Origin of the sequence: Halorhabdus sp. BNX81 (assembly GCF_029229925.1) — an archaeon.
Classification (GTDB): Archaea; Halobacteriota; Halobacteria; order Halobacteriales; family Haloarculaceae; genus Halorhabdus.
Genome location: NZ_CP107254.1, coordinates 1,060,853 through 1,116,865 on the forward strand (window position 1 = coordinate 1,060,853; position 56,013 = coordinate 1,116,865).

Below are 56,013 nucleotides of genomic sequence, written 5' to 3' on the forward strand. Positions count from 1 at the left end.
TGCCCGACGACGCGGTCGAAGTCGAGGATTACGAGATCGCTTACGCCGAGAACGTCACCAACCAACAGATCGCCGTCGTGGATCTTCCGTTCTTGACCCAAGCTACCCAGATCCGGTCGAGCGGCGTGATCGTCACGAGCGAGAAGCGCCACCTCTGGCGGGTTGCAATTTCCAAACGCGCGATAGAGGCCCGCGGTAGCGGCCGCGTCCTCGTCGGGGGCGTCGGCTGGCGGTCATCGGTCTGGGTGACGCGGTCCGGGTGGTCAGTCGTCGGCGGAAACAGCACCTACCGTCTCTTCCTCGATCCCGAAGACAGCGAGAAGCGTCTCGTCCACACGTCATCACCGGCGGTCGCGGATCTTCGACTTGCCAATCGGACGATCGCGATCCGACCGGCAGCCGATGCGTTCGAGGTGGCGATCCGACGCAACGACGAGACGGTCGATGCCGTCCCGATTCCCGAGGCGGGTGAGAACGCGACTGTCGGCGGGATCACGATCAACCGGTCGGGCCGTGATCTCTATGCGAGCGCTGACGGGACCGTCATTCGGGTTGCCAACCGGCAGGTCCCACCGACACGACGGTGATCTGGGCTCCCTGTAGCTACTGAGGCCCACGTCGCCACTCGATCCGGAACAGTTCGACGTCGATCTCCCGGGACTCGGCCTCGTGAAACGAAAACTGACGGGGCAGCGAAAGGGTCGTGCCATACGCTGCCGTCACCTCGCCGCCGTTGTCAGCGGCGAACGCCTCGACGAAGTCCACACTCCCCGCGTTGTGAATCGAGTACGAGACCGACGCGATGTCGGCTGCGGTCGCCAGGAACGCTCGGTCGGCGTGTTCGTTGTCCGACTGAGCGCCGAACGGCGGATTCATGATGGCGGTAACTGGCTCGGACGGACACACCGGCAGTTCGGTCGCGTCGGCCCGGAGCCAGGAGATCCGTGTCCGCGTTCCGACCCGGTTTTGGTTTGCCCGTGCAGTCGAGAGTGGGGCCGGATCGATGTCTACGCCGAGTACCGTTGCGGGGCCACGGAGCGCTGCACCGAGCGCGAGCATGCCCGTCCCGCACCCGAGATCGACGACAGTCCCGCCCGCGATGTCCCCGTTGAGATCCGCCAGATGGACGAGATGCGCCGCGACCGAGGGGGGCGTGCGGTACTGTTCGAGTGACGCTTCCGGATCGTCGAACCCGACGACAACCCCGAGTTGCTGGGCCAGCTCCCGTTTCGTGCTCATCGATGTAGTTCCTATCTCTGTCCCTAGTGGGCTCGCGGCGGGAAAAGCGTTCGATGCCCCAGAAGCGTTCAGCTACCGGTCCACTGCCGTGGTACTTTCACCAACACTACGGCCGGGCGACATTCAGGAACTCCAGAGATGTCGATCCTCCATCGACTCCGGGGCCCGATACCCCAGTACAGCGTGTCCCTGTGATTCGTGCCACGACGCCATGCGCTCGTCGATGTACTCCGAGCAGTCCTTGCAGTACCATGTTGCCATGTGTGTCCTCCTAGTGGTGGCGCTTGTCCGCACTGTCGCCGGCCCACACCCAACAATTAACCATGATATAGGATAATCTTTCCGGTATTTTAACCCCGGGTTGGCTATCGTGCGGGCTGGCCAGGGGCCAACTATAGAATGGCCGGTCTCGGTGGGCCACCCGAACGCTCAATGGGCCGGTGGCCGTCTGGGGGGCCATGGAACGACGTCATCTCTACGGAGCTACGTTCGGCATCGTCGGCCTGCTCCTGGCCGGAATACAACTCGTCCACGCGGCCGAGCAGACCGACGTAGCGATCGCAATTGCTGTCGACGGGGTGCCCTTCGCGCTGCTGGGGCTGACGCTTTCGTTTACGGGGTACTGGCTCGGGTCGTCTGCGGAATACGATCCGGACCTCCCGCGAATCGCGGCGTGGGCCGTCGGCGGCACAGCCCTGTTCACGGCAGTCGCAGCGCTCATGCTGTTCAGTCAGCGCGTGGCCACCGGCACCGTACCGCGGGTGATGTACACGGCGATCGACGGTGTCACAGTCGGGGCGGTCGCCGGCACACTCATCGGCCTGTATGACGCCCGCAGTCACCACCATCGGCGCCAACTCCAGCGTGAGCGCGATCGGACGGAAGCGTTTGCCCGCAAAGCCGCTGACCTCAACAATTACGGTCGGGCGCTCGCCCAGTCGTCCTCGGTCGAGGAAGTCGGTGCCTTCTGCATTCAGGCCGTCTCGTCGCTCCTCGGATACGACCAGACTACCTACGTCGAGGTCGAACCCGACGGCGAACGGATCGTTAGCAGTACTGTCGCGGGCGTCCCCGACGGGGAAATCCGACGCCTTGCCAGACATGCCGCCGCTCAGGACGATGTCGTCCGTATCCAACGGCCGGGAGACGACACCACGGTAGCGACGCCGTCTGGCTCCCCGGACCTGTCGATGGCATCACTGTCGATCGTTCTCGACGGCGCTGCCCAGACGACTGGTGTGCTCGTCACTGTCGGTGACATCGAGGCCGAACTGTCATCGGAGGACGAACAACTACTGGAACTGCTGGCCTCCCACGCGGGCATGGTACTCGAGCAACTCTATCGACACAGAGGTCCACAAACGAGTGCATCCGAACCCACCGAGTAAGCAGCACCGACAGCTCCTCCGCTCACGGCGACTCGTCGTCCCGACCCAGACGCACCCCTGGTTCGACGAACCGGTCGCTGGATCGGGTCCGGTTGCGGTCGGCGATCTCACCCCAGGCAGCCAGCCCGGTCTCGATCCACTCCGGCGAACAATCGAGGACCTCGCCGAGTGCGCGCAGTTCCCGCGGCGCGCGCACCTGGAGATGGGTGGTTGCGTCCGCGCTCACGACGTAGGGCGCGTCGTACTGCTCGATCAACTCCCGGAGTTTCCGAAGCCCGCGGATCGTCTCGACGCGACGGCCGCCGTCCGACCGGAGGACATCCCGCAGTGACCACTCGATGTGGACACTGTTTTCGGCTGCTGTCCTGGCGATGACGTGATTGACGTCGCCCTCATCGGCCATCGGATGAGCCAGCACGTCGACCGCCGGTTGCTCGACGGCAAACCGGTTCATTTCGACGGACCCGCCGTGCACAGCGACGACCGTGCGGTGGTCCCGATGGTTGCCGATGAACCCACTCGCCCTGGATGGGTCCTCGGCCCGGACTTCGACGCCATCGACCACGTCGACGCCGTACGATTCGGTGATCGCCTCCCGGTCGTACTCCGGGAGTGCGTCACCGTGATTCCGGACGACCAGGCCGTCGTATCCGTATTCGGCGGCCGTCAGCGCGAGTCGGCCGACGGTGGTTTGCCCGTCCGGCCGGGCGTGGGCCGCCTCGTACATCACAGTGTTTCGAGTGCGTCCCGGACGTGTTCGATCGCGCGATCCCGCGTCGCCGGATAGGCCTCGACTTTGCCCCGGAGCGTGATCCCGTCGCCGCGCTCGATGTCCCCGTTGAACGCGGCTTGTTTCGACAGTGTCAGGAAAAACGACGTGTTGTCGTCGATCCGGTCGTCGAGTTCAGCGAGGAGCGTCTCGCGTTGCCGCTCCTGTAGCGTCGCCAGCTTCGAAAGTACGTGTCTGATCTCGTCCGCCCGTTCCAGCCGCGCCGACAGTACGAGGATCCGGTCACCGTGATGGCCCTCGCTTTCGACGCCTTCGAGCTCGGCCTCCTCGGGCATCAGCGTCCGCAGGGCCGTCTCGACGCGCGTGCTGTCCTCGGTAGCATAACAGAACGCCCGCAGATCGACGTAGTGGAAGGGGACGGACGACATTCGAGTCAGTCGTCAGCGTCGTCGGTCTCGGCTGGATCGTCCGCTTCGTCCGCTTCAGCATCCGGTCCATCCGCGTCCGGGGCCGCTTCCAGGGCGTCTTCGGGGACGCCCTGCTCTTGGCCGTCCTCGAATTTGACTGTGTAAGTCGCGTCGCCGAACATCGTCTCCATCACTTGCTTGATCGTTCCGGTCTCGCCGTCGTAGTCGCTGTGCTCGTCGTGTAGCACGACCGTCTCGTCCTCTTCGAATGCCATGTGGGTGTGATAATCAGGTAGGGAGTAAAAAGGGACTGATTCGACTGTTGCTGTCCGGCGCCACTGCCTGGCGGTACCGGGGACCGACCGCTCGCGCGAGCGTCTCACGGGTTTGGACTGTCGAACACACTTAAGCCACCGACGGCCGAACACATCCCCATGAACCCCCTCACACATCTCTTCCCCCAACTGGATCATCTGCCAAATCCATCCGACGGCATCCGCAGGCAATGACGGTCGTCGACGATCTCTGGTACCGCGCTGACGTCGCCGAGCAGGAAGCCGAGCAGACGTATCATCGGCTCCTCGAAGACCGAGACGACGTCATGGAGTTCACTCGGACGCGGTACGTTTCTCGCCCCCGTTTCGAGACGATCACCGAGCGGATTCAGGACAACGGCCTGCCGTACGGAGCCCATACCGTAGTCTATCGCGACGACGGCGAGTTGTTGCTCGTCCGTCACGACGCTGTCGGCAAGTGGGTGCTTCCCGGCGGCGAGGTCGGCACTGACGAGACGTTTCGGGAAGCTGCACGGCGCGAACTGACGGAGGAAGCCGGGATCGAGGCTGCGTTCACCGACCTCGCGCTGCTCGGCCGGGTCCAGTTTTACTGTAACGAGTACGAAACCTGGGGCGTGCTTCCGATCTACGAGGGACGAGCCACGGAGACGACACTGACCGTCGAGGATCCCGATGGCGAGATCACCGACGCGGAGTGGTTCACGTCACTGCCCGAGGACACGCGGGATCGCGATGTGCTGGTGCGCTTTCGCGATCACGAGCTAGACGGCTAGGGTACCGAGCCAGCGGGGGTGAACGCTACCCCCAACGTGCTACAGAAGCCAATACGACGACCACAGGCCTGTTCGTTAGCGCTTTTCCTTCAGGACGTACGCGATGACCACGAGGGTGATCAGGGCGATCAGGAGTTTCTTTTTCGACATCATGTGATATGTCGCCCCGTGCCGATAAAACAGTTCTGGGTCCGGGCTTGCAAGCCGGTTCTTTGCCTGCCCCGCTCGTTCGATCTCCGGAGCGATTCCCCTCAGTCGATCAACTCGGCGACGTCCTCACGGACGATGGTGTCGCAGTAACAGCACCGCACACCGTCCTCGAGTACCTCGAAGCGGGTCTCGACAGGCTCGTCTTCCGTTGTAATACACTGTGGATTCGGACACGACAGGACGCCGACGACCTCCTCGGGGCGGGCGACCCGGCGCTTCTCGATGACCTCGAAATCCCGAATGATGTTGATCGTCGCGGCCGGCGCGATCAGCGAAAGGACGTCGACTTCGGCCTGGCTTAACTCCCGGTCTTCGACCTTGACGATGTCTTTCTTTCCGAGCCGATCGCTCGGGACGTTCATCACGATGCTGACGGTATCCCCATCGCCGCCCTTGATCCCGAGAATCGAGAGGACGTGCATCGAGGCGCCGCCGTTGACGTGGTCGATGACGGTCCCGCTCCGGATCTTGCTGACGCGAAGCTCCTGGTCGTCGCTCATGCCGAGTCACCCCCGAGGACGAGATCGAGCAGCGCCATCCGCACCGGGACGCCGTTGTGTGCCTGCTGGAAGTACTCCGCATGGCTGGTCGCGTCGACGTCGTGATCGATTTCGTCGACCCGTGGCAGCGGGTGTAACACAGTGAGGTCGTCGCGCGCGTCTTCGAGCGTCGCCGCGTCGATCCGGTACTCGCCGGCGACCTTCCGGTACTCGCTTTCCTCCGGGAAGCGCTCCTCCTGAATCCGGGTTACGTACAGCACGTCCAGGCTGTCGAGGACGGTCGACAGTTCCGTGTGCTCCCGGATCGTGGCCCCCTCCTCGTGGAGGTCGTATCGGACGTTCCGTGGGAGTCTGAGACTCTCCGGGCTGATGAAGTGCTGGTTCGCGTCGAAGTTCGTCAGGGCGTGGGCCATCGAATGGACGGTTCGCCCGTATTTCAAATCGCCCATGATTCCGATCGAGAGGTCATCGAGGCCGGCGTTCTCCCGGATCGTATAGAGGTCCAGCAGCGTCTGGGTCGGGTGTTGGCCCGCCCCGTCGCCGCCGTTGATCAGCGGCACGTCGACGAATTCGCTGGCCATCTTCGCCGATCCTTCCATCGGGTGGCGCAATACCAGCGCGTCGGCGTATCCCTCGACGACCCGGATCGTATCGGCGAGGCTTTCGCCCTTCTTGACGCTCGAGTACTCGACTGGCCCCATGTCGACGATGTCACCGCCGAGGCGCTTGATCGACGCGCTGAAACTCATTTTCGTCCGCGTACTCGGCTCGAAGAACAACAGCCCGAGCAACGCGCCGGGATGGCGCTGGCGGAACGCGGCCGGATCGTCCGCGATCTCGGCCGCCCGGTCCAGCACCTCCTCGATGTCGGCCCGGGAGAGCTGTTTGGCATTGATAATGTGGTCGTGACGCATTGGTTTCACTCCTGATCCCCGGGCTATTGAATCCCCCGACACACCGGATTGGCTTCGAGCAACGACGACTTGTACAGTCGATTGACCGACCGATGGCTGTCGAGTCTCCGGGTTCTAACTCTCTCAAACGGCGGTCTAAACCCCCTGCGACCGCCATGGTTCATATATCCGGAATCTTTAATCAGGTGGGGATAATAGGTCCTGTTGATCTATGTCCGACCGGCTCCGGACCGGGATCGACGTACTCGATCGGAAACTCGACGGGGGCATCCCGGCCGGTAGCATCGTCGTGTTGAACGCCACGCCTGCGAGTCAGGCCGAGCTGTTCCTCTATGAGCTGACAGCTACGCGGGGGACGCTGTACCTTTCGCTTGATCGTTCCGAGCAGGCGATCAGCGACAGCTTAGAACAGTCGCCGACCGCAACTGGCCAGCCGACGATCAGACACGTCTCGGGTGAAGCCCCGCTCGACAACGCGGGCAAGCTCGTGAGCGCGCTCCCCGAGACGTCGAACCTCATCATCGACCCACTGGATGTCCTCGAAGCACAGGAACCACCGTCTCGATTCCGTTCGTTCATGAACGACCTGCAGAATCACATCTTCAACACTGGCAGCCTCGCCGTCTTGCACTGCTTGAGCGGTCGATCGGTACCGCCGCTGCGTGACACGACGGAACACTTCGCCGATGTCGTCTTCGACCTCAACACGACCATCTCGAACGACGAGGTCGAAAACCGACTCGCGATTCCGAAGTTCCGCGGCGGCCGCGCGCCGACGAACGTCATCAAGCTCGACCTGGTCGAGGAAGTCAGCATCGACACCAGCCGCGACATCGCCTAGAACCGACCTTTTTTCCGCTCGGGTATCCTCGCGCCGCCGGTGGCGGCGCTGTGGGTACCACTCGCGCAAAAAAGCTCGGCCAAAAAAGCGAACGCTCCCTCCGGTCGCGTTCGGAGTGTACTGCACCTTACTTCAATTTCCGGACGTTTAATATAGATCGGTTGGGTAATAAATCGAAGTTCTTTCTACAGTTACGTGCTTTGAGAAAGATATGGCCAATTTAACCCTTGCCGCACTCGTTTTTGGTGGTGCGTTTCTGATTGGGAATCAACTCCATGAACGATTTCATTTTTGGATAGGGAGGCTTTTCGGAGCCGATCCTGAATATACTGGTAGATTTGCACCAATTTTTCCAACTCGAACTGAGTATCGCAGTGATGATGTTCTAACCAAGCGAGAAGTTCAGTATGTAAGCATACCTGGACATCTCTTTTTCGCAGTCCTAGCAATTCTCGCGTCTATTCCCAATTTTCCAACATCTTACACAGAATTTGCACTTGTAGGTTGTGCTGTAGGCGGTGGTTTAATTTCGTGGACAGATGATATGGCTGCAAGAGATCCAGAGATCTGGATAAAGTTCAAAGAATGGATGGAGTCGGAGAGTGATTCCCCCTAATCAATACGCCAAGACAGTGATCAGGCAATTCAAGACAAACACGTCGAATGTATCACCTCGAAGAGACCAATAGCAGTCTACAGCAGACCCCGAAATCAGACCCTTGTCACGGCCCGTTCACGCACTCTTCGTAGGCGGATACCATCAAATCCGGGTTGAAGACGTTCTCGGGCAGGCCCTCGAACCAGCGAATATCGGTGATCTCCTCGTCGTCGACGGACGGATCGCGGTCGATCGTCGGGTCGTCGGCGATGGCCTCGAAGCAAACCAGCGTCCAGCCGACCGTCTCACCAGTCCCTTCGTGCTCAAAGGTGAACTCGTCGACTGCGCGGGGTGCGACGGGCGTTGCCTCGACGCCGGTCTCCTCGTCGATCTCCCGTTTGACCGCCGCTTCGAGGGACTCCCCTGGTTTGCGTGCACCGCCGGGGGCGAGCCAGCCGTCGGCCCACGGTTCCTCGATCAACAACACGCGACCGGCCGCGTCGAACGTCAAGGCCACCACGACCCACCCCGCCTGTACTGGCTCCGATTCGCGCGCGTCCGCGAACGCGTCCGCATCGATCTGCTCACGGGTCTCGGTCGTACGGATGTCGTCTCGGTCGCGGGGATCGACGATCGTCATGCAAGAGATACTGAATCGTCAGCGTGAGATCGTGTCGATCTCCAGCCGTTCGGGCGAACCAACCGTGGTCCGTCGGCTTACTCTTCGACGTCGAGCTCTTCGGCCAGTTCGTCGGCGTCGACGTCAGCGTCCTCCAGGGCGTCCTCGAGGTCGCCGCCACCGCCGCCCATGCCGGGCATCATGCCGCCCATGCCGCCCATCATGCCGCCGCCCTCGCCGAGGGTCTCCTGAACGATAACGCGATCGACGCCGAGCAGTTCGACGAACTGCTGGGCGATCTGCTGTTTCTGGAACATCCACTGCTGGTTCATCGAGAGCTGCGGCGTGGCCTCGATGTACAGCGTGTCCTTCTCGACTTCAACGGTCTCGGTGACCGGGCCGTCATCCTCGTCGTCCCCTTCCTCCGCAGCTTCTTCGAGGTCGTCGGCCTCCTCGACGATCTCCTCTTCCTCCTCGACGTCGGTCTCGAACCAGACGTCGAGGTCCATGCCGAGCATGGTGTCGAGCAGGCTCGATGCCTGTTCTTCGCGGTCGTCGACCGTGTCGAGGATCTCGTAGTCGTACTCGATGTCCTCGCCGGCCAGCGGGTGGTTGAAGTCGACGCGGGCCCGCCCGCCGATGATCGTCTCGACGTAGCCCTGTTCGCCATCGATGGTGACGGCCGCACCGGGATAGCGGTCGTCTTCCTCGATCTTGTTGGCGCTGATGGTCCGAACCTCCTCGTCGTCGTACTCGCCGAACGCGTCGGCAGCCGGGACGACGACGGATCCCTCGTCGCCTACTTCGCTGCCGACGATGTCGTCTTCGACGTCCGGGAAGATGTGGCCCTCGCCGAGGACGACCGTCCGTGGTTCGAACTCCTGGTCCTCGCCAACGCCCTCTTCGTCGGCGACTTCCTGGCTGGTCGTGTCGACCAGGTCGCCCCCGTCGACGGTCCGGGCCGTGTAGGCGACTGTGACGAAGTCCCCGTCCTGGAGGCCGGTCGATTCGGCGTCGTGCTCAGCTTCGGTGTCGGCCTCGTCGGCCGCTGTATCGTCGCTCATACCCCAACCGACAGTCGTTTCGCTCTTAAGGACAACGTTTCCGACTCGTACCCGCGAGACAGTACATGCCGAGTCGAGTCGTTTTTGCCGGATGGAATCTTTCCCGGTGTCATGTACGAGGTCGAACTCAAGGTCCCTGCCGACCACGGGAAAGTCAAGGAGCGACTTCTCGACGCCGAAGCCGATCCCCTCGGCACGATCCGACAGGTCGACACCTACTACAACGCCCCCCACCGGGACTTTGCGGCCACCGACGAGGCGCTCCGTATCCGCCGCGAGCACGCCCACGGCGAGGTGACGGCGAAGATCACTTACAAGGGGCCGAAGGTCGACGGGGCGTCCAAGACTCGCGAAGAACACGAGACGAGTGTCGGCGACGGTGAGACGGCCGACGCCATCTTCCGCGGTCTCGGGTTCGAACCGGCCGCCACCGTCGAGAAACAACGACACCGGTACGCCCTCCGAAATTCTACCGTTACACTCGACGACGTGACCGATCTCGGCGAGTTTGTCGAAGTCGAAAGGGCTGTCGAGACGGACGCCGAAATCGAGGCGGCACGCGAGTCGGTAACGTCGTTGCTGTCGGATCTCGGTCTCGATCCTGCGGATAGCATCCGAACGTCGTACCTCGGTCTTCTGCTTGAGAATAACTAATAGTAATCGTTTGGGGTCCAAAGGTTTCCGTAAGTTATAGACGATGGGGATGCCTACCCTCCACTAATGAGTGAACGGAATATTCGGGTCACGCAGGCACGCGGGCAAGCGGTCGAAGATCAGCGGATCGAAGTCGTCGAACGAAAGGGGATCGGGCATCCCGACTCGATCTGTGACGGTCTCGCCGAGGCCGTTTCCCAGGCACTCGCGGGGGCGTATCTCGACCGCGTCGGGAAAGTACTGCACTACAACACCGACGAGACGCAACTCGTGGCCGGGACATCTGCCCCAGCGTTCGGCGGCGGCGAAGTCATCGAGCCCATCTATCTGCTGCTCGTCGGCCGTGCGACCAAGGAGTACCAGGGAACGCGTATTCCGACGGATACGATCGCGCTCGAAGCCGCCCGCGAGTACCTCGACGAGACGTTCCCACACCTCGATGTCGGCTCGGACGTGATCGTCGATGTCCGGCTGGGCGAGGGCAGCGGCGACTTACAGGAGGTCTTCGGCGAGGACGGCGCAGTCCCGATGGCCAACGACACCTCGTACGGCGTGGGTCACGCCCCACTCACTGAAACAGAGCGGATCGTCCTCAACACCGAACGTCGCATCAACGGCGAGTACACCGACGAGCACCCCGAAATCGGGCAGGACATCAAGGTCATGGGCAAGCGCGAGGGCGACGAGATCGACGTGACTGTCGCCGCCGCGACCGTCGACGCCCACGTCGACAACATCCACGAGTACCGCGACGCCGTCGAGGGTGTCCGGGAGTTCGTCGCCGACCTCGCGACGGAGTACACGGACCGGGACGTCAGGGTCCAGGTCAACACCGCCGACGACTACGAGGAGGGCGCGATCTACCTGACGACGACCGGGACCAGCGCCGAACAGGGCGACGACGGCTCGGTCGGCCGTGGCAACCGTGCGAACGGCCTCATCACGCCAAACCGGCCGATGAGCATGGAGGCGACCAGCGGGAAAAACCCCGTCAACCACATCGGGAAGATCTACAACCTTCTCAGCACGGAGATCGCCGAGTCGGTCGTCGCGGAGGTCGAGGGCATCAGACAGTTGCAGGTCCGGCTGCTCAGCCAGATCGGCTCGCCGATCGACGACCCCCACGTCGCCGACGCCACGATCGTCACCGAGGACGGCGTAGCTGTTAGCGAGGTCGAAGACGATGTGGCGGCGATCATCGACGACGAACTCGAAGACATCACGAGCGTCACCGAGCGCGTCATCGACGGCGAACTCTCGACGTTCTGAGCGCAGGTTTGTCCCGTCAGACGGCTGGCGTCGGCTCACCCTCGACCGTGTCGAAGCCTGTTTATCCCCCCATCGAGTAGCCGGAAGCCAGATGCATCCGCCAGGAGCCGATGTCGTCGTTGTGCGCCACGGCGAAGTCGGCGTCAAGAGCGATCAGGTTCGGATGAAAATGGAGTTTCAACTCCAGGAAAACCTGAACGCCCTGCTCGCGGATCGCGACCTGCCGGGCGACACCGGCTGTGAGCGCAACCGGCTGTACATTCGGACCGAGGAATCCGCCGTCGAGGCCGCGACAGCAGCCGCTGTCGAGGCTCCCGGTGTCGTCTCCGCGAGCCCAGCCGTCTCGGTCGAGCCGACGATGGATGGGATCACTGACGCGCTTGCGGCGGCTGCGCGGGCCTGCCACGACGGCGGTCCCTTTGCCGTCCGCGCCCGCCGGGCCGGCAACGCGGACACGCACGACTTTTCCAGTCGCGACCTCGAATCCGAGGGGGGCCAGGCGATCTGGGACGCGATCGCCGAGACGGGCGGGACACCCGAAGTCGATCTGGACGATCCAGCGTTCACTGCCTTTGTCGACTGTCGGCCCGACGAGGCGTTCGTCTTCGTGGAAAAACGGGCTGGTCCGGGTGGCCTGCCGCTGGGGACCCAGAAACCGCTGGTGGCGCTGGTCAGCGGCGGGATCGACTCGCCGGTCGCCGCCTGGCAGGCCATGACTCGCGGCGCACCGATCGTCCCCGTCTACGTCGATCTCGGTGCCTACGGCGGTGTCGACCACCGTGCCCGGGCAGAGACGACTGTCGGGGCGTTGGCCCGGCGCGCGCCGAACTTCGATCTCCGGCTCAGAGTGGTAGACGGCGGCGCGGCCGTCGAACAACTGGTCGAAGCGACCGACGACACCAGGATGCTATCCCTCCGGCGGTTCATGTACCGCGCTGCCGAGACGGTCGCCCGCGAGCACGACGCTGTCGGGATCGTCTCCGGCGAGGCGATCGGCCAGAAATCGAGTCAAACGACCGCCAACCTCGCGGCGACCGACGCTGTCACCGACTTGCCGATCCATCGACCCTTGCTCACGATGGACAAGACCGACATCATCGAGGCCGCTCGCGACCTCGGGACCTATGATGACGCGACCGTCCCGGCCGGCTGTAACCGTGTCGCTCCCTCGCGCCCGGAGACGGCAGGAACGCCCGAGTCCGTGGCGTCGGCCGAACCCGAAGGGTTCCTGGCGATGGTTGAGTCCGCCGCTCGTGATCCGGCTGTCGTCGACGTTGTCAGCCAGTCCGCCAACTCGTCATCGACCACGCAGTCCGGCGAGCCGTCGGCGGCCGACCGGTGACGAAACCGCTTTGAGTCGCCCCATCGTTGTCCCGAGCGAATGACTCGCGTCTGCCTCCTCGGGAGCGAGGACGTTTCACTCCGGCAGACGTTACTCGGCCACGAGACGGCCCGGGAGGCGCTCGCGACCTACGACCTCGCGGAGCCGTACCACAACGCCATCGAACTCGAGACGGTGAGTCTTGGCGCGGCCGTCGCGCTGTTGAACGATCTCAACTGGTATCTGGTCCGGTACGTCGATGCTGCGCTGGTCCGGGAGCCGAGCGTCAGCGAGAGGGAATGGCTCTCGCGGGAGCTCGCCACGGCGATTCGGGATGGGGATGTCGATCCCGACGCATCCGGACGATATCTCAAAGTGTATGGCGTCGAGGAACCGTCGTCGACCACTGCCAGGACAGCGGCTGAACCCGATGGAAGCGACAGCGGCGACGAACAACAGCCAGACGACCCCTCACCACGACTCGTCGAACCGATGTACGTCACACGGACTGATGGGTCGATTCCGAGGTACGATCTTCGGGATGTCGAGGAAACTGTCGTCGTCCGTGTCTCCGAGCGGGAGTTCTCACGGTGAGACGCGGTGCCCCTTCCGGGAGGGGCCCTCAGTTCGACGTGTATATTTCCGGCTGCCCCGTTCGGCCCTGGGTCGCGGTCGCAATTCGCTCCGCCAGCCGACTGTATTGTCCGCTTTCGGCCCCTTTCAGGAAATAGTCGGTCACGTCTTGGGCCATCGCTGCGCTGGCGACTTCATCGTCCCCCTTCCCAGTGAACAGGATGAACGGAAGTTCGGGATAGTCGTTCCGAACCGACTCCAGCAGCTCCAGGCCGTTCATCTCGGGCATGTCGTAATCGCTGACGACGCAGTCGATCGATCCCGTTTTCAGACGCTCGATGGCCGCACGTGGATTCGTTTCCGCAACTGTCTCGAATCGCTCGTTTGTCTCTTCCAGTAGCGATGCCGTAAGCGTCACAAGATCCGGATCGTCGTCGACACATAGAACGGTGATCTGGCCCATCCCTATCTCGACGAATGTCACATTCCCTCATAAACTCTGGCGCGGATTTACACGGCGAGAAAACGCAGACGGCGACGCGATTATTTGATAGTTAGTCGAACAGACCGGTTGAAAGATATCGTTCGCCACTGTCCCAGAAGACGGTCACGACCAGGGGCGGTTCAGCGGCGTCAGGTTCGGCCCGTTCCGCGGCGACTTCCCGGGCGATGACGCCCATCGCGCCGCTGGACTGGCCGACGAGCAATCCTTCCGCACGGGCAAGGCGTCGACATTCCGCTTCTGCATCCGCGAGTTCGATCGTCCGGACCTCGTCGATCACGTCCCGATCCAGGTTCTCGCTGATGAACCCCGGCCCCATGCCCTGGAAGTCGTCCGAGCCCGATTCGCCTGTCGAGAGGACCGCGTTCTCGGCGGGTTCGACGCCGATCACGTCCACATCCGGGAATTCCTCACGAAGCCGCCGGGCTGTCCCGCTGATCGTCCCGCCAGTGCCCACGCCGGCGACGAACGCGTCGATTTCCCGATCACCAACCTGTTCGAGAATTTCGGGCCCTGTTGTCTCGTAGTGTGCCTGGGGGTTCGCGGGGTTCTCGAACTGCCGGAGCTGGACCATCCCCTCATCGGCTTCGAGTGCATCAGCCCGATCCCGGGCGTCGGTCATGTCGCCCTCGATCAGTTCCAGATCTGCCCCGTAGGCTTCCATCAGCCGGCGGCGCTCGACGGACATGTCCGCTGGCATGACGATGGTCACGTCGTACCCCTTCGCGGCCGCGACCAGCGAGATGCCGATGCCGGTGTTCCCGCTGGTCGGCTCGACGATCCGGTCACCTGGAGAGAGGTCACCGTCGCGTTCGGCGGCCTCGATCATCCCGAGTGCGGGGCGGTCCTTCGCCGACCCGCCGGGGTTGAACGATTCGACCTTGGCGGCGACGGTCGCGCCCGGTGGCGAGTCGATCTCGACCAGCGGCGAGCCGATCGTCTCGAGAATGCTATCGTCCATTGTGCCCGGATTCGACGCCCGGGAGTAAACACCCGGCGGTCACCGGCAGGTCGTGCCGGTGTCGACACTGCCTCCCCAAGCGGTGCTGTTATTCAGCGTCGACCCCTGGATCGAACAATGATACTCGAAACGATGGAACCCAATCCGGTCTGGAACGCCGACGCCCACGCCGACACGGTCGAGACGCTCGGCGATTTCGCGGACGCGACGTTCAAAATCTGGGGCGCGGACTGGTGTGGCGACTGCCGCTCGCAGCTCCCCGACTTTGCCGCTGCGCTGGACGCGGCGGAGATTCCTGATGATCACGTCGAGCACTATCCCGTCGACCGCGACAAACAGGGTGACGGCGTCGATGCATACGGGATCGAGTACATCCCGACTGTTGTCGTCGAGCGCGACGGCGAGGAACTCGCCCGCTTCGTCGAGGCGGAGCGTGAACCGATCGCCGTCTATCTGGCAACTCAGCTCGAATCGGCCGAATCGACCGCCTGAATCGCACTCAGGGGCCGCTGTCGAACCACGCCAGGGCGTCCTCGACGTCCTGTTGGGGCTGCGAACACGTGAACTCCCGGCAGGCGTAGATCGTCGGTCCGCCGTCGGCCGCCCGCCCGGCGAAGATCGGCGGCGCGTCCTCGAGCCCGAACTGGTCTAGCCACTCCGCTAGCCCGGCTTCGGTCGCCGGTCGACGAGCGAGTACGCGAGCGGGGAGGTACACCTCTCCGACGCGTTCGCGCCACTCTGCCGGGATCTCATCGGCGGCGATCGTCAGTTCGGTCGAGCCGTGCTGGTCGCGATCACTTCCCAGCACCAGCGACGCGTGCTGGAGCGCGTCGGCGGCGATAGCACTGTGGTGTGTTTCCAGGACCGCACCCGCGACCGCTCCGAACCGATCGTGCGGGACAAATTCGTCGAGCGTGACGAGCACGTCGACAGCCACGCCGGCGCTGGAGGGTGTCGAGCGGTCCGTCAGCTCCTGGGGGCGAGCAAGCAGGTCCGTCCCGGCGTCGCTTCCAGCTTCCTCGGTGAAATACAGCGTTCCCGCATCCTCGTCGAAGAATCGCGTCGCTATCTCTTCGGCGAGATCCAGCGCGAACGCGAGCTGATCGGGATCGCCACTCGCCTGATAGCAGTCGAGTGCGCCCCGAGCGAGGAAGGCGTAATCTTCGAGGTACCCCTCAACGCGGACGTCACCGTCGATATATCGACGCTTGAGGAGGCCGCTATCCTCGTCCCAGAGCGTCTCCCGGACGAATTCCAGGGCATCGACGGCGCGATCCAGGTGATCCGCTTCGAGCGCGAGCGATCCTTCGGCGAGCGCGGAGATGGCCAGCCCGTTCCACCCCGCGAGGATCTTCTCGTCGCGCGGCGGTCGGGTGCGCTCCGACCGCGCGTCGAACAGCTGCTCGCGTGCCCGCTCAAGTCGGTCCCGGACGTCATCGACTTCGAGCCCCGACTGGGCGGCCAGTTCGTCCACGCTCGCGGCGATCGTCAGGACAGTCTGACCGTCCTCGAAATTGCCGTCCTCGGTGATCCCGTAGCGGTCGAGGACGAGCGAGACGTCAGTTTCGTCCGCGACAGCCGCCCGGACCTCCTCGGGTGTCCAGACGTAGAACTTCCCCTCCTCGCCCTCGCTGCGGGCGTCGAGCGTGCTGTAGAATCCGCCCTCGGGATGGCCGAGTTCGCGCTCGAGGAAGTCGAACGTCTCGCCGGCGACGCGGGCGTAGCGCTCGTCGCCGGTCACCCGATAGCCCTCGATGAGCGCCCGCGGGATCTCGGCGTTGTCATAGAGCATCTTCTCGAAGTGCGGCACAGTCCAGGATCGATCGGTCGCGTACCGATGGAACCCGCCGCCGACGTGATCGTAGAGGCCGCCGTCGACCATCGCGTCCAGGCTCTCGGTGAGGACGGCCCGGTATTCGCCGGGGTCAGCGCCGTCGCCGTCAGCACTGCGTTCACTGCCGAACCTGGCGTCGGCGCGCAACAACAGCTGCAGGCGGCCGGGCTGGGGGAACTTCGGCCCACCGGAGCCAAAGCCGCCCTGTTCCCGATCGGCGGTGCGGACGGCCGCGTCAGCGCCCGCACGGAGTAGTTCGTCGCTCCGAACGTCGCTGGGATCGGCTGGAGTGGGCGTCCCTTCGAGTTCGCCGCTGATGGCATCAGCCCACTGATCGGCCCGCTGTTCGATTCCGTCGCGATCGTTCTCCCAGGTTTCCTTGAGGTCTTCGAGCAGGTCGGCGAATCTGGGCCGGCCACCACGGGAATCCGGTGGAAAGTAGGTGCCGACGTAAAACGGACGGCCATCCGGCGTCAGCCACACCGAGAGGGGCCAGCCGCCCTGCTGGCCGAGTAGCTGGGCCAGCGTCTGGTAGATCCGGTCGACGTCCGGGCGCTCCTCGCGGTCGACCTTGATTGGGACGAAGTTCTCGTTGAGGACGGCTGCCGTCGCTTCGTCCTCGAAACTCTCCTCGGCCATGACGTGACACCAGTGACAGGCGGCATAGCCGATCGACAGGAAGATGGGCTTGTCCTCGTCCTCGGCGGTCGAGAGTGCTGTCTCGTCCCAGGGTTGCCAGTGAACCGGATTGTCGGCGTGTGCCTGCAGATACGGGCTCCCCTCCGCAGCAAGTCGGTTACGATCGGTCGGATCGGTCATACCGGGGTTGGGAGTCCCGGCGGTAAAACCGTCGTGCAGGCGGCGATATGGACGCCATCTCCGTCCGGAGGGCTGTCCGGCAAAGAGCAACCTTTACACTCCCCTGGCGTGGCGATTCTCCCATGACAGAGACGGTACTACTGGTCGGGGGTGGCGGTCGAGAGCATGCGGTCGCCCGTGCGCTCGCCGACTCGGACTGTTCGCTGTACGCTGCCGCCGGCAACCGCAATCCAGGCATTGCCAGTCTCGCCGACGGGTTCGAGACGCTGGATACCACCAACCCGACGGCAGTCAGGACCTATGCCGAGGAAACCGACGCGACACTTGCGGTCGTCGGCCCGGAGAGTCCGCTCGAAGCGGGCGTCGCCGACGCGCTCGACGACGCCGGCGTCTACGCGTTCGGCCCACAACAGAACGAAGCGCGCATCGAGACGGACAAGGGCTTCCAGCGTCGGTTCATGGAGCGAAACGACATCCCCGGCCTCCCGGATTTCGAGGAGTTCACCGACAGCGAGGCCGCCTGTGCGTTCATCGACGAGTACGACGGCGACCTCGTCGTCAAACCGGCCGGACTGACCGGCGGGAAAGGCGTCCGCGTCATCGGCGATCAGGTCACTGCCGCGGAGGCCAAAGAATACATCCGCGAGTCCGATCACGACCGACTCGTTCTCGAAGAGCGACTCGTCGGCGAGGAGTTTACGGTCCAGGCGCTCGTCGCGAACGGCGACGTCCGCGTGACGCCCGCCGTTCAGGACCACAAACGGGCCTACGAGGGCGACGAGGGACCCAACACCGGCGGGATGGGGAGTTACAGCGACGCCACCCTCGAACTGCCGTTCATGGATCGGGCGGACTACCTCGAAGCCGTCGACATCCTCGAAGCGACGGTCGACGCGCTGGAGGGGTACAAGGGCGTCCTCTACGGCCAGTTCATGCTCACCGCCGAGGGTGTGAAAGTCGTCGAGTTCAACGCCCGCTTTGGCGATCCCGAGGCGATGAACACCTTGCCCGTGATGGAGACTGACCTGCTCGATGTCCTCGTCGCCGCCCGTGATGGCGAGGCGCTGCCGCAACTCCAGTTCCAGTCGGCAGCGACCGTCTGTAAGTACGCTGTCCCCGACGGCTATCCGGCGGACCCGGAAGCCGGAGCAAAGGTGCAGATCGACCCCGAAAGCGCCGGCGCGGCCACACTGTTCTACGCGAGCGTCGACGAACGCGATGACGGGATCTACACCACCACCTCACGTTCCTTTGCGGTCGTCGGCGTCGCGGATTCGATCACCGATGCCGAGGCGATCACGACCGAGGCCTTGGAGCGTGCCGGCACCGATGGCTTGCGCGTGCGCTGGGACATCGGCAAAGCCGACCTTGTGCAGTCCCGGATCGACCACATGGCCGAATTGCGTGGGGAGTAATCCGTCGGCCGACGGAGTCGCCGGATCTCTCGGTGGAGCAACGTCCGACTGTCGGCTTTCGGAGCCGTAGTCTTGTTCACAAAATTCAATAACGGGCAATACTTGTTCGGAGGGGAGGAATTACCCCGATCGCCCTCGTTTGTCGTCTCATGGCAACGTATACGAACCGCTATCGCGTCGACGCATCGTTCGAAGACACGATCGAGGCCGTCACGGCGGCACTGGGTGAGGAAGGATTCGGCATTCTTTCGGACATCGACGTCCAGGGGGCGTTCCGGGAGAAACTCGACGCGGAGTTCGGCCAGTATCGCATCCTGGGTGCGTGCAACCCCGGCATTGCGTACGACGCACTGGACGAGGAGTTCGAACTCGGTGCGTTGTTGCCCTGCAACGTCGTCGTGTACGATGACGGCGACGCCACGGGCGTCAGTGTCGTCGATCCGACCCAGCTGTTCTCCGTCGTCGACAACGACGACCTCGAATCGCTCGTCGAGGAGGTCGATAGCCGACTCGAAACGGCGCTCGAGGCAGTTCCCGATGCAGAACCTGTCGCCGACTGAGCCGGCCGACTGTCACCGAGGCGACGTTTCGAGCGCTTTCTTACGGAATCGAGCGTCTATTGATTACGCAGGGCCTTCCATCCCAAAGGATTTCACCACGCTGGGCGGAATAGGAGTATGAATCAACAACGAACAGACGCCCTGGTTGACGCCGTGTATGGGGCGTTAATTTTTGTTTCGGTTGTGCTGATTGTCGTCGTTGACAACGATGTGGGGATCGCGTTCGGCATCGGCGTGCTGGTATCGTACTTCGTTCACGTCGCCTGGAAGATGTCACAGTACGATCCGGAGTGGATGGTTTCGGCCGTCGAACAGACCGTCGAAGAGACAGTCGACGAGACGGTCGAAAAGCAAGTGGGTGATACCGTCGAGTCCACCGTCAAGGAAACGGTCGACCAGCAAGTCGGCGAGACTGTCGAGGAAACGCTCGGCGAAACGGTCGGCGAGTCAGTCAACGAGACCGTCGAGGAGACCGTCGAAGCAGCGGTCGACGAAACGGTCGGCGAATCGGTCGAAGAAACCGTCGAGGAGACCGTGGAAGAAACCGTCGGTGAAACCGTCGAAGAGACAGTCGAAGCGGCAGTCGACGAGTCGGTCGAAGAGACGGTTGGCAAGACAGTCGAGGAGAAAGTCGAGGAAACGGTCGAGAAAACGGTCGAGGAGAAAGTCGAGGAAACGGTCGAGGAGAAGGTCGACGAATCCGTCGTTGACACGGACGAAGACGACTCGGCCGACGGCTCGGATTCAAACGACAACTGAGCGAACGACCGGTATCGACCGTTTACGAGGGCGACACGACGATCTGCTGGCTCCGGTCGATCGCCAGTTCGAGTTCTTCGGCGATCGCACTCCCCCGGGAGACCTGGATCTCGCCGCCCCGACTCACGGTCGCGGTGAAGAGGTATTCGCCGTCGGCCTGGACCTCGACGGTCTCGCCGGCGTGACCGTCGGCCGGAACGATGACGTGCCGTGAGGTGATCTCCGGCGTGACTGCGACGCCCGCCGAGCTACTGCTCGAACCGCCCCCGGAGTTTCCGGATGTCGATCCGCGACGCTTCCCGCCCGGTCGTTCGTCGAACGTCCGCACGTCGATGTCGATCCCGAGGCGGTTCTCGACGTCGCTGATCCGGCCGCCACCCTTGCCGATGACCTGGGAGATGTCCCGATCCTCGACCCAGACGATCGCGCGGTCGCGGCCCCGTACCTCGACTTCGACGTGGCCGTCGGCGATCGACCGGATCTCGCGTTCGACTTCCTGGCGGGCGATCCGATCGACGCCGCTCTCGCTCTCCTCGCTCTCGCCGATCGGCACCGTCACGACCTGGCGGTTGAAGGTGTAGATCTCGTACTCGGGCCTTCCGGTCTCGAAGTCCTCGATGACGATCACCGGCCGCGCAAGGTCCTCCTCCATCAAGCCCTCGGGCACTTTCACCTCGGTGGTGACGTCGTAGACAGTGTCGATCTCGCCGGCCTCGATGTAGACGACGGTGTCGACCACTTGGGGGATCATGCCCAACTCGACGCGCCCGACCAGCCGCTGGAGCGCGTCGATGGCCCGCGTCGCGTGGACGACGCCGATCATGCCGACGCCGGCCAGGCGCATGTCCGCGAACACCTCGAAGTCGTCGGTCTTGCGGACCTCGTCGTAGATGGTGTAGTCCGGCCGGACCATCAGCAACGAGTCCGCGGTCCGCTCCATCGAGCCCGCGAGTTCGGTGTACTGGGTGACTTCCGGGCCGACCTGAAGGTCCCGGGGTTTCTCCATGGTCTTGACCGAGTAGTCGGCGTCGGTCAGGAACTCGGCGACTGCCTGAGCGAAGGTGGACTTGCCGGCCCCCGGCGCGCCCGAGATGAGGACGCCGCGCTGGCGTTCGACCAGTCGATCCCGGAGCTCGTCGGCGTACTCGTAATCCTCAAGGTCCGTCTTGACGATCGGCCGGACGGCCGTGATCTCCAGGCCGTCGGCAAACGGCGGGCGGGCGATCGCGATCCGGTATTCGCGGAACTGGACGATACGCATTCCGGGTTCGTCGATCTCGATGAACCCGTCGGGAGAGGCACGAGCACTCTCCTCGATGTCGTGGGCGAACTCCTTGAGCTGTTCCTCGGTCGAGACGTCCTCCCGGATCCGCTCGTAGTGCATGTCGCCGATCGCCCCGCGTTTGGCCATCGGCGCGACGCCCACCTTGAGATGGACGCTCATCGTCGTCTCGTCGAAGAACTGCCCGATATCTAGAGATTCGACGTCTCTGCCGACTGGTTCGATAAAGACGACGTCGAGTCCCTTCGCTTGACCGACCTCGCTCTGGACGACGTCGCTGGTGACCAGCGTCGCGTCTCGATCCTCCGCAAGATCGCGGATCAACGCGTCGATATCGCCTTCGTCGGCGGCCCGTCGCTCACTCGATTCCGGTCGACGGCCGATGTATGCAATCTCGATCTCGCCGTCGTCAGCCAGGTCGGCCAACCGTTGAAGCTCTTCGAGCCCGTCCCAGCCGGTTTGTCTCCCCTCGTTGGCCTGGGATTCAAGCTCGCCCACGACAGCCTCGGGGACCGCGACCGTCGCGTCGGCGAACTCGCCATCGCTGATGCGATCGGACACACGCCCGTCGATAATGACGCTCGTGTCCGGTACAATGTTCATACCCGTTGGTGGGGCCGCGCCGGTGATAAACGCCAGCATCCCGGCGCGGGAGGGGTCAGGCCGGCAGTCAACGCCCCTCCTTCTCGTCCGCACTTGCTCGTCCCGTCGAAGCCTATTTGCTTTCCTCGTCCGACCCTCTCAGTATGGCCGATCAGTACCGGCGGGCCGATTGGCTCGTCGATCGCCTTCGGGACGTTCTCACGTTCTACTATCCGACCGGGATCGACGAGGAGGTGGGTGGATACATCGCCCAACTCGACGAGGAGACCGGGGAGATCTACGACGCGGAGTCGAAACACCTGGTCGCCACGACGCGCTACGTCGTGAACTGCTGTCTCGGCGCTCGGTTCGAGGACCAACAGCCGTGGCTCGATGCCGCCGAGCACGGCGTCGAATTCCTTCGGGAGGGGCACTACGATCCCGAGACCGGCGGTTACGACTGGCTGCTCGAAGGGGCCGAAACTGTTGATCGAAAGCGCGTCTGCTACGGGCACGCGTTCGTCCTGCTTGCGTATGCTCGGGCGCATGAGGCCGGCATCGATGGGGCCCGCGAGGGGATCGAAGCGACGTACGATCTGCTGATGGAGCACTTCTGGGAACCGGCCCATCACCTCTGTCAGAGTGAGTTCGACGGCGACTTCGCCGAGGCGTCGGCCTACCGTGGACAGAACGCCAACATGCACACCTGCGAGGCGATGCTCGCCGCCCACAAGGCGACCGGCGAGGCTCGGTATCTCGACCGCGCTCGCGAGATCGCCCATGCACTCACCGTCGACCTGGCTGGCGAACACGACGGTCGTCTGTGGGAACACTACACCGAATCGTGGGACCACGACATGGACTACAACCGCGAGAAGCCGAAGGATCTCTTTCGGCCGTGGGGCTACCAGCCGGGCCACCACGTCGAGTGGGCGAAACTCCTGGCGATCCTCGACCGCGACGCCGAGGTCGAGTGGGCGATCAACCGCGCCGAGGAACTGTTCGAGATGGCCATCGAGCACGGCTGGGACGACGAGTTCGGCGGGTTCTACTATACGTTCGATCGTGATGGCCAGCCGATCGTCGAGGACAAATACGGCTGGCCGGTCGCCGAGGGCATCGGTGCGGCCGCGGCGCTGTCCGAGCGGACCGGCGACGACGCCTATCTGGACTGGTACGACCGGTTCTGGGAGTACGCCCAGACCCACCTGACCGCGCCCGGCGGAAACTTCTACACCAAGCTGACGCGGGCAAACGAGCCGATCGACACTGACGAGGGCCCCGCCGTCGAGCCAGGGTATCATCCGATCGGAGCCTGTTTCGAGGGACTCCGGTCGCTGTGAGCTCGGGTTGCATCCGTCCCTCGCTCTCGAAGGCAAGGAACGATAGGCCGTCGTGACGAACCGCTCGATATGACCGATCCAGACGTGTTGATCGCGGGCGAGACACTCATCGACCTGTTCCCGACGACGGCCGGCCCACTCGCCGACGCCGAGACGTTCGAACGCCGGGCCGGCGGCGCACCGGCGAACCTCGCGGTCGCGATGACCCGCCTCGGAACGCCCCCGTATCTCTGGACGCGACTCGGGGCCGATCCGTTCGGCGAGCATCTCGCTGACGTCCTCGAAACCCAGGGCGTGCCCGACCGCTTTGTCGAGGTCGACGTCGACCGGAAGACCGCCCACACGCTCGTCGGCGAGGATCCGGCGGCCGACCAGTCGTTCGTCTTCTACAAGGAGGGGACCGCCACGATGGCGATGGAGTCCGAAACCGTCCCTGACGAGACGCTCGCGAACCTGGAGTGGGTCCACTTCGGTGGCGTCATGCTCTGTGAAGCGCCGGTTCGAACCGCGATGCTTGACCTCGCCGAGCGCGCACAGGCCCAGGCCTGTACGGTCTCGTTCGACCCCAATACCCGCGAGGATCTCTGGCCCGATCCCGCCGACCTCGAACCGACGATGCGGCGGGCGCTCGAACTTGCCGACGTCGTCAAGACTGATCGCGAGGATCTCTCTGTCCTGCTGGAGACGATCGACCAGGACATCGCGTTGGTCGCCGAGGAACTGCTCGCGTACGGCCCGCACACGGTGTTTCTCACCCGCGGCGCTGACGGAACGTACGGGATGGCGACGGCCGACGCTCCGTGGGGGCCGGCCGAGGTGGACCAGCCTGCTGTCGACGTGGACGTCGTCGACACGACAGGGGCCGGTGACGCGTTCACGGCGGGGACGATCACGGCCTTGCTGGCGGGGCGATCGCTTCCGGACGCAGTCACGTTTGGCAACGCCGTCGGCGCACTGACGACGACTGAGACGGGGGCGATGGAACCGCTGCCGGACCGTGAGGCCGTGGAACGATTGATCGCCGCACAATAACAGTCGATTCGGTGGCCCGGCTGTCGTCGTGTTACTCCCCGGTGAGTGCCACCGGGTACTCGGTCAGGTTCTCCGCACCGTCGTCGGTCACGACCAGGAAGTCTTCGATCCGAACGCCGCCGACGTCGGGATCGTAGAGGCCAGGCTCGATCGTAATGATGTGGCCGGGTTCGAGTTCGCCGCCGCGCTGGCTCACGCTCGGCTGTTCGTGGACTGCCAGCCCGACGCCGTGACCCGTCGAATGGATGAACCCCGTCTCGGCGCTCCCGTCGCTCCGGAGCGTCGGCAGGCCGGCGTCCTCGTAGACGTCACAGACGACGTCGTGAACTTCGGCTCCGGTGACACCTGGTTCGACTGCATCGATGGCCGCCTTTCGAGCCTGATCGGTCAGTTCGAACCATTCTTGAACTGTCTCAGATGGCTCACCGACCAGGAACGTCCGTGTCATGTCGGCGTGGTACTTCGAGTCCTTGTCCTGGGGGAAGATGTCGACGATGATGGGCTCGTCGGCCATGAGCGGACCACTTCCGCGGTCGTGGGGATCGGCGGCGTCCGCGCCACAGGCGACGATCGTCTCGTCGAGCGCACACCCATTGCGGAGCAGCGTCACTTCGATCTCCTCGCGGACGCGCTCGCTGGTCAACACTTCGCCCTCGGCGAGCAGTCGACCCTCGTCGTCGACAGCGGCTCCCCTGATGAGGTCTTCGGCGGCGGCCATCGCGGCCTCGTTGGCTCGCTGGGCAGTCCGGATATGGTCGATCTCCGCGGCGGTCTTTATAGCCCTGGCTTGCTCGATGGCATCGTCGTGATCGACCGTGACCTCGATGCCCTGCTCGCGCAACGCGTCTGCCGTTCCCGTCGGGAAGCGTGGCGGGACGGCGACGCTCTCGACGCCGTGCTCGCGGAGGAACGCGGCTCGAACACGGCCAGCGGCCTCGCGACGGTCGTGCCGTTCCCGAAGTCGATCGTAGTCGTAGTCGACGAACCGCTCGACGGTGTCGGCACGCGCCTCCCGCTTTGCACGGCCGAACTCCAGGCTCCGGACGAACAAGAGATGGGTGCCGTCCGCGTACAGGGTCACGAACGGGTCGGGGGCGTCGAACCCGGAGAGGTACTGCTGGTTCGGGTCAGTGCTGTCAGCGTCGAGGAGATAGCCATCGGCGTCTACCGCTTCGAGTCGGGCGTCGACGGCGGAGAGATCCGGTTCCATGCTGTCGGTTCTGGCCGCCGAAGCCAAAGGGTTACCGACCCGCTGGCAGGAGCCGTTCCTCGATGTAAGCATCGACCTCCGATCGCATCGTCGAGAGGTCGAGATCGGACGTCACCTGCTCAGCCATTGCGCCGGACAACACCGTGTGCAGCATCGTCGCCGCCTGTTCCGGGTCGACCTCACGGAAGGTGCCTGCCTCGATGCCGTCGCGGATGATGTCGGCGAGCCGGTCCCGGAAGAATCGATCGTGTTGGGTGAAGTGGTCACGGTACTCCTCGTCGGTCGTGGCCTGAGCACGCATCCAGGCCATCGCCTGCTGGAACGCTGCCTCCTCCGGGGTTTCGCTTCCAGAGAGCGTCCGATCGAATATGGTCCGAAGTCGCTCATCAGCGTCGGCAGTTTCGTCGGTGCCCAGGCTCGTTTCGGCATCTTCGAGCAGATACGATAGGAAGTCAAGTAGCAGGTCGTCTTTGCCCTCGTAGTGGTGATACACCAGTGACGTGCTTTTCGGGAAATGCTGACCGATTCGCTCGATGGTCAGATCCGCATATCCGTGTTCGCACAACGCCGCATACGTCGCTTTCAGGATCTCGATGCGCGTCTCGTCCGGATCGTCCGGAAACAGTCTCGCTGTCATCCTTGGTGGTGGTCTGTGTGCCGTGTCGATTAGTCTCCCGGTTTGCATCGCCTCTCAGTTTCGGTTCCCCTCACATGGCACCGCACTCTCGAACTCGAGCTGATGCGCACTGAGAGACGTGCATCGCCTGTGAGGGTGTGATTGAACATTCAATCAAAGTGCTTATGTGTGCTACGATATTTCCCGGAAGTAGATGAGTACGAACCAGACTGACGCCACTGACGAACACCCGCCCGTCGATCGTCGGTACGCGATCGAGGCCGAGGCTCTCGGACTTACCTATGCCGATGGGACCGAAGCGGTCTCGGGTGTGTCGATGGCCGTTCCTTCGGGTGAGTTCTTCGGGTTTCTCGGACCGAACGGAGCCGGGAAGACGACGACGATCAAGGTGCTTGCCACGCTGTTGTCCCCGACGACCGGAACAGTCGAAGTCAACGGGTTCGACGTCGAGACCGAACAACAGGCGGTCCGTGAGTCGATCGGGTACATGGCCCAGGAGACGAGTGTCATCACGGAGATGACCGCCCGTGAGAACCTCCGGTTTGCCTGTGATGCGTACGGTGTGCCCACGGCCGACCGGGCCGAGCGGATCGAGGAACTGTTGGACCTCGTGGATCTGGCTGACGTCGCTGACAAACAGGCCGAGGGGTTCTCCGGCGGGATGAAAAAACGGCTGGACGCCGCGATGGCGCTGGTCCACCAGCCGCCGCTGGTCTTTCTCGACGAACCGACGACGGGGCTGGATCCGAAGGCCCGGAATCGTCTCTGGGACTATTTCGAGGAGATCAACGACCGCGGGACAACTATTTTCCTCACGACACAGTACTTAGAGGAAGCCGACCATCTCTGTGATCGGCTTTCGGTCATCCTCGACGGTGAGATCGTCGCAGAGGGGGCCCCCGAAACGCTCAAACGTGAGGTCGGCGGCGAGATTCTCGATGTCGAACTCGATGATGGATCCGATGCGCGCCAGCGTGCCGCGGAGATCGTGCGGGAGGACGGGCTGTTTTCCGACGATCCGACCGTCGACATCACTGATGACGGCATTACAGTCACGTCCCGTGAATCCAGAAAGCGTGGTCCCGACCTGCTCGTTGCGCTCCGTGACGCCGAGATCACCGTCACCGGATTCAACGTCCGGTCGCCGACGCTCGATGACGTGTTCCTCGCGATCACCGGCGAGCATCTCGACGACGAGGATCCGGCCGAGTCGGACGCTGACGCGGTCGAGTCGGCGGCAGGTTCGACCACCGCTGCCGACGGAGGTGACCGATGAGTACTGACACGGCCCCGGATCGCGAGGTCGCTCGCACCTCGAACTCGTTCCTGCGTGACGTCTGGACGAACTTCATGCGCTGGAACATCAACGCGATCCGCAACCCCTTCGTGGTGGTCTCCTCGCTCCTCCAGCCGATCATCTTTCTCGTGTTGTTCACCCAGGTGTTCGGCAACATCGCCGGGGGTGCCCTCCAGACGGGCATTAACTACGAAACCTATCTCCTGCCGGCGATCGCCGTCCAGATCGCACTGATCGTCGCCTCCTCCTCTGGCATTGGGCTCGTCGATGACATCGAAAGCGGCGTCTTCCAGAAGACCCTGGTCACGCCGATGAATCGGGCGGCGGTCTTCCTCGGCAAGACGCTCTCGGAGCTGGTCCGGATCGTCGTCCAGGTTGTCATCATCCTCGTGCTGGGCGTCGTCCTCGGTGCGGAGGTGGCGACGGGGATCCCCGGCGCGCTGGCGATCGTCGGCATCGCCGTCCTCTTTTCGCTGTGGTTTCTGGCGTTCTCGAATACGGTCGCGCTCATCACGCGGGATCAGGAGTCGACGATCATCGCCGCCAACATGGTCCAGCTTCCCCTGTTGTTCGTCTCGAGTGCGTTCCTCCCCGTTTCGGAGATGAAGCCCTGGATTCAGACGGTCGCGACCTACAATCCGATCACCTACGGCGTCGATGCCGCGCGGGCGATCATGCTCGACGCCGACGTGATGGAAGTGCTCGACGTGACTGCCTTCGGTGGGATCTGGAACACGCTCGTCCCCTCGATCGCAATCCTGCTCGTCCTCGACGTGATCCTGGGTGCAATCGCCGTCTACATGATCAACCGCGCTTCGAGCGCTAGCGTCCAGTGACCGGTCGACCCGACGCTTACGGAAGCTCCAGCAGCTGACTACACGATGTCGACGCCGGTGAACTCGAAACGCGCGCCGCCCTCCCGGCTCTCGGTCACCGAGACGTCCCAGTCGTGGGCCTCGGCGATCCGCTCGACGATCGTGAGGCCGAGTCCCGTCCCGTCGACGGTGGTCGTGTAGCCCGACTCGAAGATGTCGTCCCGTTCCTCGGCCGGGATTCCCGGCCCGTCGTCGGCGACGTAGAAGCCACGATCGTCGATGCGGTCGATGCGGACCGTGACGCCTGCCCGCTCAGTCGCTTGTTCGTCCGTCGGCGTCGTCGCGTGATCGACGGCGTTCGAGAGCAGATTCTCGAAGACGTGTCTGATCCGGTCGGGATCACCCCGGATCCCGAATTCCTCGGGAACCTCGACCGTCTCGGCCTCGCTGTCGATCATCTCCGCACACTCCGCGACGACCGACTCGACCGGGACGGGTTCGGTCTCGCCGACAGTGTCGCCCTGGCGGGCCAGCGTCAGCGTGTTGCCGACGATGTCGTCCATCCGGTCGAGCGCGTCAAGCAACGGTCGCGTGTGGTCGCTTTCGCAGTTCTCCGCGAGTAATTCCGCCCGGCCGAAGGCGACGTTCAACGGGTTCCGCAGGTCGTGGGAGATGACCTCGGCGAACTCGTCTAAGCGCTCGTTCTGGCGTTCGAGCCGGCGCTCGTAGGCCTTGAGTTCGGTCACGTCGGTCACCGTCCCGACGACGCGGGGGCCATCCTCGTCGTCCATGACCTCGGCTTGTTCGCGAACCCAGAGTTGCTCGTCGTGTGGTTGAACCGGATACGTGAGATCGTAGTCGGTCCCGCCATCGATCGCCGATTCGATGGCGGATCTGACCCGTTCGCGATGGTCCGGCGGGATGAGCTCGAAGTAGGCGTCGAAAATCGGTTCGACGTCCGTCGCATCGGTGCCGAAGACGTCCTCGAAGGTCGGGTACCACTGGATCTCGCTTTCCCCCGGACGCCAGTCGAAGGTGCAGGCGCTGGTCGTCTCCAGGGCGAGTTCGAGTTGATCGCGGACGGTCTCGAGGCGGTCGTTCATCGCCTCGAGTTCCCGTTCGCGCTCGTGCCGGTCGGTCACGTCGAAGAACGTCGTCACGAACTGCCCGTCGCCCAGCGGGAACGCGGTGATCGAATACCGGCGACCGAGTGACTCCGCGTAATGTTCGAACTCGACCGGTTCGCCCGACAGGGCGACCGTCCCGTAGGTCTCGATGAACGTCGGATCCAGGTCCGGCAAGATGTCGGTTGCCCGCTCGCCGACGATCGCCTCGCGATCCAACCCGGTCGCGTCCTCGAAGGCCCCGTTGGCCTCCAGAAACACGTAATCGATCGGTTCGCCTTCCTCGTCGGTCACGATCTCGTGGACGGCGATCGCGTTGAGCGACCGCTCGAAGAGTTGTCGATACCGGCGCTCCTGTTCGAAGCGACGGAATGCGTGGCCGAGGTCGCCGGCGAGTTCGCGGAGTAAGTCCCGCTCGGCCCCGTCGAACGGATCCGGCTCGCCGCTGTAGACGGTCAACACGCCGTACTGTCGGTCTTCGAAGGAGAGCGGGACGGCCGCACTGGCGGCAAAGCCCCGTTCGAGCGCCTGTTCGCGCCAGGGGTCGACGGGCTCCTCGTCGGCGATCGATTGGGTCACGACGAGATCGTTCGTCCTGAGTGCCCTGGCCGTCGGGGGCTGGTCCGTCTGACTCTCGTCGAGCGTGATCGTGATCGCCGCCAGATAGTCGTCATCGGCCCCCGCACTCGCCTGCGGGACGACGGTCCCCGCGTCCGGATCGGCCTCGCCGATCCACGCGAACGCGTAGGGCGGGCCGTCCGTGACGATCTCACAGACCCGACGTTCGAGGTCGGCCCGGTCGCGCGACCGGACGAGTTCCTGATTGACGTCCCGGACGGTGCTTCTGATCCGGTCGAGCCGGTCGGCGCGTTGCCGGGCCCGATACTGCTCGACGGCGTTCTCGATCCGGTTCGCGAGAACGGCGTACTGTTCGGTCCCGCCGGCCTTTTCGAGGTAGTCGGTGACGCCCGCGGAGATCGCATCGCTCGCGATCGACTCGGATCCCCGCGCAGTGTAAAGGATGAAGGGCAGCTCCGGGTACTCCTCACGGACGGCAGCCAGCAGTTCGAGCCCGTCCAGCCCGGGCATCTCGTAGTCGCTGACGACGCAATCGATCGTCTCGTCGAGCCGTCCGAGCCCCTCGCTGGCGGTGGTCGCCCGTTTGACGACGAACTGATCGTCCTCCGCTTCGAGCATCGTCGCGACGAGGTCGAGGAAGTCGGGTTCGTCGTCGACGTGGAGCACCCGGATTGGCTCCCCCATACGTGAACCTCTCGCGTGTCGAGGAGAAAAATGTGTGGTATTGCCACCCAATAGTTCGGGGGAGCGTGCGATCCGGGACGATGACACCGGTATCCTCATATCGCCCCCTCACAACCATTGGCACATGGACGTCCACGTCACACCGTCGACCCTCGCGGGCCGGGTTCAGGCCCCGCCGTCGAAGAGTTACACGCACCGTGCGATCCTCGCCGCCGGATACGCCGACGGCGCGACCGTCCGGGATCCCCTGGTCAGCGCCGACACCGAGGCGACGATGGGTGCCGTCGAAGCCTACGGCGGCAGCGTCGAACGCGGCGTCGATGCGCTCGAAGTCACCGGATTCGACGGGCGGCCGGCTGTCCCGGGGACCGTTGTCGACTGTGCGAACAGCGGCACGACGATGCGACTGGTGACGGCGACCGCTGCTCTCGCCGACGGGATCACCGTTCTCACCGGCGACGACTCGCTTCGGTCGCGCCCGCAGGGGCCCCTGCTCGACGCGATCGGGCAACTCGGCGGTCGCGCCGAGAGTTCGCGGGCGAACGGCCAGGCTCCGCTCGTGGTGAAAGGCCCGGTCGACGGTGGGACGGTCTCGATCCCCGGCGACGTCTCCTCGCAGTACATCACGGCCCTGTTGATGGCCGGCGCGGTCACCGACGAGGGAATCGAGATCGACCTCGAAACCGAACTCAAGTCCGCGCCGTACGTCGATATCACGATCGAAGTGCTCGACGCCTTCGGCGTGGAGGCCGAATCGACGCCCGAGGGCTTTGACGTACCTGGCGGACAGACCTACGATCCCGCTGGCGGCGAGTACGCCGTCCCGGGGGACTTCTCGTCGATGTCCTATTTGTTGGCTGCTGGCGCGCTCGCTGCGCCTGATGGTCTTACCGTCACCAGCGCCCACCCGAGTGCACAGGGCGATTCGGCGATCGTCGACGTCCTTGAACGGATGGGCGCGGACATCGACTGGGATCGCGACGCCGGCGAGATCACCGTCAGCCAGTCCTCGCTGTCGGGCGTCGAGGTCAGCGTCGCCGACACGCCCGACCTCCTCCCCACGATCTCGGTCCTGGGCGCGGTCGCCGACGGCGACACCCGGATCGTCGACTGCGAACACGTCCGCTACAAGGAGACCGACCGCGTGGCCGCGATGGCCGAGGAACTCACGGCGATGGGTGCAAGCGTCACCGAGGAGCCCGAAACCCTGACGATCCACGGTGACGACACCGACCTCTCGGGAGCGGTCGTCGACGGCCGCGCGGACCACCGGATCGTGATGTCACTGGCCGTCGCCGGCCTGGTCGCCGACGGCGAAACGACCGTCAAAGGCGGCGAGCACGTCGACGTCTCGTTCCCGAACTTCTTCGACGTTTTCGAGTCGATGGGTGCGTCAGTCCAACGGGACTGATCGGCTGTCGATCGGCGGGTCCGTTCATTGGGACTGAGCGATCGCCGATCGGCGGGTCACGTTCATGTACCGGGCGACGGAACGTCGGTCCATGAGCATCTTCGACGGCTTCGACTCTGAGGGGCCATCCAAAGAGCCAAACGTCGCGGACCTGGTCGAGGAACTCGACGAACTGGAAGCGACCGTCGATTCCCCTGCGGAGCGTGCCAAGGTCGAGACTGTCAGGGAGACCGCGCTCTCGGTGAGCCAACAGGGGTCGTTCGGCCGCGTCATCTCGGGATTCGACCGTGCGGACGCCTCCGAGGCGCTGCTGGGAAGCGTTCTGTTCGGGATCCCGATGTTCGTCGAGGGTGGGACGAGCGAGGTCGGCGAGTATCTCGCGGCACACCCGCCCTTCCTGGTCGGGACCGCCGGGTTCACGTTCGCGCTCGTCTTCGGCATCCTCTACGTTGCCGAAATCCAGGACGTCCGCGTCGTCGATCCGTACCTCGGGTTCATCCCGCAGCGCTTCGCCGGCGTACTGGTCATCGCCTCGGTGACCGCATTCGTCCTGATGGCGATGTGGGGGCGTCTCACGTGGGCCCACCCGCTTGTCGCCGTCGGCGAACTCGCCGCCGCTATCCTGCCGATGTCCGTCGGTGGCGCGCTGGGTGACATCCTCCCTGGGTCGTGAGCGTCGCCTGGGCGATCACTCCAGTCGTCGCTGCCACTCCTGAACCTCGGCGAGGAGGTCGACCGGCGACGTCTCCTCGACATCGAGATCGGCGAGTGTTTCGAGGACGTCCGGAGCGTCCTCGCCGAAGCGGTCGACGATCACCTCGCCGTCCGAATCCGCGGGTTCGCTGGTTGTCCCGTTCCCTTCCGGGTTGCCCGCCCGCCGCTGGTCGGTATTCGACTCCCGCATCTGCCCGGAATCGAGATCGAAGACGACTTGCCGGGTCTCGTCGGTCGAGCGGCCGTTCTGGACGTCGATCGCCTCGTCGGCCCGGAGTTTCCGGAGGACCTCCCGGGCCCGGGAGACGACCGGATCAGGGACGCCGGCCAACTCGGCGACGTGGACGCCGTAGGAGCGATCCGCCGGCCCGTCCCGTACTGTCCGCAGGAACGCCACCTCGTTGTCGGCTCCGCTGGCTGGGCCAGCACCACTCCCGCTTTCGGCCGCATCCGGTTCGCCGTCGACGGCGACGTGGACGTTTTCGACCCCCGAAATGTGGTCGGCCAGCGCCGTGAGTTCGTGGTAGTGGGTCGCAAAGAGCGTCTTCGGCGACGGCGATGCCGACTGGGCCGAAGAGAGGTATTCGGTCGCCGCCCATGCGATCGAGATGCCGTCGTAGGTTGCCGTCCCGCGGCCGACTTCGTCTAGGATGACCAGCGAATCCTCGGTGGCCGAGTGGAGGATATTCGAGAGTTCCTGCATCTCGACCATGAACGTCGAGCGGCCCTGGGCGAGCTCGTCGAGCGCGCCGACACGAGTGTAAATCCCGTCGACGAGGCCGACCGCTGCTGACCGAGCGGGCACGAACGACCCGATCTGAGCCAGCAGGACGATCAGCGCCGCCTGGCGCATGTAGGTGGATTTCCCGCTCATGTTGGGGCCGGTCACGATCAGGAACCGCCGGTCGTCGTCCATTCGGAGGTCGTTGGGGACGAACTCGGTAGTCTGCTCGACGACCGGGTGGCGACCTGCTTCGACGGATAGCGCCCGCGAGTCGCGCAACGTCGGTCGGGTCCAGTCGTTTCGGACGGCGTGGGTCGCCAGTGCCGCCAACACGTCGACTGCCGCGAGGGCCTGGCCGACGCGCTGGAGGAGGTCGGCATGCTCGGCGACGTGCTCACGAAGCGCCGTGAAGCGCTCGTGTTCGAGGTCGTGGCGACGCTCCTCGAGTCGGAAGATCTGCCGTTCGCGCTCGGTCAACTCCGGGATGGTGTATCGCTCGGAGTTTTTCAGCGTCTTGACGTTCTCGTAGTGCTCCGGGACTTTCCCGGTCTCGCTGTTGCCGACCTGGATGTAGTAGCCGTCCGTCTTGTTCCGGTCGACCGAGAGGTGCGTGATACCGTGTTCGCGCTGCTCGCGCTCGGGCAACGTTTCGATCCACTCTAAGGCCCCCTCGTGTTCCTCGATAACCTCGTCGAGTTCGTCGTCGTAGCCCGGTTTGATGATGCCACCTTCCGTGATCGTTCCCGGCGGATCCTCCACGATCGCCGCGTCGAGTTCGGCGGCGAGTCCCGCCACGGCGTCGGGATCGGGTTCGTCGAGCCACGTCGAAAGCGGCGATTCGGCCAGCGCCGGCGTCTCGGTGATGATCCCACGGACAGTCCCGAACAGTTCCAGGGTGTCGACCGCGGCCCGGAGGTCCCGGGCGTCGGCGCTCGCCGAGGCGGCCTTGCTCGCGAGTCGTTCGAGGTCGTACGCGTCCCCGAGGACGTCACGGAGCCGTTCACGCGCCATTGCCTCACTCGCGAGCGCCTCGACGCTGTCCTGCCGACGGGTCAGTATCTCCCGCGATCGGCGGGGACGCTGGAGCCATGCGCGCAACGTCCGGGTGCCCGCGCTCGTGACGGTGTGATCGATCGTCTCGAGGAGCGATCCGCTCTCTTCCCCCCGCATCGTCTCGGTGAGTTCGAGGTTGCGTTGGGTCGTGGCGTCGAGTTCGACGTGATCGCTCGCGCCGTAGCGCTGGAGGCGTGTCATCGACGCAAGCACGCCCTGGCCGGTCTCTTCGACATACGAGAGCACAGCCCCGGCGGCCGCGATGGCCGCGTCGGCATCGTCGATCCCGACGCTGTCGATCGTTTCGGCACCGAACTGTTCACGGAGTCGGTGGCGGGCACGGCCGGGCGCGAACGATTCGGTCGCGTGCAGCGAGACCGCCGCGTCAGTCCGTTCTCGGAGCCGCTCGATCGTCTCGTCATCAGCGCGTACGGTGGGGCCAGGCAGCACCTCGGCCGGGTCAAAGCGGTAGAGTTCGCTGAAGACCGCGTCCCGATCGCCCACCTCCGTCACGAAGAATTCGCCGGTCGTCACGTCGGCGAACGCAAGTCCCCACGTCTCGCCCTCGACGATCGCCGCGAGATACCGGGCCTGTGGGTCAGTCGTCGACAGCAGCGTCCCCGGCGTGACGACCCGGCTCACCTCCCGAGCGTGGCCGTCTTCGGTCTCGTGTTGGTCGGCGACGGCAACATCGTAGCCACGCTCGACGAGCGCTGTCAGGTACGGCGTGAGTTCGCCGACCGGAACGCCAGCCATCGGATACGACGAGCCATGACTCGATTTCTGGGAGACCTGAAGGTCGAGTTCGTCGGCGACCGTCTCGGCATCGTCGCCGAAGAACTCGTAGAAATCCCCCACTTGCATCGCCAGTAGATCCGCGTCAGCCCCGTCTCTCAGCGAGAAGAACTCGCCGACGATCCCCGTCGCTTCGGTCATGTCCCTTCCTGGGTGCGAAGTGGGTTAAAACGCTACGGGATGCGTTCGATCGGCGGGCCGTCGCACTCAAATACTCGGGCCTGCAATGTGTTATCATGCACAGGCGGCACGTCGGTGCTGTGGCTGTTCTTATCGCACTCGTGATTGGTACGGCCGCGGGCGTCGGCGTGGCCGGAGCGGCCACCGATGACGATCCCGCGCTGGCGACGACCGAGTGGAACAACGTCACCATCACCCAAGAGTACCGGCTGCAACCCGATACCCCGGGCCACATCGAAGTGACGGCGACAGTCACGTTTCCGGAGGCCGCAACCGAGTTTGAGGTCGCAGTCCCCTGGCAAGGCACGGTCACGGACACCGACGGGTTCGAATCCACTGTGGGCCGTCGGTACGAATGGACTGGCGAGCGTGACGAAGCGACGATTACCTACGATCTTGACGCCAACGAGACGGCTCGGGGAGGCGGTCCGGAGCGTGGCAGCGGTCGATATCTGTACGCCGATACGGGTTCGTGGGCGCTGGTAAAGCCACCTTCCATCGGTTTCGTCAGCGGGACCTTCCGATCGGTCGACGACGACGTCCAGGTCGGCGTCGATCGAAAACGAACCGTTGCTGGCGAGGGTGCCGCCGGCGACTACGTCGCGTTTCTCGGTCCACACGAGACCTACCGCCGCACAGCCCACGGTCAATCCTTTACCCTTATTGTCCCCGAGGCCGCCTCGATGACGGCCGAACCCGAGGCGATCCTTGCGGCGTTTGCAAACGCCTCCGACGAACTCCGGGTCGGCGATCGGGACGAGCAGGTCTTCACCGTGGCGGCTCCGACCTCGGTCGACTGGGCCGTCCTGGGATTACAGACCTGGGAGAGCGATATGTGGGTGCGGGCCGACGAGCCGATAGCGACCGCCGACAACACCTGGCTCCACGAGTACGTCCATTCGAGACAACAACTCAATACGACGAACGCGACCGAGTGGTTGATCGAGGCGACGGCGACGTACCACGCCGCCGAACTCGCACTCGAAGACGACCTCACTGATTTCGACAGTTTCGAGGAAGTCCTGGCCCGTGGAAGCCGCGACCGATACGACGAGGTGGTTCTCGCTGAGCAGGCGACCTGGACCAGCCTGGCCGAATACGACAAGGGCGCGCTGGTAGCCGGCGAACTCGATAGACAGATCCGACTCGCCACGGACCGATCGAAGCGCTTCGAGACTGTGTTTGGCGACCTCAACGACGACATTGCTATCGACCACGACCGGTTTATCGAGGCGGTCGAAACGGCCGCCAACAAGACAGTCGCGGCGACAGCGGACCGATACGTCACGAGCGACGCGACGCCCGCGACGTGGACCCGTCGCCAGCACGAGGATGCGTTCGGGTCGGCGCCGGCCGAGTTCACGCACGAACTCGCGTCGGATGCAGCGCCCTATCGCATCGAGGGGCCGTACCGGAACGTCTCGACCGACGACATCGACCGATTGGCCGTCAACGAAACGGTGGTCGTTCCACTCACGGTCTCGAACGTCGGCGGGTCGACTGGGACCTACGACATCGGGCTGACGGTCGAGGGGACTGTCGTCTCGCGGGTCTCGGGAACACTCGCGGCGAACGAATCGGCCACTATCGAGTTGGCACACACGTTTGAGGACCCTGGCACGTACTCGGTTGCTATCGAGTCCAGCAAGACGACGATTCGGGTCACCGAGCCGGCGAGTGCTTCGGTTGAATCGGTTGCGGTCGATCGGGAGACCCTGGAAGCGCCGGGGAACGTGACGCTTTCGGCAACGCTCGTCAACGACCGGGACGAGCCAGCGAGGACAACGGTGACGTTCACCCGAAACGGGACAACCGTCGCTGAGCGAACCGTCTCGCTGGCTCCCGGCGCGTCGAAACCCGTCGAGGCGACGGTCATACTGTCGGACGCCGGCCGGTACGAACTGGGCGTGAACGGCCGAACCACGACGGTCGTCGTCGATCCGGCACGATTCACCTACGCCGTCGACGAGACTGCGGATATCACCGTCGACGGTGAGTATCGGACCGTCACAGGAGCCGAGATTCCGCCCCTTGTCGTCGGTGAGACGGTGACGATCCCGGTCACCGTCACGAACGACGGCGGGGTGGCCGGAACCTACAGGGCAACCCTTTCGATCGACGGTGCGGTTGCGACCCAGTCGACGGGAACCCTCGCTGCCGGCGAATCGACCACACTCACCCTCTCAGCGACGTTCGATCGACCTGGCTCCTATCGGCTCACGACCGGCCATCAGGAGAGACGAGTCCAGGTGAGCGAGCGGGCGACACCCACAGTCCGGTCAGTCGCAGTCGATCGATCGACGCTCCCGGAACCGGGGAACGTGACGATTTCAGCCGCCATCGTGAACGATTCACCGATTCCAGCTGCGGGAGAAATAAACTTTACGCGAAACGGAACCGTATTCGCGGTCGAATCGGTTTCCCTGGACGTCAACGAAACACTGTCCGTTGCGGCCACGGTTACGCTACCACGATCGGGGACGTTCGCGCTCGCAGCGGGTGACCAGTCGACGACGGTGACTGTAACGACTCCGACAGGATCGGTGACCCAAGCGAACCGATTCGGAACGGCGGATGGTACCGAGACGACGACGGCGACCGGGCCGGGATTCACCGCACTGGGCGGACTACTCGTGGTCGTCGTGACCGCTCTCGCGGTCATTCCGCGGTACTAACAGGTCAGGCCATCACGTCGAGCAGTTGTTCGGTTCGTTCCCGGAGTGTGTCGGGATCGTGTGCAAGCAGGATCGTGGTCGGAACGCGTCCTTCGCCACCCGGATCGACGACGGCGACTGGATCGTCCACGGTAGCGAACTCGGTCCCGAACCCGGATTCGAGCGTTGGTCGGCCATCGAGTTCGACGACCTCGCCGTCCAGGGTATCGAGCGCCTCGGCCACCCTCTCGTCGTATCGCCAATTGACCGCGAAGCGGCAGTCCGCATCGCCCTCGCGGGCGTCCAGCAGGTATCTGGCGACGTGACTCGACGCGCCGAACCGGACGCCGCGGTTCGGACGGGGACCCGCCAGCGTCCGGGTAATTCGGCCGTCGACGGCTGCCACCTCCCCGGGCCGCTCGGCGAACGGCGTCGCGCCGGCCACGTTCGTCCCGACTTCGGGAATCAGTGCGGAGATGTCACCCTGGATGGCCTCGTCGCCCTCGCCCACGAAGTCTGCGACGAGTGCTTCGATCGCCTCGGCAGTCGCAGTACGCTCAGCGCGCTCGCGCGTCTCGACGAGGTGGTGGACGGCACCCGGTCCTTCGCCCACGTCGAGGTTGTACCGGACGGCTCGCGCGAGCAGGTCGATCCCCGCGCCCACGCTGTCGGCCAGCGATTCTCCCTGCCCACGATGAGTGGCGATCGCCGCCGAGAGTGTACACCCCGAGCCGTGGGTCGCGTCGGTGTCGATCCGTTCGTGCCGAAACGTCCGGACTGATTCAGGAGTGACCAGCACGTCGACGATGTCCTCACCGGCGATGTGGCCTCCCTTGACCAGGGCGGCGTCGGCACCCATCCCGACGATTGCCTCGCCGGCCTCGATCGCCGTCGACTCGTCGACCGGCTCGATCCCGGTCAGGACGGCCGCCTCGTCGGCGTTGGGCGTTACCAACGTGGCCTCGGCGATGAGTCGCTCGTAGGCGTCCTCGGCCTCGGGTTCGAGCAGCCGATCACCCGACGCCGCCACCATCACCGGGTCGACGACGAGTTCGGGCAACGCGTCGGCGTATTCGACGACCGTCTCGATGACCTCGGCGGTCGCCAGCATACCGGTCTTTGTCGCCTGGACGTCGAAATCGTCGATCACGGCGTCGATCTGGGCCGCGATGTGGTCGATCGGCAGGAGGTGACTCCCCCGGACGCCAGTCGTATTCTGGGCCGTGACGCTCGTGATCGCGCTTGTTCCAAATCCACCCGCTGCCTCGATGGCCTTGAGATCCGCCTGAATCCCTGCGCCGCCGCCGGAGTCGCTGCCGGCGATCGTCAACACGGTCGGCGGGTCGTGTGGTGCTTCGTTGCGCGTCATAGCCATGTCTATTCGGCGGTTGTACAAATCCGTGATGCTCCCGGGTCGGCGACCGCCCGTTTCGAAACAGCTTTTTCCGGCCGGCGATTCAACATTGTGCCGGGATGACATACACCAAAGTCAACTACGAGGACGTCGAGCCGGTTGCGGAGTCGATGCACTTCCTGCGGGACGCCTTAGCGTGTGAGACCGTCGGGGTGACGGTGCTCGATTGTGAGCCCGGCTGGTCGGGGAAAGCACACGATCACGCCGCGGAGGAGCACGAAGAGGTGTACCTACTCGTGGACGGAGAAGCCACGGTCACGATCGAGGGCGAAGAAGTCGAGATGGAGTCCGGCGACGCAGTCCGCGTTCCGTCCGAGGCAACCCGCGAGATCCGGAACGGCGAAACAGAGAGTACGTTCGTGCTGACGGGTGCGCCCTGAGGCGGCGACGCGGCTTACTCCTCGGCCGCCTGGAGTTTCCCCATGTACTCCTCGAAGGCTGCCCAGTAGGGATCTTTGCCGGGATGATCGACACGTTCTCCGTCGACGGTGAGTCCCGATCCCTCGACGACCCGGCCGGCGTCCGCTGCCGGGATTCCCTCGCGTTCCAGCGCGGAGAGGACATCGCTTGCCCCATCGGGATCGACCGTCGCCAGTAGCGTCCCCTCGCTGATCGAGATCCACGGGTCGATGTCGAAAAAGTCACAGGCGGCCTCGACGCCGGGTTGAATCGGGATGCGATCCTTCTCGATTTCGAAGCCGACGCCCGCCGACCGGGCCATCTCGAAGAGGCCGCCGTAGACGCCGCCCTCCGTGGCGTCGTGCATCGCCGTGACCGGGCCGGCCGAGGAAGCCACCATCGCCTCCTTGATCGGACTCATGTCGAAAAAGCGGTCCTTCGCGGCCTGGATCTCCTCGTCCGGGACGTCACCATCCATCAGGGAATCGAAGTGAACGGAAAGTAGCCCCGTCGCCTCGATCGCCGGCCCTTTCGTGACGATCACGCGGTCGCCCGGCCGAGCGCCGTCGGGCGTGACCAACTCCTCGAAGTCACCGGTTGCCAGTGAGGTACCGCCCCCGACCATCGGGTAGTTACACCCCGCGTAGCGACCGGTGTGGCCGGTGACGATCGAGACGCCGAGGTCTTTGGCCTCCCGGTCGAAGGTCTCCCAGACGGTCTCGAACTGCTCGTCGGTGATCTCCGGCGGGAGATTGAAGTCGACGCTGAGATATGCCGGATCGAGCCCCGAGACCGCTACGTCACTGATGAGGATGTGGAAGGCGAACCACGCCGCCCGCTCGAAGCCCGCCGCCGGCACGATGAACACGGGGTCGGTCGCCATCGCCAGTGCCTGGCCGCCCACGTCGGCGACGCCGAAGTCGACGCCGTGCTGTGGCTGGAGGCGGACGTCGTCGCGGTCGGCCCCGAGCCGTGGGTAGATGTACTCGTCGAAGAATTCGCGATCGGCTTTACCGAGTTCGGGTTCGCTCATACACCCGGTGGTACTTTTCGGTGGTACTTAGACTCCTCGTCATGGCTCGCGGAGTTGACGCCGACTGTCCCGATCGGCGGGGTTCACCTGTCGACCTGGGACTACTTTCTGCGGGGCAGGCTTTTGATCATCAGGTCCCTATGATCGGACATGTCCACGTTCGACGACGCGGCGGGCGTCCCTGCCGAGCTGGTCGTCGAAACCGACGACGGCCTGCAGTGTACGGCCTGTGCCCACCGGTGTACGCTCTCGCCCGGCCAGGCCGGTATCTGTGACGTGCGAAAGAACGTCGACAGCGAGTTGCGCCTGCTGACCTATGGACAGGTGTTCGACCGACCGACCGGTCCGCCGGGGACGGCCGATCCGATCGAGAAGAAACCGCTCTATCACTTCCACCCGACGAGTCGCGTGCTGAGCTTCGGCGGCGTCTCCTGTAACTTCGCCTGTGAGTTCTGTCAGAACAACCACATATCCTTTGCCGGCCCTGAGGATCTCGAACTGCGGGAGGTCTCCCCTGAGGAGGCGGTCGAGAGTGCACGAACACAGGACTGTGAGGGCGTCGCCTGGACGTACAACGAGCCGACGATCTACGCCGAGTACGTCAGGGATGGAGCCAAACTGGCGAAAGCGGACGGCCGCTACACGGTGATCGTCACAAACGGCTACTTCACCGAGGAGTTCATCGACGAAGTGGGTCCGTATCTCGATGCAGCCAACGTCGACGTCAAGGGGTTCCGGGATCGCCCGCACGTCAAGCACATGGGCGCGAAGCTGGAGCCCACTCTCAGGGGGGCGGAGCTGGCACACGACGCCGGTATCCACGTCGAGATCACCTATCTCACCATTCCGGACCTCAACGACGAGCCCGGGGAGATCCGCGAGTTCGCCGAGTGGGTGCGGGACGAACTCGATCAGTCGGTTCCGATCCACTTCACCCGCTTCCATCCGGATCACGAGATGCGCGATCGGCCCGCGACGCCGGTCGAGACGCTCGAACGCGCGGCGGAGATCGCCCGCGAGGTGGGCCTGGAATTCGTCTACGTCGGCAACGTTCCCGGCCACGCCGACAACGACACCCGCTGTCCCGATTGTGGGACAACGTGGATCAGGCGCAACGGGTTCCGGGCGAGCGTCGAGGTAAATCTCGACGGCACGTGTGACTGTGGTCGCGAGATAGACGTGGTGGTCTGAAAAACGACCGTGTCACACTGCCACAAACATCTGTCCGCTGGCGATTCGTGACTCTCAGGTGTCTCCAGGTTCGATTTCGTTTCTCCCGTGGTTCGACAGATCGACCCGGACTTCCAGGAGGCGGTTGTTCGCCACCGTTTCGGCGGTCAGGTCGACCCCGCCGTAGGTCACCTGATCACCCTCGTCGACGAGACGCCCGGTCTGACTCATGATCAGCCCCGCGACTGATTCGAACGTCCCGGTTTCGGGGAGATCAGTGCCGAGTGCTTCGTTCGCTTCGTGGATGTTGAGTTCGCCTCGGACGATCGCTGTCTCGTCGTCGAGCCAGCGGACCGGGGCCGTTTCGCTCTCCGCCAGTACTTCCCCGATGATCTCCTCGATGATGTCCTCGATGGTCACGATCCCCGACGTCGTTCCGTACTCGTCGACGACGATCGCCATCCGGCCCCGTCGCTCGCGCAACTCCGTCAACAGTTCGTCGACGTCTTTGGTCTCCGGGACGACGAGCGGCTCGCTGGCAACGGAGCGAACTGACGAATCCTCGCGATTGAATCGCGCGTCGACCAGATCCCGAACGTGAACGGTCCCGACGACCGTATCGAGGACACCCTCGTACACCGGAAGCTCGTTGAACTCGCTCTCCAGACACGTCTCGATCGCCGTTTCGACGTCCGTCTCGGCGTCGATAGCGACGACATCCAGCCGTGGAACCATCGTTTCCTTGACGATCCGATTGTGAAAGCGAAGCAGCCGCTGGAGCATCCGGTGTTCGGCTTCAGTGAACACGCCCGCCCGTTGCCCGGCCGTAACCACTTCCCGGACTTCCGATCGCGTGACGTACGCCCGCTCGAAGTCCTCTTTGCTCCCCATGAGTCGGTTGACGCCGTCCGTGAGCACGTCGAAGACCGCCACGAGCGGGTACATCAGTTGCTGTAAGCGGCGCAGTGGACGGGCGATCCGCAGTGCCCACGATTCGCTGTGGTCGACGGCGTAGGATTTGGGCGCGCTCTCGCCAAACAGCAACACGATCGACGTCACGCCGAACGTGGCGATCAACACCGACTGACCGGGATCGACGTACAGTCCCAGCAATCCAGTCGTGATGGCGGACATCCCGATGTTGGCGATGTTGTTCCCGACGAGAATCGTCACCAGCAACCGACGCGGATCGGATTTCAAAACGGATAGCGTCTTCGCGCCGCGAACCTCGTCCTCGACCAGCGTCGCGATCCGGTGGTCGGCCAGCGAGAAGATGGCGATCTCCGAGGACGCGAAAAACGCCGAGAACACCACGAGGATCACGACGGCAAGCGCTCCGACGCCAGTGATCATCCCCCGGGATACGTCGACCATTGCCACCAGCCCCCCGAGACTCATTGGGGACAGCATCGGTGTGTACATACAGGGGGATAGGGGACAGCCCTGAAAAGGACAGGGTGCGCGCTGCTGTGACGGTGCATCGGACCCACAATGTGCTCGATCTCCGTTGACTGGCGGCGACAAACGAGCGGGGGCGGATCGACAATCAGATGTCGAGTTTGGCGATCTCTTCGCTGAGTAGTTCGCCGGACTCGATGAACTGTTCGCGCTCGTGGTCGTTGAGGTCGAGGTCGACGACCCGTCGGATACCGCCGCGATTGACGACGGCGGGGAGACTCAGGTAGACGTCTTCGAGGCCGTACTGGCCGTCCATCAGTGTCGACACTGTCAGGATCGAGTTCTCGTCACGGATGATACTCTCGACGATCTCGGTCGTCGCCAGTCCGATCGCGTAGTACGTTGCCCCTTTGCGTTCGATGATCTCGTAGGCCGCACCCTGCACTTCCTCGGCGATCAGGTCCCGGTTGTTGAGGTCACAGTCCTGCTCACAGACGGGACAGTAGTCGTCGAATTTAACGCCGGCCATGTGGGTCGCACTCCAGACGAGCACCTCGCTATCGCCGTGTTCGCCGATAACGTAGGCGTGGATGTTCCGGGCGTCGACGTTGCAGTTCTTGCTGAGGACGTTCCGGAACCGGGAGGTGTCCAGTACCGTCCCGGTTCCGATGACTCGGTGTCGGGGGAGATCAGAAATCTTCCAGGTGACATACGAAAGCACGTCGACGGGGTTGGCGACCACGAGAACGACGGCGTCATCGGCGAGCCCGTCGGTGATGCGGGGCACCATGTCGTGGAAGATGTCGACGTTCCGTTCGAGCAGTTCGAGCCGGGTCTCGCCCGGCTTCTGACTCGCGCCGGCCGCGATGATGACGACGTCTGCATCGTGTGCATCCTCGTAATCACCGGCGTAGATGTTGACCGGCTTGACGAAGGCAGCGCCGTGACGCAAGTCCATGGCTTCGCCTTCGGCCTTTTCGTGGTCGATATCGACGAGTGCGATCTCGGAGACTGACCCACTCATCATGAGTGCATAGGCGGTCGTCGCACCGACGTCGCCGGCCCCGATGATCGCAACTTTTCCCTTGACTGCTTGGTTCGCCATGATGATCTGGTCCGGGTTTGTTGACAGGCGGGGATAAAGATTCGGAGGTTGATCGACCGGGCCGGAGGGGTTTCCCCACCGCTGTACCGTTCCCGTCCAGTGTCCCGACCGGAGAAGCCATCAAGTAGCTGCCGCCCGCAGTCGCTGTTGAGGGCTGCGTGACACGAACTACCCATATCTGTGACGGCTGCGGGGCGACACTGGACAACGAAAAAGACCTCACACGGAATGAGGGCACAACGGCACCGGCCTGGAAGTGTACCCGTTGTCAGACGACCGTGCCGTCGATCGTCGCCGAGCGGATCAGCCACCAGTCCCAGCGCCCCCGCAAGTGAACTGGTCGCGTCGCCCGACAACTTATCCACTGTCGGCCCCGAACTCATCTATGCGCGTACTGGTCACCGGAGCGACTGGATTCGTCGGTAGCTCACTCGTCCCTGCGCTCCGTGAGGCGGGCCACGATGTCGTCGCGATGACGCGAGACGCGAGTGCGTACGCTCCTCCCGACGGCGTCGACGTCGTCGAGGGTGATCTGCTCGAACCCGAGTCGCTGTCGCTGCCCGATGGGATCGACGCTGCCTACTACCTCGTTCACTCACTGGAGACCGGCACTTCCTTTGCGGACCGTGATCGGCGGGCCGCGGAAAACTTCGTCGAGGCCGCCGACGGAGCCGACATCGCCCGTACTATCTATCTCGGCGGACTCGGCGAGGCCGGCGACGAACTCTCGGAACATCTCAAGTCACGCCAGGAAGTCGAGGCTGTCCTCGACAGCGGTGATTTCGACCTCACGACGCTGCGAGCGGCGATCATCGTCGGTGACGGCAGTGCGAGCTTCCGGATGGTGCGCCAACTCGTCGACCGATTGCCGGTGATGATCGCACCCCGGTGGCTCCACACCGAGTGCCAACCCATCGCAATCGACGACGTGGTCGCGTACCTGGTTGGCGTGCTCGAACGGCCCGAAACGGCGGGCAACACCTACGAGATCGGTGGCCCCGAGATATTGACCTACCGGGACATGCTCGAAAAGACCGCGGAGATCCTCGGCAAGCGCCGGTACATCGTCCCGGTACCCGTTTTGACGCCGCGACTGTCCTCCTATTGGGTGGAGTTCGTCACTGACGTCCCGAAGGCGATCTCCCGGCCACTCATCCTGGGACTGAAAAACCCCGTCGTCGTCACCGATGCCAGCATCGAGGAGATTATCACTCTCGACAAAACCTCCTTCGAGGACGCCGTCCGGCGGGCGTTCGCCAGTGAGTCCGGCGAATGACGCCCCGGCAACCGGACGGCCGGGACGTGAGTGATCCCCGGAGCAACCAGCGGTGGGTGTACGAGAGCATCGTCGGATCGATCCCCGGTGTTTCACTCTCCAGGGGTGCTGCGCTGGTGCTCCAGCTCGTGATTTTCGAGGCCGGCGTGGTGGCGCTGGCGGCTGGGTACGGGCGCTGGGGCAGTCTGCCGGCCGGGACAGTGGCCGTGGTCGTCGCCTCGGCCGGGAGTGTCTTCATGCTGACTATCGGGCGGCGGACGCGCCGGCTCGACGTTCCCGAACAATACACGCACACACTGTTCGGTACCGGGATCGAGATCGTCCTCGGGTTGGTCGCCTTCTTCGCCCTCGTCACGTATCTGTTCGTGCTCGATCCCGGATCGGGCGGGGAGACGGTACTCACCGGCTTGCTCGGTGAGCCGCTCCCGGCACCAGCGGTGTTTTTCACGCTCGTGGTTCTCTGGGACGTGTGCTATCGCATCGGCACCGGCTGGTGGGCGAGCCTGATCGGGCTCTGGCGGAGTCTGTGGTTGTCCGAAGCGCTTGACCGGGAAACGGTCGACGAACTCCGACGGATCGACGCGATCACGATCGGCTTCGCCTGGATCCAACTCTCGCTGGTCCCGTTCGTTGTGGGCCATCCGATCCTTGTGGCTGCGGTCGTCGGCCACGTCGTTGCGATCACGCTCGTCTCCGGTGCCTCGATCCTTGTGTTGCACCGGCTGAAGTGACCGGGATCACTCAGTCGCCATCACGACTGTCTGTGTGTCTTCGAATTCCTCAGTGAGTGCTTCGGCCAGTGCAAAAACCGCCGAGCGATGTTGGTCTCTACCCTGGTGGATTGAGGCCTCGTCCGTGTCCAGCGACTCGTATTTCGAGAGATCGATCTGACGGTGGCCGTCCTGCTCACAGTACCGGCGTACCTCCGCGAGGAGGCCATGCAGGTGAACGAGCTCCTGTTTTCGCATAGAATATTTGAATTTCTTTCCAGTCGAGCATATCTGTTAAGCCTGGTAGGTCAAGGATTTCTTATCCCTGTATGGCTCGACAATGACATCCACCAGTGCCCGCTGAAACACCGCTCTGATTCGATGAACCGATGCTTATCTCGCGCTTTCGAGCAGCGCCACGACATCCTCGGCTGGCTGGAAGCCGTCGGCGACGCGCTCGACTGGTTCGCCGTTCCGGAACACGACCAACAGTGGGACGCTGCGCACGTCGAAGCGTTCGACCAGCGGCGGATCGTCGCGCGGGTTGATCGTCCCGACCACGGCGTCGCTCTCGTGGGCGACGATCCCCAGGATCGGCTCCATTGACGCACAGACCCCACAACCGTCGGTGTAGAATTCGACGAGAACGGTATCGTACGTTTCGATCAGGGCGTCGAGATCGGCACCGTCGTCGAGTGCGACCGGCCGCTCGGGCGGGTCTGTGGCGTCATACTGGCTGGTGGTGGTCATTGTCTACGTTCGGGTCTGGAGGTTCAAAGACCACTCGATATTGTCTGGTTAGGACAAGACAGCGAGGCGCCAGCGGATCCCCGCCAGCCGACGACCAACGGGTATTTGTCCGCCGGCCCACACCCACTCTGGCATGGACGCGGCCCTGGGACCGCCGGCGAAGATGACCGACCGGCGCGAGGATCTCACGCCGATGTTGCGCCAGTACGTCGAGTTGACCGAGCGCTACGACGACGCCCTGGTGCTGTTTCAGTCGGGTGACTTCTACAAGGCATTCTGCGAGGCCGCCGAGGTACTGGCCCGGATCTGTGAGGTGACGCTGACCGAACGCGAGGATTCGACCGGCACCTACGCGATGACGGGTGTGCCGATCGACAATGCCGAATCCTATATCGAGCAGTTACTGGACGCGGGCTACCGCGTGGCGATCGCCGACCAGGTCGAGGACCCCGACGAGGTCAGTGGCGTCGTCGAGCGCGCAGTCACGCGGATCATCACGCCAGGGACACTCACCGAGGACGAACTGCTCGGTGGTGCCGAGAACAATTACGTCGCCGCGCTGGCCGCTGACGATGGTCGATTTGGTGTGGCCGTCCTCGACGTTTCGACGGGGGACTTCTACGCGACCAGCACCGACGACCGGGAGACGGTCAGGGACGAACTCGGTCGATTCTCGCCCGCTGAGGGAATCCTCGGCCCCGACGTCCCGAACCTCTTCGATGGGGCGTGTACCGTCAGTCCCGTCGAGGGGACGTACTTCGCCACTGACCGGGCAGCCGAGCGCGTCGGCGAGTACTTCGGGACGCCTGATCGGCTCCTCGCGACCGATGCCGAGGTCCGGGCCTGTGGCGCGTTGCTGGCCTACGCCGAGTACGCCCGCGGGGGTGAAGCCGGTCGGCTGGACTACCTCAACCACCTCACACGATACGATCCGCGGGCGTACATGGTACTCGACGCGGTGGCGCTCGAAAGCCTAGAGATCTTCGAACGCCGGAGTGTCACCGGCGGCGCGGACCTGACGCTCGTGGACGTGATCGACGAGACGGCTTCTGCGCTCGGCCGTCGTCGGCTGACCGAATGGCTTCGCCGTCCGCTCATCGACCGCGACCGGATCGAGGCGAGACACGCGGCCGTGGGCGCGCTCGTCTCGGAGCTCCAAACCCGCGAACGGCTCCACGAGCTACTATCCGACGTCTACGACCTCGAGCGACTCATCTCACGCGTTTCCCGCTCGCGAGCCGACGCCCGTGACCTCCGCTCGTTGAAAGACACACTCGACGTGATCCCGGAGATCAAAGCGGCGTTGGACGGCATCGATGCCCCGCTGTTGACCGACCTTCGAGACCGTCTCGACGAGATGGACGACGTCCGCGGGTTGATCGACGACGCGATCGCGGCGGACCCACCGACCGAAATCACCGAGGGTGGGATCATCAGTGAGAGCTACGACGACCGACTCGACGAGTTGCGCGCGACCGAACGGGAGGGCAAGGAGTGGATCACCGACTTGGAGGAAAGCGAACGCGAGCGGACCGGCATCGACTCGTTGAAGGTCGGCCACAACGCCGTCCACGGCTACTACATCGAAGTGACCGACGCGAACCTCGATCGGGTCCCCGGGGATTACCAGCGCCGACAGACGCTGAAGAACGCCGAGCGCTACTACACGCCCGAACTCAAGGAGCACGAGGACGAGATTCTCCGGGCGGCGGGGCGGGCCGACGATCTGGAGTACGATCTGTTTGTCGCAGTGCGAGACGACGTCGCCGCCGAGTCCGAGCGCGTCCAGGCGGTCGCCGACGCCGTGGCGACTCTCGATGTCTTGGTCGGCTTTGCCACCGTCGCAGCCGAACGCGATTACTGCTGTCCCTCGGTCGACGGGGATGGCATTGCCATTGACGGAGGCCGCCATCCAGTCGTCGAGCGCACCGAGGACGCATTCGTCCCGAACGACACGGATCTCGATGATGACGCCTTCCTCGCGGTGATCACGGGGCCCAACATGAGTGGCAAGTCGACGTACATGCGCCAGGTCGCGCTGATCGCGATCCTCGCCCAGGCTGGGAGTTTCGTGCCCGCCGAATCGGCCGACCTGCGGATCGTCGACCGCGTGTTCACCCGCGTCGGCGCGAGTGACGACATCGCCGGCGGGCGCTCGACGTTCATGGTCGAGATGAGCGAACTCGCGACGATTCTGGCGCAAGCGACCGACGAATCACTGGTGCTGCTGGACGAAGTGGGCCGTGGCACCAGCACGACCGACGGCCTGGCGATCGCCCAGGCAGTGACGGAGTTCATCCACGACGAGGTCGGCGCGACGACGCTGTTCGCGACTCACCACCACGAATTGACTGACGTGGCAGCAGCACTGGATAGCGCACGGAATTTCCACTTCCGGACCGAACAGGCGGGCGAAGAGGTGTCGTTCCCCTACGACATCGCCACCGGGCCGGCAGCAGCCTCCTACGGTGTCGAGGTGGCCGGGGTGGCCGGCGTGCCGGACCCGGTCGTCGACCGCTCGCGAGAACTGCTCGGTGACAGTACCCCCGACGGCCGGGAACCGGGTCAAGAGCCCGATCGAACCGCGACGGAACGTGAAAGTGAAACGCTCGGGGAACCCGACCGAGACGATGTCGTCGCCGAACTCCGATCGCTTTCCGTCGCTGAGATGACGCCCATTCAGGCGCTGAACGCGTTGGCCGACTTACAGCGTCAGGCCGACCGGGAGTAGCGAGATGTCACATTCCGCTTCTCCGTCCGGGTGAAGCTTGTCCCCAAACATAATGTTCTATTGCCATAGTTAGTATGTACCGGAAACACTTACAGGTAAGTATGGCATCGTATACGCGCCGAACCGTCCTGGGGTTCAGTGCGGCTGCAGTGGCTGGACTTGCGGGTTGTGGCGATGACACCGCTTCGTCGACGGATACGACGACGGAACCGGGAGGGACTCCGACACCGACCCCGGAACCGACGCCGACTCCGGAACCGACACCGACAATGCCCTCGTCACTCGCAATCGAACACGTCCGGTTCTGTACGGAGCAGCCCACAGGCTACCGGCAGTACACCGAACAGCCCGCGGACACGTACGCACCAGGCGATGTCGTCTGGCTCTACCTCGAACCGTCCACTGTGGGAACGGAACCCGCTGGCGAGGGTGAACGTCGGTTCGCCTACGAACTGAACTGGACGATCTACACGCCGGACGGGGAAGCACTGGACACGATCACTCGGACGGTCGAACGAACCGTCGTCGAATCGGCGGACTTCTCCGAGGTGTTTCTGGTACTCAACTTCTCGCCGTCGATGGCGTTCGAGCCGGGTTCCCACCGCGTCGAGATCGACGTTCGGGACACGATCGCCGGCAACGAGGCTTCCGAGACGGCGACCTTCGACGTCGAACCCGCGCTGAAACAGGCCACCGAGTTCGAGGTTCCGGAGCTTGTGTTCACTGATGGGGAAGCCACAGGGTACGACGAGTACACGCCACAGCCCGACGCCGAGTACGGACCGACCGAGACCGTCTGGTACTACTACGAGATCCACGGGATGCACTACCGGGAGACCGAGGACACGATACGGACGAACGTCTCGATATTCGAGACCCTTACTGGTCCTGCGGGAAGCGTCTGGGCCGAAAACGAGATCCCGGTCAACAACGAATTCCCGGCGGACACAGACCCATCGATGCTGTATATCGCCGATCGGCTGTCTCCCGCTGAGCAATGGGATCCCGGCACCTACACGATCACGCTCGAAGTGACCGACGGCTACGTCGACGAGACGATCGAACGGACGGGGACGTTCACCGTCGTCGAGTGACGGGCAGCCGGTTTCGGGCTACTCCTCGTCCAATTCGGCGGCGACGATTTCGAGCTCCGCCTTCCGGAACGGTCGTTCCTGATCGCGGTCGTCGTCGAGCCCGTCGATTCGGTGGGCGATTTCTTCGCGCATCTCGGCTTTGGATGGGAGCTGTCCCGGAGCGACGTCCCCACCGACGGCCTCGCTGATCGCGGCGAGACTCTCCTTGGTGAACCCGACCGATCCCCGGCGCTCGAAGCGGTCGACTGCCAGTCGGATCTCGTTGCGGAGTTCGTCGACAGTTTTCGCCATATCCTCCGGGACGGGCGGCCATGTCCTGTAGATTGCGGTCGTGGAGCCGATGATCCCCTGGATTGTGAGTGTGCGCGTAGTCCGTGTGTCTGCGTCGTCTCGCCCCGCAAAACTAAGGTATTACGGTGCGTATTACCACTCATGAGCGAGGCCACGCGTGTTACGGAGAAGGGGCAGGCGACGATCCCGAAGGAACTCCGTGAGAAGTACGATCTCGAACCGGGCGACGAGGTCGTCTGGTTGGACACCGACGACGGCATCGTCGTCAAAAAGCGGACCCGCACAACCGGCCGCGGGCTGCTCGTCCCCGATGAGACTTCCGAGGAAAAACGCACGGAGATCTCCACGGAGCTACAGCAGCGTCTCCGCAATCGCCGCGACCGAAACTACGAGGACGCCTGAAATGGCGACCTACACCGCTGATGCCGTTTCGTTGCTGGTGTATCTCGTCGACGCGCTCCCGGCGCGAGCCGACCGTCTCTTTGCTGAGGCCGAAGCCGGTGAGACAGTCATCCACGCCCCAAGCACAGCCCTGGTAGAAGTTCTCTACGCCGTCGCCCACGATAAGAACGTTCGAGGCGTCAGGCTCACAGGAACGCCGGAGGAAACGAGAGAGGCACTGGTGGGGAGCGGCCCGATCTCGACCGCACCGATTGACGAACGAGCGTTGAGCGAGTACACCCGGATAGTAGACGAATTCAGTATCCACGATGGGCTGGTAGTTGCGAGCCATCGAGCGAGTGACACTGAAGCCATCATCACGACGGACGGAGCCATCCGTGAAGCTGGATGTGACACCGTCTGGAAGTGACGTCCTCCGCCGATCGGCTCGGTCTTGAGCCGCGGCCCACCGACAGCGTTTTTCCCACTCCAGCCCAGTCAATCGATGTGCATCTCCGTGGGCCAGTCCTCGAGGTAGGCGAGACGAAAACCGTCAGCACGGACTACGGCGAGCGGGACCTCGCCGAGGTCACGATCCGCCCCGAGGACGGCCGCGCGGAGCCAGTCACGGTCACGCTGTGGGGTAAGTGGACCGAGACGGCCGACGTCCTCGAAGCCGGGATGGACATCGCCGTCTTCGACGCAGAGGAGCGCGAGTATCGCGGCGAGACCACCTATCAGACCGGCGAGGACACGATGGTCGTTGTCGAACCCGACTTCATCGTCGACGTGACCGATGTCCGGTCGTGGGTGCAGTGTCCCCGGATGTACTACCTGAACAAGCTCTCGGGGACGCCGCTGGCCTACCCGGTCGTGAAAGGGACCATCGTCCACGAGGTCTTCGGCGATCTCCTTCGCGGTCGGGACGTCGAGGACGCCGTCGCCGAACGCGTCGACGAGGTCGGCCTCGAACTCGGCCTTCTGGGACGGGACGCCGAAACGGTCCGCCAGGACGCCCTGGATCACGCCAGCGCGATCGAAGGCTGGCTCCAGCAGGGCCACCTGACCGACGGCGGCCAGACCACCTTCGGTCCGACCGAGGGCGAGTGGCGCTCCGAACAGACGCTCATCAGCCAGCGCTACGGGCTGAAGGGACGGGCCGACGCCGTCCGGCGGGGGATGCCCGTCGAACTCAAGACGGGCAAGAACACGAACCGTGAACCACGATTTCAGGACAAGATCCAGGCCGCCGCCTACGCCCTCATCCTGGGCGAACACGGCGACGAACCGCCCAACACCGGGACGCTTCTCTATACCAAGAACGCTGCAGTCGATCGCAATGAGGAGGGCGGTGACCTCTCGCCGGCCAAGGAGTTCTCCATCGGGTCGGGCCTGCTCGAGTTCGTCCTCCGGACGAGAAACGAAATCGCCGCGATGGAGCACGGCATGGATGTCCCGACCGGCTACGAGGCCGATGCAAAGTGCGAGTACTGCTTCGAGCAGGACACCTGCATGGCCGTCTCGGGCCGGCTGGATCAGGAGTCAAAGGCCGGCCAGATCGGGAACCCGATCCCGGAAGACGAACGCGAGTACTTCGAGCGGAACTATCGTGCGATCGAGGCCGAGCGCCGGGCCGCTCACCGTGAGTACGCCAAGCTCTGGGACCAGGACAAAGAGGAACGGGCCGAGGACGACCGCGCGCTGATCGACCTCGAACCCACCGGCCAACGCGAACTCGACGACGGCAGCTGGGAACTGCGAGCCAAAGCGACGGGCGCGACCTCGAAGATCCGCGAAGGTGACGTCGTGCTGGCGAGTGACGGTGACCCGATCGAAGGTGAGGCGGAACTGGCCCGCGTCCAACGGCTAGCAGATGAAATCGTCGTCACCGCCGACGAACCGGTCGAGCTCCGCCGGCTCGACGTCTATCCCTCGGAACTCTCGACCGACCGGATGCTGACGGCGATCCACGACGCCCTGTTGCAACAGTCACCCGACGAGAAAGCAGTCCTGTTCGGCGGCCAAGCGCCCGCGTTCGAGGACGTCGCGGAGACGTTCATCGAGAACAACCCCGCCCAGGATCAGGCAGTCAGTCGGGCAGTTGGCGCGGAGGACTTCGCGCTGATCCACGGCCCGCCGGGGACCGGCAAGACCTACACGCTCGCGACGCTGGTCGACGCGCTGGTCGAGCGCGGCGAGCGCGTTCTCCTCTCTGCCTTCACGAACCGCGCGGTCGACAACGCCGTCGAGGCGTTGCTGGAGCAGGGCGTCGAGGGCGTCGTCCGGATGGGGACCGAGACCGGCGTTCGCGAGGATCTCGCCCACGTCCGACTCGATCCGGCGGGCGATCCCGACGAGCGGGCGGCCGAACTCACCGAGGCACCCGTCGTCGCGGCGACGACGGCGACCTGCGGCTCGCGGATCATGCGCGAGCAGGACTTCGACGTGGCTGTCATCGACGAGGCGGGACAGTTGACCGAACCCGGTGCGCTGGCGGCGGTCGCCCGCGCCGAGCGGTTCGTCCTCGTCGGCGACCACCAGCAACTCCCACCGGTCGTCCGCGCGGAAGACGACATCGCCGACCGGGAGTCGACCGCCGACCTTTCCCAATCGCTGTTCGAGCGCCTGATCGACGCCCATCCCGACGCCGGCGTGTTGCTCGATCGGCAATACCGGATGGCCCAGCGAATCCAGGCCTACTCCTCCTGGGAGTTCTACGACGGGCAGTTGCGGCCCGCCAGCGGCGAGATCGCCGGACAGACGCTCGCCGATCTCGATGGCGTCGATCCGGCCGCACTGCCCGACCATCTCGGAGGTCGGGTCACGTTTCTCGATCCGGACGGGCAGGCAGTGGGGAACACCAATCCCGACGAGGCTGCGGCCGTGGCGGAGACCGTCGACTCGTACCTCGATGCCGGCGTCGATCCGGGAGACGTGGGCGTGATTGCGCCGTATCGCGCGCAGGTCGCCGAGATCGGCCAGCGCGTCCCCGACGGGGTGACCGTCGACACCGTCGATCGCTTCCAGGGGTCCAGTAAGGAGGTCGTCCTCGTCTCCTTCGTCGCCACAGGGAGCCTGGAGGGACCGATCTTCGAGGACTATCGGCGGATCAACGTCGCGCTGACGCGGGCGAAGCGTGCACTCGTGCTGATCGGCGATGCCGAGGCACTCTCGACCGACGACCGGTATCGGCGGATGGTCGAGTGGGCGCGCTGAGAAAGACCGATACCGAAAAGGGTCATCCGACGTAATCGGTCGGCGTGTCACCTGCCACGGACGGACCGACGGTCGCCGGGAAGTGCGCACCTGAACCAGCGGCGCTCGCGGCCGCCGCCGATCGGGGGTTCGACGCCGTCGAACTCTATCTCGAACGCCAGCATCTCGACGCGCTCGAGGAGACGGTCCGAACTGTCGAGGACGCGGCCGTCTCGGCTGCTTCGGTTCACACGCCACACGTCACGCCGGACGAACACGAGTACTACGAACTGACAGACCGCCTCGCGGTCGAACTCGATGCCTACCTCGTGCTCCACTCGAAGTACGTCATGCACGTCTTCGCGCCGGACGTGGAGGCGATCGGCTTCGATGCGGCCCACGGCCACGAGAACAACACCGGCGCGAGCGTCATGCACCTAGAGGAGATGATCCTCGCCCGCGGGAACGATCTGGTGCTCGATACGGCCCACCTCTACACGGCAGAGCGCGAGTATCACGACGCTCTCGAGTCCCTGCTCTCGACGTATCCCGACCAGATCGGACTCATCCATCTCACGGACAGCACGCGCCGGGACGACGGGCTTCCGTTCGGTGACGGCGAGATCGACCTGGCGGCGACGGTGAGAGCAATCCGCGACTCGTCCTTCGACGGCCCGATCGTGCTGGAGGTCAGCCAGGACGCC

The 56,013-nt window shown here is 64.2% G+C and carries 54 protein-coding genes (2 of these 54 only partly in view); 30 read left to right on the forward strand and 24 right to left on the reverse strand.

The window, feature by feature from the left end:
• On the forward strand, positions 1–587 hold the end of the coding sequence (locus tag HBNXHr_RS05315; RefSeq protein ID WP_275883439.1) for a rhomboid family intramembrane serine protease. The gene continues 1,138 nt to the left of window position 1, outside the view; only the last 587 of its 1,725 coding nucleotides appear in the window; its start codon lies beyond the left edge, outside the window; it ends in the stop codon at positions 585–587.
• Positions 588–603: 16 nt separating this feature from the next.
• Here the strand turns inward: HBNXHr_RS05315 and HBNXHr_RS05320 are convergent, their stop codons facing one another.
• Positions 604–1,239 (reverse strand): METTL5 family protein, encoded by a 636-nt coding sequence (locus HBNXHr_RS05320; RefSeq protein ID WP_275883440.1) that lies wholly within the window; start codon positions 1,237–1,239, stop codon positions 604–606.
• A 123-nt stretch (positions 1,240–1,362) separates the two neighbouring features.
• Positions 1,363–1,500, reverse strand: coding sequence for a hypothetical protein (locus HBNXHr_RS05325; RefSeq protein WP_021029398.1), 138 nt, complete (start codon positions 1,498–1,500; stop codon positions 1,363–1,365).
• A 197-nt stretch (positions 1,501–1,697) separates the two neighbouring features.
• Between HBNXHr_RS05325 and HBNXHr_RS05330 the strand changes: the two genes are divergently transcribed.
• Entirely contained in the window at positions 1,698–2,627 is a 930-nt protein-coding gene (locus tag HBNXHr_RS05330; RefSeq protein ID WP_275883441.1) for a hypothetical protein, read from the forward strand.
• 22 nt (positions 2,628–2,649) lie between these two features.
• Here the strand turns inward: HBNXHr_RS05330 and HBNXHr_RS05335 are convergent, their stop codons facing one another.
• From HBNXHr_RS05335 to HBNXHr_RS05345, 3 genes are read right to left on the reverse strand one after another with little or no spacing between them, the layout of a single operon-like run.
• Positions 2,650–3,354, reverse strand: coding sequence for an RNase P subunit p30 family protein (locus HBNXHr_RS05335; RefSeq protein WP_275740151.1), 705 nt, complete (start codon positions 3,352–3,354; stop codon positions 2,650–2,652).
• Positions 3,354–3,785 (reverse strand): RNA-binding protein, encoded by a 432-nt coding sequence (locus tag HBNXHr_RS05340; protein WP_275740152.1) that lies wholly within the window; start codon positions 3,783–3,785, stop codon positions 3,354–3,356. The genes HBNXHr_RS05335 and HBNXHr_RS05340 overlap by 1 nt, the downstream gene beginning before the upstream one ends.
• Positions 3,786–3,790: 5 nt before the next feature.
• Positions 3,791–4,039, reverse strand: coding sequence for a DUF1918 domain-containing protein (locus HBNXHr_RS05345; protein WP_275740154.1), 249 nt, complete (start codon positions 4,037–4,039; stop codon positions 3,791–3,793).
• A 230-nt stretch (positions 4,040–4,269) separates the two neighbouring features.
• Between HBNXHr_RS05345 and HBNXHr_RS05350 the strand changes: the two genes are divergently transcribed.
• Complete coding sequence (locus tag HBNXHr_RS05350) at positions 4,270–4,833, forward strand: NUDIX domain-containing protein (protein ID WP_275883442.1); 564 nt, start codon at positions 4,270–4,272, stop codon at positions 4,831–4,833.
• 251 nt (positions 4,834–5,084) lie between these two features.
• Here the strand turns inward: HBNXHr_RS05350 and pyrI are convergent, their stop codons facing one another.
• Positions 5,085–5,543: an aspartate carbamoyltransferase regulatory subunit gene (pyrI, locus tag HBNXHr_RS05355; protein WP_275740158.1), complete on the reverse strand. Its 459-nt coding sequence runs from the start codon at positions 5,541–5,543 to the stop codon at positions 5,085–5,087.
• Complete coding sequence (gene pyrB / locus HBNXHr_RS05360) at positions 5,540–6,457, reverse strand: aspartate carbamoyltransferase (RefSeq protein WP_275740160.1); 918 nt, start codon at positions 6,455–6,457, stop codon at positions 5,540–5,542. Before pyrB ends, pyrI begins: the two co-directional genes overlap by 4 nt.
• A 211-nt stretch (positions 6,458–6,668) precedes the next feature.
• Between pyrB and HBNXHr_RS05365 the strand changes: the two genes are divergently transcribed.
• Positions 6,669–7,298, forward strand: a complete 630-nt coding sequence (locus tag HBNXHr_RS05365) for a transcriptional regulator (RefSeq protein ID WP_275740162.1) — start codon at positions 6,669–6,671, stop codon at positions 7,296–7,298.
• Between the two features lie 211 nt (positions 7,299–7,509).
• On the forward strand, positions 7,510–7,914 hold the full coding sequence (locus HBNXHr_RS05370) for a hypothetical protein (RefSeq protein ID WP_275883443.1): 405 nt from the start codon (positions 7,510–7,512) through the stop codon (positions 7,912–7,914).
• A gap of 106 nt (positions 7,915–8,020) precedes the next feature.
• Here the strand turns inward: HBNXHr_RS05370 and HBNXHr_RS05375 are convergent, their stop codons facing one another.
• The gene (locus HBNXHr_RS05375) at positions 8,021–8,536 is read right to left on the reverse strand and encodes an NUDIX hydrolase (RefSeq protein WP_275883444.1); all 516 of its coding nucleotides are present in this window, start codon (positions 8,534–8,536) and stop codon (positions 8,021–8,023) included.
• Positions 8,537–8,613: 77 nt separating this feature from the next.
• Positions 8,614–9,579: a peptidylprolyl isomerase gene (locus tag HBNXHr_RS05380; protein ID WP_275883445.1), complete on the reverse strand. Its 966-nt coding sequence runs from the start codon at positions 9,577–9,579 to the stop codon at positions 8,614–8,616.
• A gap of 111 nt (positions 9,580–9,690) precedes the next feature.
• On the opposite strand from HBNXHr_RS05380, the gene cyaB reads away from it, so the two are divergent.
• The 4 genes from cyaB to HBNXHr_RS05400 all read left to right on the forward strand — a co-directional run bounded on the left by cyaB (position 9,691) and on the right by HBNXHr_RS05400 (position 13,417).
• Positions 9,691–10,233, forward strand: coding sequence for a class IV adenylate cyclase (gene cyaB / locus HBNXHr_RS05385; protein WP_275883446.1), 543 nt, complete (start codon positions 9,691–9,693; stop codon positions 10,231–10,233).
• A 66-nt stretch (positions 10,234–10,299) separates the two neighbouring features.
• The gene (locus HBNXHr_RS05390; protein ID WP_275740173.1) at positions 10,300–11,502 is read left to right on the forward strand and encodes a methionine adenosyltransferase; all 1,203 of its coding nucleotides are present in this window, start codon (positions 10,300–10,302) and stop codon (positions 11,500–11,502) included.
• Between the two features lie 91 nt (positions 11,503–11,593).
• On the forward strand, positions 11,594–12,844 hold the full coding sequence (locus HBNXHr_RS05395; RefSeq protein WP_275883447.1) for a tRNA sulfurtransferase: 1,251 nt from the start codon (positions 11,594–11,596) through the stop codon (positions 12,842–12,844).
• A 39-nt stretch (positions 12,845–12,883) separates the two neighbouring features.
• A complete protein-coding gene (locus HBNXHr_RS05400) occupies positions 12,884–13,417 on the forward strand; it encodes a DUF5804 family protein (RefSeq protein WP_275883448.1) in 534 nt (177 codons plus the stop codon).
• Between the two features lie 28 nt (positions 13,418–13,445).
• Here the strand turns inward: HBNXHr_RS05400 and HBNXHr_RS05405 are convergent, their stop codons facing one another.
• Both HBNXHr_RS05405 and HBNXHr_RS05410 read right to left on the reverse strand, forming a co-directional pair.
• Positions 13,446–13,880: a response regulator gene (locus HBNXHr_RS05405; protein WP_275883449.1), complete on the reverse strand. Its 435-nt coding sequence runs from the start codon at positions 13,878–13,880 to the stop codon at positions 13,446–13,448.
• A gap of 70 nt (positions 13,881–13,950) precedes the next feature.
• Positions 13,951–14,859 carry a PLP-dependent cysteine synthase family protein gene (locus tag HBNXHr_RS05410; protein WP_275883450.1) on the reverse strand — a complete coding sequence of 303 codons (909 nt, stop codon included), beginning with the start codon at positions 14,857–14,859 and terminating at the stop codon, positions 13,951–13,953.
• Positions 14,860–14,976: 117 nt separating this feature from the next.
• Between HBNXHr_RS05410 and HBNXHr_RS05415 the strand changes: the two genes are divergently transcribed.
• Positions 14,977–15,351, forward strand: coding sequence for a thioredoxin family protein (locus tag HBNXHr_RS05415; RefSeq protein ID WP_275740182.1), 375 nt, complete (start codon positions 14,977–14,979; stop codon positions 15,349–15,351).
• A gap of 7 nt (positions 15,352–15,358) precedes the next feature.
• Here HBNXHr_RS05415 and HBNXHr_RS05420 read toward each other — a convergent pair whose 3' ends face one another.
• Positions 15,359–17,512, reverse strand: coding sequence for a thioredoxin domain-containing protein (locus HBNXHr_RS05420; RefSeq protein ID WP_275883451.1), 2,154 nt, complete (start codon positions 17,510–17,512; stop codon positions 15,359–15,361).
• Between the two features lie 122 nt (positions 17,513–17,634).
• Between HBNXHr_RS05420 and purD the strand changes: the two genes are divergently transcribed.
• The 3 genes from purD to HBNXHr_RS05435 all read left to right on the forward strand — a co-directional run bounded on the left by purD (position 17,635) and on the right by HBNXHr_RS05435 (position 20,246).
• Positions 17,635–18,927, forward strand: coding sequence for a phosphoribosylamine--glycine ligase (gene purD, locus HBNXHr_RS05425; RefSeq protein WP_275883452.1), 1,293 nt, complete (start codon positions 17,635–17,637; stop codon positions 18,925–18,927).
• A gap of 149 nt (positions 18,928–19,076) precedes the next feature.
• Entirely contained in the window at positions 19,077–19,487 is a 411-nt protein-coding gene (locus HBNXHr_RS05430) for a DUF302 domain-containing protein (RefSeq protein WP_275883453.1), read from the forward strand.
• Between the two features lie 117 nt (positions 19,488–19,604).
• Entirely contained in the window at positions 19,605–20,246 is a 642-nt protein-coding gene (locus HBNXHr_RS05435; RefSeq protein ID WP_275883454.1) for a hypothetical protein, read from the forward strand.
• Positions 20,247–20,268: 22 nt separating this feature from the next.
• Here the strand turns inward: HBNXHr_RS05435 and HBNXHr_RS05440 are convergent, their stop codons facing one another.
• Complete coding sequence (locus HBNXHr_RS05440; RefSeq protein ID WP_275883455.1) at positions 20,269–22,131, reverse strand: PINc/VapC family ATPase; 1,863 nt, start codon at positions 22,129–22,131, stop codon at positions 20,269–20,271.
• A gap of 143 nt (positions 22,132–22,274) precedes the next feature.
• Here HBNXHr_RS05440 and HBNXHr_RS05445 point away from each other — a divergent pair, with 143 nt between their 5' ends.
• Together HBNXHr_RS05445 and HBNXHr_RS05450 are read left to right on the forward strand one after the other, a co-directional pair.
• Positions 22,275–23,453, forward strand: a complete 1,179-nt coding sequence (locus HBNXHr_RS05445; protein WP_275883456.1) for an AGE family epimerase/isomerase — start codon at positions 22,275–22,277, stop codon at positions 23,451–23,453.
• Positions 23,454–23,522: 69 nt separating this feature from the next.
• The gene (locus HBNXHr_RS05450; protein ID WP_275883457.1) at positions 23,523–24,485 is read left to right on the forward strand and encodes a carbohydrate kinase; all 963 of its coding nucleotides are present in this window, start codon (positions 23,523–23,525) and stop codon (positions 24,483–24,485) included.
• A gap of 31 nt (positions 24,486–24,516) precedes the next feature.
• Here HBNXHr_RS05450 and HBNXHr_RS05455 read toward each other — a convergent pair whose 3' ends face one another.
• Positions 24,517–25,695 carry a Xaa-Pro peptidase family protein gene (locus HBNXHr_RS05455; protein ID WP_275883458.1) on the reverse strand — a complete coding sequence of 393 codons (1,179 nt, stop codon included), beginning with the start codon at positions 25,693–25,695 and terminating at the stop codon, positions 24,517–24,519.
• 31 nt (positions 25,696–25,726) lie between these two features.
• Positions 25,727–26,332 (reverse strand): TetR family transcriptional regulator C-terminal domain-containing protein, encoded by a 606-nt coding sequence (locus HBNXHr_RS05460; RefSeq protein WP_275740198.1) that lies wholly within the window; start codon positions 26,330–26,332, stop codon positions 25,727–25,729.
• 193 nt (positions 26,333–26,525) lie between these two features.
• Here HBNXHr_RS05460 and HBNXHr_RS05465 point away from each other — a divergent pair, with 193 nt between their 5' ends.
• Both HBNXHr_RS05465 and HBNXHr_RS05470 read left to right on the forward strand, forming a co-directional pair.
• Positions 26,526–27,608 (forward strand): ATP-binding cassette domain-containing protein, encoded by a 1,083-nt coding sequence (locus tag HBNXHr_RS05465; RefSeq protein WP_275740200.1) that lies wholly within the window; start codon positions 26,526–26,528, stop codon positions 27,606–27,608.
• Positions 27,605–28,465, forward strand: a complete 861-nt coding sequence (locus tag HBNXHr_RS05470; RefSeq protein WP_275740202.1) for an ABC transporter permease — start codon at positions 27,605–27,607, stop codon at positions 28,463–28,465. Before HBNXHr_RS05465 ends, HBNXHr_RS05470 begins: the two co-directional genes overlap by 4 nt.
• Positions 28,466–28,503: 38 nt before the next feature.
• Here the strand turns inward: HBNXHr_RS05470 and HBNXHr_RS05475 are convergent, their stop codons facing one another.
• On the reverse strand, positions 28,504–30,831 hold the full coding sequence (locus HBNXHr_RS05475; RefSeq protein ID WP_275883459.1) for an ATP-binding protein: 2,328 nt from the start codon (positions 30,829–30,831) through the stop codon (positions 28,504–28,506).
• 124 nt (positions 30,832–30,955) lie between these two features.
• On the opposite strand from HBNXHr_RS05475, the gene aroA reads away from it, so the two are divergent.
• Positions 30,956–32,242: a 3-phosphoshikimate 1-carboxyvinyltransferase gene (gene aroA, locus HBNXHr_RS05480; protein WP_275883460.1), complete on the forward strand. Its 1,287-nt coding sequence runs from the start codon at positions 30,956–30,958 to the stop codon at positions 32,240–32,242.
• A 91-nt stretch (positions 32,243–32,333) separates the two neighbouring features.
• Positions 32,334–32,915, forward strand: coding sequence for a DUF2391 domain-containing protein (locus tag HBNXHr_RS05485; protein WP_275883461.1), 582 nt, complete (start codon positions 32,334–32,336; stop codon positions 32,913–32,915).
• Positions 32,916–32,930: 15 nt separating this feature from the next.
• Here the strand turns inward: HBNXHr_RS05485 and mutS (HBNXHr_RS05490) are convergent, their stop codons facing one another.
• Positions 32,931–35,669, reverse strand: coding sequence for a DNA mismatch repair protein MutS (mutS, locus tag HBNXHr_RS05490; RefSeq protein ID WP_275883462.1), 2,739 nt, complete (start codon positions 35,667–35,669; stop codon positions 32,931–32,933).
• A gap of 95 nt (positions 35,670–35,764) precedes the next feature.
• Here mutS (HBNXHr_RS05490) and HBNXHr_RS05495 point away from each other — a divergent pair, with 95 nt between their 5' ends.
• Complete coding sequence (locus HBNXHr_RS05495; RefSeq protein ID WP_275883463.1) at positions 35,765–38,383, forward strand: CARDB domain-containing protein; 2,619 nt, start codon at positions 35,765–35,767, stop codon at positions 38,381–38,383.
• 4 nt (positions 38,384–38,387) lie between these two features.
• On the opposite strand, the gene thiD is transcribed toward HBNXHr_RS05495, so the two are convergent.
• Positions 38,388–39,731, reverse strand: a complete 1,344-nt coding sequence (gene thiD / locus HBNXHr_RS05500) for a bifunctional hydroxymethylpyrimidine kinase/phosphomethylpyrimidine kinase (protein ID WP_275883464.1) — start codon at positions 39,729–39,731, stop codon at positions 38,388–38,390.
• 104 nt (positions 39,732–39,835) lie between these two features.
• Between thiD and HBNXHr_RS05505 the strand changes: the two genes are divergently transcribed.
• On the forward strand, positions 39,836–40,156 hold the full coding sequence (locus HBNXHr_RS05505; RefSeq protein WP_275740216.1) for a cupin domain-containing protein: 321 nt from the start codon (positions 39,836–39,838) through the stop codon (positions 40,154–40,156).
• Positions 40,157–40,170: 14 nt separating this feature from the next.
• On the opposite strand, the gene HBNXHr_RS05510 is transcribed toward HBNXHr_RS05505, so the two are convergent.
• Complete coding sequence (locus HBNXHr_RS05510; protein WP_275883465.1) at positions 40,171–41,208, reverse strand: AIR synthase family protein; 1,038 nt, start codon at positions 41,206–41,208, stop codon at positions 40,171–40,173.
• 150 nt (positions 41,209–41,358) lie between these two features.
• On the opposite strand from HBNXHr_RS05510, the gene amrS reads away from it, so the two are divergent.
• Positions 41,359–42,399 (forward strand): AmmeMemoRadiSam system radical SAM enzyme, encoded by a 1,041-nt coding sequence (gene amrS, locus HBNXHr_RS05515; RefSeq protein ID WP_275883466.1) that lies wholly within the window; start codon positions 41,359–41,361, stop codon positions 42,397–42,399.
• Between the two features lie 54 nt (positions 42,400–42,453).
• Here the strand turns inward: amrS and HBNXHr_RS05520 are convergent, their stop codons facing one another.
• Complete coding sequence (locus tag HBNXHr_RS05520; protein ID WP_275883467.1) at positions 42,454–43,776, reverse strand: hemolysin family protein; 1,323 nt, start codon at positions 43,774–43,776, stop codon at positions 42,454–42,456.
• A gap of 148 nt (positions 43,777–43,924) precedes the next feature.
• Positions 43,925–44,881 carry an L-lactate dehydrogenase gene (locus tag HBNXHr_RS05525; RefSeq protein WP_275740224.1) on the reverse strand — a complete coding sequence of 319 codons (957 nt, stop codon included), beginning with the start codon at positions 44,879–44,881 and terminating at the stop codon, positions 43,925–43,927.
• 385 nt (positions 44,882–45,266) lie between these two features.
• On the opposite strand from HBNXHr_RS05525, the gene HBNXHr_RS05530 reads away from it, so the two are divergent.
• Positions 45,267–46,157, forward strand: a complete 891-nt coding sequence (locus HBNXHr_RS05530; protein WP_275883468.1) for an NAD(P)H-binding protein — start codon at positions 45,267–45,269, stop codon at positions 46,155–46,157.
• Entirely contained in the window at positions 46,154–46,888 is a 735-nt protein-coding gene (locus tag HBNXHr_RS05535; RefSeq protein ID WP_275883469.1) for a hypothetical protein, read from the forward strand. Before HBNXHr_RS05530 ends, HBNXHr_RS05535 begins: the two co-directional genes overlap by 4 nt.
• 6 nt (positions 46,889–46,894) lie before the next feature.
• Here HBNXHr_RS05535 and HBNXHr_RS05540 read toward each other — a convergent pair whose 3' ends face one another.
• Positions 46,895–47,125 carry a UPF0058 family protein gene (locus HBNXHr_RS05540; protein ID WP_275883470.1) on the reverse strand — a complete coding sequence of 77 codons (231 nt, stop codon included), beginning with the start codon at positions 47,123–47,125 and terminating at the stop codon, positions 46,895–46,897.
• A gap of 135 nt (positions 47,126–47,260) precedes the next feature.
• Positions 47,261–47,617: a thioredoxin family protein gene (locus HBNXHr_RS05545; protein WP_275883471.1), complete on the reverse strand. Its 357-nt coding sequence runs from the start codon at positions 47,615–47,617 to the stop codon at positions 47,261–47,263.
• Positions 47,618–47,750: 133 nt separating this feature from the next.
• On the opposite strand from HBNXHr_RS05545, the gene mutS (HBNXHr_RS05550) reads away from it, so the two are divergent.
• Together mutS (HBNXHr_RS05550) and HBNXHr_RS05555 are read left to right on the forward strand one after the other, a co-directional pair.
• The gene (gene mutS / locus HBNXHr_RS05550) at positions 47,751–50,348 is read left to right on the forward strand and encodes a DNA mismatch repair protein MutS (RefSeq protein WP_275883472.1); all 2,598 of its coding nucleotides are present in this window, start codon (positions 47,751–47,753) and stop codon (positions 50,346–50,348) included.
• A 269-nt stretch (positions 50,349–50,617) separates the two neighbouring features.
• Positions 50,618–51,442: a hypothetical protein gene (locus HBNXHr_RS05555; RefSeq protein WP_275883473.1), complete on the forward strand. Its 825-nt coding sequence runs from the start codon at positions 50,618–50,620 to the stop codon at positions 51,440–51,442.
• An 18-nt stretch (positions 51,443–51,460) separates the two neighbouring features.
• On the opposite strand, the gene HBNXHr_RS05560 is transcribed toward HBNXHr_RS05555, so the two are convergent.
• On the reverse strand, positions 51,461–51,733 hold the full coding sequence (locus tag HBNXHr_RS05560) for a hypothetical protein (RefSeq protein ID WP_275883474.1): 273 nt from the start codon (positions 51,731–51,733) through the stop codon (positions 51,461–51,463).
• A 141-nt stretch (positions 51,734–51,874) separates the two neighbouring features.
• On the opposite strand from HBNXHr_RS05560, the gene HBNXHr_RS05565 reads away from it, so the two are divergent.
• From HBNXHr_RS05565 to HBNXHr_RS05580, 4 genes are all read left to right on the forward strand, one after another.
• Positions 51,875–52,135 carry an AbrB/MazE/SpoVT family DNA-binding domain-containing protein gene (locus HBNXHr_RS05565; protein ID WP_275883475.1) on the forward strand — a complete coding sequence of 87 codons (261 nt, stop codon included), beginning with the start codon at positions 51,875–51,877 and terminating at the stop codon, positions 52,133–52,135.
• Position 52,136: 1 nt separating this feature from the next.
• Positions 52,137–52,544 carry a hypothetical protein gene (locus HBNXHr_RS05570; protein WP_275883476.1) on the forward strand — a complete coding sequence of 136 codons (408 nt, stop codon included), beginning with the start codon at positions 52,137–52,139 and terminating at the stop codon, positions 52,542–52,544.
• A gap of 77 nt (positions 52,545–52,621) precedes the next feature.
• Positions 52,622–55,330 carry an AAA domain-containing protein gene (locus HBNXHr_RS05575; RefSeq protein WP_275883477.1) on the forward strand — a complete coding sequence of 903 codons (2,709 nt, stop codon included), beginning with the start codon at positions 52,622–52,624 and terminating at the stop codon, positions 55,328–55,330.
• Positions 55,331–55,374: 44 nt separating this feature from the next.
• Positions 55,375–56,013: the 5' portion of a TIM barrel protein gene (locus HBNXHr_RS05580; RefSeq protein WP_275883478.1), read on the forward strand. Its footprint extends 45 nt past the window's final position; only the first 639 of its 684 coding nucleotides appear in the window; its start codon is at positions 55,375–55,377; the stop codon falls past the right edge of the window.

Coding starts and splice junctions, on each gene's coding strand:
- HBNXHr_RS05375 (WP_275883444.1), bottom strand. CDS start 8,536: ATGACGATCGTCGATCCCCGCGACCGAGACGACATCCGTACGACCGAG.
- HBNXHr_RS05525 (WP_275740224.1), bottom strand. CDS start 44,881: ATGGCGAACCAAGCAGTCAAGGGAAAAGTTGCGATCATCGGGGCCGGC.
- HBNXHr_RS05365 (WP_275740162.1), top strand. CDS start 6,669: ATGTCCGACCGGCTCCGGACCGGGATCGACGTACTCGATCGGAAACTC.
- HBNXHr_RS05410 (WP_275883450.1), bottom strand. CDS start 14,859: ATGGACGATAGCATTCTCGAGACGATCGGCTCGCCGCTGGTCGAGATC.
- HBNXHr_RS05465 (WP_275740200.1), top strand. CDS start 26,526: ATGAGTACGAACCAGACTGACGCCACTGACGAACACCCGCCCGTCGAT.
- HBNXHr_RS05555 (WP_275883473.1), top strand. CDS start 50,618: ATGCCCTCGTCACTCGCAATCGAACACGTCCGGTTCTGTACGGAGCAG.
- HBNXHr_RS05510 (WP_275883465.1), bottom strand. CDS start 41,208: ATGAGCGAACCCGAACTCGGTAAAGCCGATCGCGAATTCTTCGACGAG.
- pyrI (WP_275740158.1), bottom strand. CDS start 5,543: ATGAGCGACGACCAGGAGCTTCGCGTCAGCAAGATCCGGAGCGGGACC.
- HBNXHr_RS05390 (WP_275740173.1), top strand. CDS start 10,300: ATGAGTGAACGGAATATTCGGGTCACGCAGGCACGCGGGCAAGCGGTC.
- HBNXHr_RS05460 (WP_275740198.1), bottom strand. CDS start 26,332: ATGACAGCGAGACTGTTTCCGGACGATCCGGACGAGACGCGCATCGAG.
- HBNXHr_RS05485 (WP_275883461.1), top strand. CDS start 32,334: ATGAGCATCTTCGACGGCTTCGACTCTGAGGGGCCATCCAAAGAGCCA.
- HBNXHr_RS05535 (WP_275883469.1), top strand. CDS start 46,154: ATGACGCCCCGGCAACCGGACGGCCGGGACGTGAGTGATCCCCGGAGC.
- HBNXHr_RS05370 (WP_275883443.1), top strand. CDS start 7,510: ATGGCCAATTTAACCCTTGCCGCACTCGTTTTTGGTGGTGCGTTTCTG.
- HBNXHr_RS05395 (WP_275883447.1), top strand. CDS start 11,594: ATGCATCCGCCAGGAGCCGATGTCGTCGTTGTGCGCCACGGCGAAGTC.
- HBNXHr_RS05570 (WP_275883476.1), top strand. CDS start 52,137: ATGGCGACCTACACCGCTGATGCCGTTTCGTTGCTGGTGTATCTCGTC.
- HBNXHr_RS05470 (WP_275740202.1), top strand. CDS start 27,605: ATGAGTACTGACACGGCCCCGGATCGCGAGGTCGCTCGCACCTCGAAC.
- HBNXHr_RS05330 (WP_275883441.1), top strand. CDS start 1,698: ATGGAACGACGTCATCTCTACGGAGCTACGTTCGGCATCGTCGGCCTG.
- amrS (WP_275883466.1), top strand. CDS start 41,359: ATGTCCACGTTCGACGACGCGGCGGGCGTCCCTGCCGAGCTGGTCGTC.
- HBNXHr_RS05565 (WP_275883475.1), top strand. CDS start 51,875: ATGAGCGAGGCCACGCGTGTTACGGAGAAGGGGCAGGCGACGATCCCG.
- HBNXHr_RS05440 (WP_275883455.1), bottom strand. CDS start 22,131: ATGAACATTGTACCGGACACGAGCGTCATTATCGACGGGCGTGTGTCC.
- HBNXHr_RS05545 (WP_275883471.1), bottom strand. CDS start 47,617: ATGACCACCACCAGCCAGTATGACGCCACAGACCCGCCCGAGCGGCCG.
- HBNXHr_RS05345 (WP_275740154.1), bottom strand. CDS start 4,039: ATGGCATTCGAAGAGGACGAGACGGTCGTGCTACACGACGAGCACAGC.
- HBNXHr_RS05400 (WP_275883448.1), top strand. CDS start 12,884: ATGACTCGCGTCTGCCTCCTCGGGAGCGAGGACGTTTCACTCCGGCAG.
- HBNXHr_RS05350 (WP_275883442.1), top strand. CDS start 4,270: ATGACGGTCGTCGACGATCTCTGGTACCGCGCTGACGTCGCCGAGCAG.
- HBNXHr_RS05505 (WP_275740216.1), top strand. CDS start 39,836: ATGACATACACCAAAGTCAACTACGAGGACGTCGAGCCGGTTGCGGAG.
- HBNXHr_RS05340 (WP_275740152.1), bottom strand. CDS start 3,785: ATGTCGTCCGTCCCCTTCCACTACGTCGATCTGCGGGCGTTCTGTTAT.
- HBNXHr_RS05435 (WP_275883454.1), top strand. CDS start 19,605: ATGAATCAACAACGAACAGACGCCCTGGTTGACGCCGTGTATGGGGCG.
- HBNXHr_RS05325 (WP_021029398.1), bottom strand. CDS start 1,500: ATGGCAACATGGTACTGCAAGGACTGCTCGGAGTACATCGACGAGCGC.
- HBNXHr_RS05445 (WP_275883456.1), top strand. CDS start 22,275: ATGGCCGATCAGTACCGGCGGGCCGATTGGCTCGTCGATCGCCTTCGG.
- HBNXHr_RS05335 (WP_275740151.1), bottom strand. CDS start 3,354: ATGTACGAGGCGGCCCACGCCCGGCCGGACGGGCAAACCACCGTCGGC.
- HBNXHr_RS05520 (WP_275883467.1), bottom strand. CDS start 43,776: ATGAGTCTCGGGGGGCTGGTGGCAATGGTCGACGTATCCCGGGGGATG.
- HBNXHr_RS05560 (WP_275883474.1), bottom strand. CDS start 51,733: ATGGCGAAAACTGTCGACGAACTCCGCAACGAGATCCGACTGGCAGTC.
- HBNXHr_RS05530 (WP_275883468.1), top strand. CDS start 45,267: ATGCGCGTACTGGTCACCGGAGCGACTGGATTCGTCGGTAGCTCACTC.
- mutS (WP_275883472.1), top strand. CDS start 47,751: ATGGACGCGGCCCTGGGACCGCCGGCGAAGATGACCGACCGGCGCGAG.
- HBNXHr_RS05380 (WP_275883445.1), bottom strand. CDS start 9,579: ATGAGCGACGATACAGCGGCCGACGAGGCCGACACCGAAGCTGAGCAC.
- HBNXHr_RS05455 (WP_275883458.1), bottom strand. CDS start 25,695: ATGGAACCGGATCTCTCCGCCGTCGACGCCCGACTCGAAGCGGTAGAC.
- HBNXHr_RS05430 (WP_275883453.1), top strand. CDS start 19,077: ATGGCAACGTATACGAACCGCTATCGCGTCGACGCATCGTTCGAAGAC.
- mutS (WP_275883462.1), bottom strand. CDS start 35,669: ATGACCGAAGCGACGGGGATCGTCGGCGAGTTCTTCTCGCTGAGAGAC.
- HBNXHr_RS05450 (WP_275883457.1), top strand. CDS start 23,523: ATGACCGATCCAGACGTGTTGATCGCGGGCGAGACACTCATCGACCTG.
- pyrB (WP_275740160.1), bottom strand. CDS start 6,457: ATGCGTCACGACCACATTATCAATGCCAAACAGCTCTCCCGGGCCGAC.
- HBNXHr_RS05320 (WP_275883440.1), bottom strand. CDS start 1,239: ATGAGCACGAAACGGGAGCTGGCCCAGCAACTCGGGGTTGTCGTCGGG.
- HBNXHr_RS05495 (WP_275883463.1), top strand. CDS start 35,765: ATGCACAGGCGGCACGTCGGTGCTGTGGCTGTTCTTATCGCACTCGTG.
- HBNXHr_RS05420 (WP_275883451.1), bottom strand. CDS start 17,512: ATGACCGATCCGACCGATCGTAACCGACTTGCTGCGGAGGGGAGCCCG.
- thiD (WP_275883464.1), bottom strand. CDS start 39,731: ATGACGCGCAACGAAGCACCACACGACCCGCCGACCGTGTTGACGATC.
- HBNXHr_RS05415 (WP_275740182.1), top strand. CDS start 14,977: ATGATACTCGAAACGATGGAACCCAATCCGGTCTGGAACGCCGACGCC.
- aroA (WP_275883460.1), top strand. CDS start 30,956: ATGGACGTCCACGTCACACCGTCGACCCTCGCGGGCCGGGTTCAGGCC.
- cyaB (WP_275883446.1), top strand. CDS start 9,691: ATGTACGAGGTCGAACTCAAGGTCCCTGCCGACCACGGGAAAGTCAAG.
- HBNXHr_RS05540 (WP_275883470.1), bottom strand. CDS start 47,125: ATGCGAAAACAGGAGCTCGTTCACCTGCATGGCCTCCTCGCGGAGGTA.
- HBNXHr_RS05475 (WP_275883459.1), bottom strand. CDS start 30,831: ATGGGGGAGCCAATCCGGGTGCTCCACGTCGACGACGAACCCGACTTC.
- purD (WP_275883452.1), top strand. CDS start 17,635: ATGACAGAGACGGTACTACTGGTCGGGGGTGGCGGTCGAGAGCATGCG.